The 53622-nt window shown below is 68.9% G+C and carries 62 protein-coding genes and 1 tRNA gene (1 of these 63 only partly in view); 27 read left to right on the top strand and 36 right to left on the bottom strand.

Annotated elements, in window-relative coordinates:
* Positions 1 to 880 carry the 3' portion of a YcjF family protein gene (locus KBY96_RS04185; protein WP_254977964.1) on the top strand. The gene continues 689 nt to the left of window position 1, outside the view, so 880 of the gene's 1569 nt are visible here — the last part of the coding sequence; its start codon lies off the left edge, out of view; its stop codon occupies positions 878 to 880.
* On the opposite strand, the gene KBY96_RS04180 is transcribed toward KBY96_RS04185, so the two are convergent.
* Together KBY96_RS04180 and KBY96_RS04175 are read right to left on the bottom strand one after the other, a co-directional pair.
* Entirely contained in the window at positions 813 to 1046 is a 234-nt protein-coding gene (locus KBY96_RS04180) for a hypothetical protein (protein ID WP_254977963.1), read from the bottom strand. The two genes, KBY96_RS04185 and KBY96_RS04180, sit on opposite strands and share 68 nt — an antisense overlap.
* Before the next feature lie 13 nt (positions 1047 to 1059).
* On the bottom strand, positions 1060 to 2475 hold the full coding sequence (locus KBY96_RS04175; protein WP_254977962.1) for an aminotransferase class V-fold PLP-dependent enzyme: 1416 nt from the start codon (positions 2473 to 2475) through the stop codon (positions 1060 to 1062).
* Positions 2476 to 2519: 44 nt separating this feature from the next.
* Here KBY96_RS04175 and KBY96_RS04170 point away from each other — a divergent pair, with 44 nt between their 5' ends.
* Entirely contained in the window at positions 2520 to 3116 is a 597-nt protein-coding gene (locus KBY96_RS04170) for a nucleoside deaminase (protein ID WP_254977961.1), read from the top strand.
* Here KBY96_RS04170 and KBY96_RS04165 read toward each other — a convergent pair.
* Together KBY96_RS04165 and KBY96_RS04160 are read right to left on the bottom strand one after the other, a co-directional pair.
* Complete coding sequence (locus KBY96_RS04165; RefSeq protein WP_254977960.1) at positions 3081 to 4268, bottom strand: alanine--glyoxylate aminotransferase family protein; 1188 nt, start codon at positions 4266 to 4268, stop codon at positions 3081 to 3083. The genes KBY96_RS04170 and KBY96_RS04165 overlap by 36 nt on opposite strands.
* Before the next feature lie 78 nt (positions 4269 to 4346).
* Positions 4347 to 4877: an allophycocyanin subunit beta gene (locus tag KBY96_RS04160; RefSeq protein ID WP_254978150.1), complete on the bottom strand. Its 531-nt coding sequence runs from the start codon at positions 4875 to 4877 to the stop codon at positions 4347 to 4349.
* A gap of 223 nt (positions 4878 to 5100) precedes the next feature.
* Between KBY96_RS04160 and glnA the strand changes: the two genes are divergently transcribed.
* Positions 5101 to 6519, top strand: a complete 1419-nt coding sequence (gene glnA, locus KBY96_RS04155) for a type I glutamate--ammonia ligase (protein ID WP_254977959.1) — start codon at positions 5101 to 5103, stop codon at positions 6517 to 6519.
* A gap of 2 nt (positions 6520 to 6521) precedes the next feature.
* Here the strand turns inward: glnA and KBY96_RS04150 are convergent, their stop codons facing one another.
* The gene (locus tag KBY96_RS04150) at positions 6522 to 6812 is read right to left on the bottom strand and encodes a hypothetical protein (protein WP_254977958.1); all 291 of its coding nucleotides are present in this window, start codon (positions 6810 to 6812) and stop codon (positions 6522 to 6524) included.
* A 161-nt stretch (positions 6813 to 6973) separates the two neighbouring features.
* Here KBY96_RS04150 and KBY96_RS04145 point away from each other — a divergent pair, with 161 nt between their 5' ends.
* Positions 6974 to 8050 (top strand): class I SAM-dependent methyltransferase, encoded by a 1077-nt coding sequence (locus KBY96_RS04145; protein ID WP_254977957.1) that lies wholly within the window; start codon positions 6974 to 6976, stop codon positions 8048 to 8050.
* Here the strand turns inward: KBY96_RS04145 and KBY96_RS04140 are convergent.
* Entirely contained in the window at positions 8047 to 8265 is a 219-nt protein-coding gene (locus KBY96_RS04140) for a hypothetical protein (protein ID WP_254977956.1), read from the bottom strand. The genes KBY96_RS04145 and KBY96_RS04140 overlap by 4 nt on opposite strands.
* Positions 8266 to 8448: 183 nt before the next feature.
* Here KBY96_RS04140 and KBY96_RS04135 point away from each other — a divergent pair, with 183 nt between their 5' ends.
* Entirely contained in the window at positions 8449 to 8760 is a 312-nt protein-coding gene (locus KBY96_RS04135; protein WP_254977955.1) for a DUF6439 family protein, read from the top strand.
* Here KBY96_RS04135 and KBY96_RS04130 read toward each other — a convergent pair.
* Together KBY96_RS04130 and KBY96_RS04125 are read right to left on the bottom strand one after the other, a co-directional pair.
* On the bottom strand, positions 8726 to 9166 hold the full coding sequence (locus KBY96_RS04130; RefSeq protein WP_254977954.1) for an ATP-binding protein: 441 nt from the start codon (positions 9164 to 9166) through the stop codon (positions 8726 to 8728). The genes KBY96_RS04135 and KBY96_RS04130 overlap by 35 nt on opposite strands.
* A gap of 142 nt (positions 9167 to 9308) precedes the next feature.
* A complete protein-coding gene (locus KBY96_RS04125; RefSeq protein WP_254977953.1) occupies positions 9309 to 10031 on the bottom strand; it encodes a GUN4 domain-containing protein in 723 nt (240 codons plus the stop codon).
* Between the two features lie 112 nt (positions 10032 to 10143).
* Between KBY96_RS04125 and psb28 the strand changes: the two genes are divergently transcribed.
* Positions 10144 to 10503, top strand: a complete 360-nt coding sequence (gene psb28 / locus KBY96_RS04120) for a photosystem II reaction center protein Psb28 (protein WP_254977952.1) — start codon at positions 10144 to 10146, stop codon at positions 10501 to 10503.
* A gap of 25 nt (positions 10504 to 10528) precedes the next feature.
* Positions 10529 to 11593: an AI-2E family transporter gene (locus KBY96_RS04115; RefSeq protein WP_254977951.1), complete on the top strand. Its 1065-nt coding sequence runs from the start codon at positions 10529 to 10531 to the stop codon at positions 11591 to 11593.
* Between the two features lie 12 nt (positions 11594 to 11605).
* Here the strand turns inward: KBY96_RS04115 and KBY96_RS04110 are convergent, their stop codons facing one another.
* Genes KBY96_RS04110 through KBY96_RS04075 form a run of 8 tightly spaced genes read right to left on the bottom strand, consistent with a single transcriptional unit; the run spans position 11606 to position 17815 of the window.
* Positions 11606 to 11794: a hypothetical protein gene (locus tag KBY96_RS04110; RefSeq protein WP_254977950.1), complete on the bottom strand. Its 189-nt coding sequence runs from the start codon at positions 11792 to 11794 to the stop codon at positions 11606 to 11608.
* Positions 11791 to 12750: a protein translocase subunit SecF gene (gene secF / locus KBY96_RS04105; protein WP_254977949.1), complete on the bottom strand. Its 960-nt coding sequence runs from the start codon at positions 12748 to 12750 to the stop codon at positions 11791 to 11793. The genes KBY96_RS04110 and secF overlap by 4 nt, the downstream gene beginning before the upstream one ends.
* 3 nt (positions 12751 to 12753) lie before the next feature.
* Positions 12754 to 14247, bottom strand: coding sequence for a protein translocase subunit SecD (gene secD, locus KBY96_RS04100; protein WP_254977948.1), 1494 nt, complete (start codon positions 14245 to 14247; stop codon positions 12754 to 12756).
* Position 14248: 1 nt separating this feature from the next.
* A complete protein-coding gene (locus KBY96_RS04095; protein ID WP_254977947.1) occupies positions 14249 to 15232 on the bottom strand; it encodes a pyruvate dehydrogenase complex E1 component subunit beta in 984 nt (327 codons plus the stop codon).
* Between the two features lie 34 nt (positions 15233 to 15266).
* Entirely contained in the window at positions 15267 to 15602 is a 336-nt protein-coding gene (locus tag KBY96_RS04090) for a DUF3082 domain-containing protein (RefSeq protein ID WP_254977946.1), read from the bottom strand.
* A gap of 44 nt (positions 15603 to 15646) precedes the next feature.
* Positions 15647 to 16582, bottom strand: a complete 936-nt coding sequence (ispE, locus tag KBY96_RS04085) for a 4-(cytidine 5'-diphospho)-2-C-methyl-D-erythritol kinase (RefSeq protein WP_254977945.1) — start codon at positions 16580 to 16582, stop codon at positions 15647 to 15649.
* Positions 16575 to 17408, bottom strand: a complete 834-nt coding sequence (gene rsmA, locus KBY96_RS04080) for a 16S rRNA (adenine(1518)-N(6)/adenine(1519)-N(6))-dimethyltransferase RsmA (protein ID WP_254977944.1) — start codon at positions 17406 to 17408, stop codon at positions 16575 to 16577. The genes ispE and rsmA overlap by 8 nt, the downstream gene beginning before the upstream one ends.
* 14 nt (positions 17409 to 17422) lie before the next feature.
* Positions 17423 to 17815, bottom strand: a complete 393-nt coding sequence (locus tag KBY96_RS04075; protein ID WP_254977943.1) for a YraN family protein — start codon at positions 17813 to 17815, stop codon at positions 17423 to 17425.
* A gap of 106 nt (positions 17816 to 17921) precedes the next feature.
* Here KBY96_RS04075 and KBY96_RS04070 point away from each other — a divergent pair, with 106 nt between their 5' ends.
* From KBY96_RS04070 to KBY96_RS04045, 6 genes are all read left to right on the top strand, one after another.
* Positions 17922 to 18422 carry a pentapeptide repeat-containing protein gene (locus tag KBY96_RS04070; protein WP_254977942.1) on the top strand — a complete coding sequence of 167 codons (501 nt, stop codon included), beginning with the start codon at positions 17922 to 17924 and terminating at the stop codon, positions 18420 to 18422.
* A 16-nt stretch (positions 18423 to 18438) separates the two neighbouring features.
* Complete coding sequence (locus tag KBY96_RS04065; RefSeq protein ID WP_254977941.1) at positions 18439 to 18882, top strand: hypothetical protein; 444 nt, start codon at positions 18439 to 18441, stop codon at positions 18880 to 18882.
* 76 nt (positions 18883 to 18958) lie between these two features.
* Positions 18959 to 19960 carry a type I glyceraldehyde-3-phosphate dehydrogenase gene (gene gap / locus KBY96_RS04060; RefSeq protein WP_254977940.1) on the top strand — a complete coding sequence of 334 codons (1002 nt, stop codon included), beginning with the start codon at positions 18959 to 18961 and terminating at the stop codon, positions 19958 to 19960.
* 86 nt (positions 19961 to 20046) lie between these two features.
* A complete protein-coding gene (locus KBY96_RS04055) occupies positions 20047 to 20352 on the top strand; it encodes a DUF805 domain-containing protein (protein ID WP_254977939.1) in 306 nt (101 codons plus the stop codon).
* Between the two features lie 55 nt (positions 20353 to 20407).
* On the top strand, positions 20408 to 20839 hold the full coding sequence (locus tag KBY96_RS04050; protein WP_254977938.1) for a hypothetical protein: 432 nt from the start codon (positions 20408 to 20410) through the stop codon (positions 20837 to 20839).
* Positions 20840 to 20875: 36 nt separating this feature from the next.
* A complete protein-coding gene (locus KBY96_RS04045) occupies positions 20876 to 22414 on the top strand; it encodes an SGNH/GDSL hydrolase family protein (RefSeq protein WP_254977937.1) in 1539 nt (512 codons plus the stop codon).
* A gap of 6 nt (positions 22415 to 22420) precedes the next feature.
* On the opposite strand, the gene KBY96_RS04040 is transcribed toward KBY96_RS04045, so the two are convergent.
* The 3 genes from KBY96_RS04040 to KBY96_RS04030 are packed head-to-tail and all read right to left on the bottom strand — an operon-like array spanning position 22421 to position 25727.
* Positions 22421 to 23179 carry a succinate dehydrogenase/fumarate reductase iron-sulfur subunit gene (locus KBY96_RS04040; protein WP_254977936.1) on the bottom strand — a complete coding sequence of 253 codons (759 nt, stop codon included), beginning with the start codon at positions 23177 to 23179 and terminating at the stop codon, positions 22421 to 22423.
* Entirely contained in the window at positions 23176 to 25095 is a 1920-nt protein-coding gene (locus KBY96_RS04035; protein ID WP_254977935.1) for a fumarate reductase/succinate dehydrogenase flavoprotein subunit, read from the bottom strand. Before KBY96_RS04035 ends, KBY96_RS04040 begins: the two co-directional genes overlap by 4 nt.
* The gene (locus KBY96_RS04030; RefSeq protein WP_254977934.1) at positions 25092 to 25727 is read right to left on the bottom strand and encodes a succinate dehydrogenase; all 636 of its coding nucleotides are present in this window, start codon (positions 25725 to 25727) and stop codon (positions 25092 to 25094) included. Before KBY96_RS04030 ends, KBY96_RS04035 begins: the two co-directional genes overlap by 4 nt.
* Positions 25728 to 25890: 163 nt before the next feature.
* Here KBY96_RS04030 and KBY96_RS04025 point away from each other — a divergent pair, with 163 nt between their 5' ends.
* The gene (locus tag KBY96_RS04025) at positions 25891 to 26313 is read left to right on the top strand and encodes a LexA family transcriptional regulator (protein WP_254978149.1); all 423 of its coding nucleotides are present in this window, start codon (positions 25891 to 25893) and stop codon (positions 26311 to 26313) included.
* 3 nt (positions 26314 to 26316) lie between these two features.
* The gene (locus tag KBY96_RS04020) at positions 26317 to 27618 is read left to right on the top strand and encodes a Y-family DNA polymerase (protein WP_254977933.1); all 1302 of its coding nucleotides are present in this window, start codon (positions 26317 to 26319) and stop codon (positions 27616 to 27618) included.
* On the opposite strand, the gene KBY96_RS04015 is transcribed toward KBY96_RS04020, so the two are convergent.
* Together KBY96_RS04015 and dnaG are read right to left on the bottom strand one after the other, a co-directional pair.
* The gene (locus tag KBY96_RS04015) at positions 27565 to 27858 is read right to left on the bottom strand and encodes a hypothetical protein (protein WP_254977932.1); all 294 of its coding nucleotides are present in this window, start codon (positions 27856 to 27858) and stop codon (positions 27565 to 27567) included. The genes KBY96_RS04020 and KBY96_RS04015 overlap by 54 nt on opposite strands.
* Before the next feature lie 29 nt (positions 27859 to 27887).
* Entirely contained in the window at positions 27888 to 30062 is a 2175-nt protein-coding gene (gene dnaG / locus KBY96_RS04010; RefSeq protein WP_254977931.1) for a DNA primase, read from the bottom strand.
* Positions 30063 to 30230: 168 nt separating this feature from the next.
* Between dnaG and KBY96_RS04005 the strand changes: the two genes are divergently transcribed.
* Positions 30231 to 31160 (top strand): DMT family transporter, encoded by a 930-nt coding sequence (locus KBY96_RS04005; protein WP_315859468.1) that lies wholly within the window; start codon positions 30231 to 30233, stop codon positions 31158 to 31160.
* Here KBY96_RS04005 and KBY96_RS04000 read toward each other — a convergent pair.
* Entirely contained in the window at positions 31132 to 31626 is a 495-nt protein-coding gene (locus KBY96_RS04000) for a hypothetical protein (RefSeq protein ID WP_254977930.1), read from the bottom strand. The genes KBY96_RS04005 and KBY96_RS04000 overlap by 29 nt on opposite strands.
* Positions 31627 to 31647: 21 nt before the next feature.
* On the opposite strand from KBY96_RS04000, the gene ruvA reads away from it, so the two are divergent.
* The 3 genes from ruvA (at position 31648) to KBY96_RS03985 (ending at position 33206) form a co-directional block, all read left to right on the top strand.
* The gene (gene ruvA, locus KBY96_RS03995; protein WP_254977929.1) at positions 31648 to 32307 is read left to right on the top strand and encodes a Holliday junction branch migration protein RuvA; all 660 of its coding nucleotides are present in this window, start codon (positions 31648 to 31650) and stop codon (positions 32305 to 32307) included.
* 102 nt (positions 32308 to 32409) lie between these two features.
* Positions 32410 to 32679 carry a 30S ribosomal protein S15 gene (gene rpsO, locus KBY96_RS03990; protein ID WP_254977928.1) on the top strand — a complete coding sequence of 90 codons (270 nt, stop codon included), beginning with the start codon at positions 32410 to 32412 and terminating at the stop codon, positions 32677 to 32679.
* 38 nt (positions 32680 to 32717) lie between these two features.
* On the top strand, positions 32718 to 33206 hold the full coding sequence (locus KBY96_RS03985; protein ID WP_254977927.1) for a PAM68 family protein: 489 nt from the start codon (positions 32718 to 32720) through the stop codon (positions 33204 to 33206).
* On the opposite strand, the gene KBY96_RS03980 is transcribed toward KBY96_RS03985, so the two are convergent.
* From KBY96_RS03980 to KBY96_RS03940, 9 genes are all read right to left on the bottom strand, one after another.
* Positions 33195 to 36776: a DNA polymerase III subunit alpha gene (locus KBY96_RS03980; RefSeq protein ID WP_254977926.1), complete on the bottom strand. Its 3582-nt coding sequence runs from the start codon at positions 36774 to 36776 to the stop codon at positions 33195 to 33197. The two genes, KBY96_RS03985 and KBY96_RS03980, sit on opposite strands and share 12 nt — an antisense overlap.
* A 76-nt stretch (positions 36777 to 36852) precedes the next feature.
* Positions 36853 to 38364: an Asp-tRNA(Asn)/Glu-tRNA(Gln) amidotransferase subunit GatA gene (gene gatA, locus KBY96_RS03975; RefSeq protein ID WP_254977925.1), complete on the bottom strand. Its 1512-nt coding sequence runs from the start codon at positions 38362 to 38364 to the stop codon at positions 36853 to 36855.
* Between the two features lie 68 nt (positions 38365 to 38432).
* Complete coding sequence (locus KBY96_RS03970) at positions 38433 to 38672, bottom strand: DUF1816 domain-containing protein (protein ID WP_254977924.1); 240 nt, start codon at positions 38670 to 38672, stop codon at positions 38433 to 38435.
* A gap of 49 nt (positions 38673 to 38721) precedes the next feature.
* Positions 38722 to 40500, bottom strand: coding sequence for a 23S rRNA (guanosine(2251)-2'-O)-methyltransferase RlmB (rlmB, locus tag KBY96_RS03965; RefSeq protein WP_254977923.1), 1779 nt, complete (start codon positions 40498 to 40500; stop codon positions 38722 to 38724).
* Between the two features lie 12 nt (positions 40501 to 40512).
* Positions 40513 to 40890 (bottom strand): ribonuclease III domain-containing protein, encoded by a 378-nt coding sequence (locus KBY96_RS03960; RefSeq protein WP_254977922.1) that lies wholly within the window; start codon positions 40888 to 40890, stop codon positions 40513 to 40515.
* Positions 40865 to 41203, bottom strand: coding sequence for an STAS domain-containing protein (locus KBY96_RS03955; protein WP_254977921.1), 339 nt, complete (start codon positions 41201 to 41203; stop codon positions 40865 to 40867). Before KBY96_RS03955 ends, KBY96_RS03960 begins: the two co-directional genes overlap by 26 nt.
* Positions 41204 to 41304: 101 nt before the next feature.
* A complete protein-coding gene (gene carA / locus KBY96_RS03950) occupies positions 41305 to 42411 on the bottom strand; it encodes a glutamine-hydrolyzing carbamoyl-phosphate synthase small subunit (RefSeq protein WP_254978147.1) in 1107 nt (368 codons plus the stop codon).
* 46 nt (positions 42412 to 42457) lie between these two features.
* Positions 42458 to 43501 carry an anthranilate phosphoribosyltransferase gene (trpD, locus tag KBY96_RS03945; protein WP_254977920.1) on the bottom strand — a complete coding sequence of 348 codons (1044 nt, stop codon included), beginning with the start codon at positions 43499 to 43501 and terminating at the stop codon, positions 42458 to 42460.
* 223 nt (positions 43502 to 43724) lie between these two features.
* The gene (locus tag KBY96_RS03940; RefSeq protein WP_254977919.1) at positions 43725 to 44093 is read right to left on the bottom strand and encodes a DUF3288 family protein; all 369 of its coding nucleotides are present in this window, start codon (positions 44091 to 44093) and stop codon (positions 43725 to 43727) included.
* A 49-nt stretch (positions 44094 to 44142) separates the two neighbouring features.
* On the opposite strand from KBY96_RS03940, the gene KBY96_RS03935 reads away from it, so the two are divergent.
* The 6 genes from KBY96_RS03935 to KBY96_RS03910 all read left to right on the top strand — a co-directional run bounded on the left by KBY96_RS03935 (position 44143) and on the right by KBY96_RS03910 (position 47646).
* Entirely contained in the window at positions 44143 to 45900 is a 1758-nt protein-coding gene (locus tag KBY96_RS03935; protein ID WP_254977918.1) for an ABC transporter ATP-binding protein, read from the top strand.
* A gap of 39 nt (positions 45901 to 45939) precedes the next feature.
* Positions 45940 to 46686: a peptide-methionine (S)-S-oxide reductase MsrA gene (gene msrA, locus KBY96_RS03930; RefSeq protein WP_396122247.1), complete on the top strand. Its 747-nt coding sequence runs from the start codon at positions 45940 to 45942 to the stop codon at positions 46684 to 46686.
* A gap of 25 nt (positions 46687 to 46711) precedes the next feature.
* Positions 46712 to 47023, top strand: coding sequence for a hypothetical protein (locus KBY96_RS03925; RefSeq protein WP_254977917.1), 312 nt, complete (start codon positions 46712 to 46714; stop codon positions 47021 to 47023).
* Between the two features lie 8 nt (positions 47024 to 47031).
* Positions 47032 to 47214: a hypothetical protein gene (locus KBY96_RS03920; protein ID WP_254977916.1), complete on the top strand. Its 183-nt coding sequence runs from the start codon at positions 47032 to 47034 to the stop codon at positions 47212 to 47214.
* Complete coding sequence (locus tag KBY96_RS03915) at positions 47211 to 47549, top strand: hypothetical protein (protein ID WP_254977915.1); 339 nt, start codon at positions 47211 to 47213, stop codon at positions 47547 to 47549. The genes KBY96_RS03920 and KBY96_RS03915 overlap by 4 nt, the downstream gene beginning before the upstream one ends.
* A gap of 23 nt (positions 47550 to 47572) precedes the next feature.
* Positions 47573 to 47646: transfer RNA gene (locus KBY96_RS03910), tRNA-Pro, on the top strand.
* A gap of 97 nt (positions 47647 to 47743) precedes the next feature.
* Here the strand turns inward: KBY96_RS03910 and KBY96_RS03905 are convergent.
* Entirely contained in the window at positions 47744 to 48601 is an 858-nt protein-coding gene (locus KBY96_RS03905; protein ID WP_396122246.1) for a 3'-5' exonuclease, read from the bottom strand.
* A gap of 72 nt (positions 48602 to 48673) precedes the next feature.
* Between KBY96_RS03905 and KBY96_RS03900 the strand changes: the two genes are divergently transcribed.
* Positions 48674 to 49135, top strand: a complete 462-nt coding sequence (locus tag KBY96_RS03900) for a peroxiredoxin (RefSeq protein WP_254977914.1) — start codon at positions 48674 to 48676, stop codon at positions 49133 to 49135.
* Between the two features lie 11 nt (positions 49136 to 49146).
* Entirely contained in the window at positions 49147 to 49887 is a 741-nt protein-coding gene (locus KBY96_RS03895) for a DUF1350 family protein (RefSeq protein ID WP_254977913.1), read from the top strand.
* Here KBY96_RS03895 and KBY96_RS03890 read toward each other — a convergent pair.
* The 4 genes from KBY96_RS03890 to KBY96_RS03875 all read right to left on the bottom strand — a co-directional run bounded on the left by KBY96_RS03890 (position 49884) and on the right by KBY96_RS03875 (position 53508).
* Positions 49884 to 50414: a hypothetical protein gene (locus KBY96_RS03890; RefSeq protein ID WP_254977912.1), complete on the bottom strand. Its 531-nt coding sequence runs from the start codon at positions 50412 to 50414 to the stop codon at positions 49884 to 49886. The two genes, KBY96_RS03895 and KBY96_RS03890, sit on opposite strands and share 4 nt — an antisense overlap.
* 9 nt (positions 50415 to 50423) lie before the next feature.
* Complete coding sequence (acs, locus tag KBY96_RS03885; protein ID WP_254977911.1) at positions 50424 to 52403, bottom strand: acetate--CoA ligase; 1980 nt, start codon at positions 52401 to 52403, stop codon at positions 50424 to 50426.
* Between the two features lie 428 nt (positions 52404 to 52831).
* Positions 52832 to 53317, bottom strand: a complete 486-nt coding sequence (locus KBY96_RS03880) for an ATP-binding protein (protein WP_254977910.1) — start codon at positions 53315 to 53317, stop codon at positions 52832 to 52834.
* A gap of 2 nt (positions 53318 to 53319) precedes the next feature.
* On the bottom strand, positions 53320 to 53508 hold the full coding sequence (locus KBY96_RS03875; RefSeq protein WP_254977909.1) for a sugar transferase: 189 nt from the start codon (positions 53506 to 53508) through the stop codon (positions 53320 to 53322).
* Positions 53509 to 53622: the final 114 nt, after the last annotated feature.

Here is a 53622-nt window from a genome sequence, read left to right as displayed (position 1 = left end):
GGCCAGCGAGATGGAGGTGCTGCGCAGCCTGGCCGCCATGGGCAAGCGCCTGCTGCTGGTGCTCAACAAGTGCGATCTGCGCGGTGAACTGGAGGAGGAGCGGCTGCTGGCCCTGCTCCGCGGCCGGGTGGAAGGGCTGGTGGCAGCGGCGGATGTGGTGCCGGCGAGCGCGGCGCCCCAGAGCGTGCCGATGCCCGGTGGCCGGCCCCTGCAACCCGAGCCCGAGGTGGAGCCGCTGCTGCGCCGCCTCGCCGCCGTGCTCCATGCCGACGGCGAGGAGCTGATCGCCGACAACCTGCTGCTGCAGTGCCGCCATCTCAGCGAGGCCAGCCGCGCCCTGCTGGCCAGCCAGCGCCGCCGGGACGCCGAAGCGATCGTGGAGCGCTACGGGTGGATCGGTGCCGGAGTGGTGGCTGTGACCCCACTGCCGGGCCTGGATCTGCTTGGCGCCGCGGCAGTGAATGCCCAGATGGTGATCGAGCTGGGGCGCAGTTTCGGTGTCTCGCTCAGCCGTGAGGCGGCCCAGGATCTGGCCCTGTCCGTGGGGCGGACCCTGGCCTCGCTGGGGCTGGTGAAAGGGGGCGTGGGGCTGCTCTCGGCGGCCCTGAGTGTGAATCTGCCGGCCCTGCTGGTGAGCCGGGCGGTGCAGGCGGTGAGCGCCGCCTGGCTCACCCGGGTGGCGGGCGCCAGCTTCATCACCTACTTCGAGCGCAACCAGGACTGGGGCGACGGCGGCCTTCAGGATGTGGTGCAGCGCCACTACGACCTCAACCGCCGCGATGGAATGCTGCAGCGGTTCCTGAAGGACGCCCTCAGCCGGGTGGTGGAGCCGTTGAGACGGCGGGATCCCCAGCTGCCCCCACGGCCGGAGCCGCGCTGAGGCCCAGGGCCTCCGGGGGCGGCGGCTGCAGCGGCCCGCGGCTGTCCAGCACCACGATCAGCAACAGGTAGAGCAGCCCCACCAGCACGGAGATGGCACCGGTGACGATCGCCACCCAGCGGCCACGACTCTGCCCGGGTGGGTTGGGCGGAGGGCTTTCACTCATGGGGACGTGTCACTCACGGGCAGGGGGAGAGGCTGGCTGCCACCACACCGGCCAGCCGCTCCAGCTCGGCGGCGCCGGTGTGCGGGTTGCCCATCACCGCCTTGAGATGGTGGCGAGCGGCATAGAGCGGCCGGGACAGCATCAGATCGGCCGCGAGAAGCTGCTGGCGGGTGCGCACACTCCAGCGCTCGGCGCTGGCGGCATCGCCGCGCAATGGCGTGAAGGCCAGCAGGTGCAGGGGGCCACCCACCAGGCGCAGCTGCGAAATCTGCCCCAGCAGGGCCTTCAGCTGGCGGCGGCGGGCCACCGCCCCATCCAGCACCGCCTCGATCCCCACCAGCCCAAGCTGCCGGAGCCCCAGCCAGAGCTTCAGCACTTCGGCCGGGCGCGAGCCCTGGAGGCCGCTTTCACCGCCGTGGCCGCCGCTCCAGCTGGGCTCCATGTAGGGAAGACCGGTGCCGAAGGCCTGCTCCAGCAGCCGCGGTCTGGCCAGCAGCAGCACGGAGGAAGTCTTGGTGATGCCGAGCAGTTTCTGGGGGTTCAAGGTGAGCGAATCGGCCCGCTCCAGCCCCTGCACCCGGCTGCGATGCACGTCGCTGAGGGCGAACACCGCACCGATGGCCCCATCCACATGCAGCCACACGCCATGGCGATGGCAGAGGGCGGCGATCTCGGGCATGGGGTCAACAGCACCGCGCACGGTGGTGCCGGCTGTGGCCACTACGGCGATCACCGGAATGCCCCGCCGCTGGAGCTGCGCGAGCTGCTGCTCCAGCAGGGCGGGCTCCATGGCGCCGCTGTCATCCACCGGCACCTGGCGCAGGGCCTGCGGGGGCAGCCCCATCACCGTCAGGGCCTTGGCCAGGGAGACGTGGGCGTCGGCACTGGCCAGCACCACGGCCTCGCCACAGCAGGCCAGACCGCGGCTGTGGCGGGCCGTGACCAGGGCCATCAGGTTGGAGAGGCTGCCACCGCTGGCCGGCACTCCACCGCTGCCCGCTGGCAGACCGAGGCGCTCGGCCAGCCAGGCCATCAGACTTCGCTCCAGCCGGGTAAGGCTCGGGGAGAGCTCCTCGGCCAGCAGGTTGTTGTTGAGACCGGCGCCGATCAGGTCCCCCACGATCGAGGCCGCCAGCGGCGGCGGGTCGAGGTGGGCCAGGGCCCCGGGGTGGCCGGGGTTGTAAGCCCCATCCATCACCAGCTGCAGGTCGCTCAGCAGCTGGGCGGACCCCTGGGGCTGCTGATGCGGCTCCACAGCGGGCATCACGCTCAGGCCCGGCAGGGGTGGACGCTGGGAGGCGCTGGCGAGCCAGGCGCAGAGCTGGGCGCTGGCCTGCTCCAGCAGCTGCTGCAGGGCCGCGTCGTGGCTGTCCGGTGCGGCGAAGGGCAGCGGTGGAATCCCCCGCTGGACAGGTGGCGCGCTAGCCAACGGCGGATGATCGGACGGCACCATTGTGACCCGCGAGCTTCGTGATGGTGAGATCCCGACTGTCGGGCCCCACCCCAACTGCCGAGGAACGCCTGCATGCGTTCTGGATGGCCCGTCTGCTGCGCCTGGCCCAGCGGGTGGGGGAGAGCGGTGAAATCCCTGTGGCGGCCGCCGTGCTCGATGGCCGGGGCCGCTGTGTGGGCTGGGGCAGCAACCGGCGCCACCGCCAGGGCGACCCCCTCGGCCACGCCGAGATCGAGGCCCTCGCCCAGGCCGCCCGCGCTCTGGGCGATTGGCGCCTGAACAGCTGCACCCTGCTGGTGACCCTGGAGCCGTGCCCGATGTGTGCCGGTGCCGCGGTGCAGGCGCGGGTGGGCACGGTGGTGTTCGCCGCCACGGACCCGAAGCGCGGTGCTTTGGGCGGCTGCCTCAACCTGGCAAACCACCCCAGTGCCCATCACCACATGCGCGTGATCTCAGGCGTCGAGGCCGATGCCGCGCAGCAGCAGCTGGCGCTCTGGTTTCAACTGCGCAGGCAACTGCAAAGACCGCAGGGGTGGCGGGAGCGGGTCGACCGGCGGCTCGCTCAAGGGCCAGCAGAGCGCTCAGACGGCAACCGCGGCGGAGTGCACGCCACCTGAGCGGAACGCCGGAAGTTCACTTTCAAAGAGGTTGAGCAGGCGGTCAACGTTCTGGCTCTGGCTGTTGTACCCCATCAGGCCGATGCGCCACACCTTTCCGGCCAGGGCACCCAGACCACCTCCCACCTCGATGCCGTGGCGGTTGAGCAGGTGCAGGCTGAAGGCCTTGCCGTCCACCCCCTCGGGAATGCGCACGGTGGTGAGCGTGGGCAGGCGCAGCTCGCGGGGAGCATGCAGCTCCAGGCCCAGCCCCTCCAGGCCCGCCCACAGCCGCTCGGCGTTGCGCTGATGGCGCTCCCAGGCCTGCTCCAGACCTTCTTCCGCCAGCAGGCGCAGGGCCTCGCGCATCCCGAAGTTCATGTTCACCGGAGCAGTGTGGTGGTACACCCGATCACTGCCCCAGTAGCGGTTGAGCAGGGTCACATCCAGATACCAGTTGGGCACCTTGCCGCTGCGGGCCGCCATCTTGGCTTCAGCCCGCGGGCCCATGGTGAAGGGCCCCAGGCCGGGGGGGCAGCTCAGACCCTTCTGGCTGCAGCTATAGGCCAGATCCACCTTCCAGTGGTCGAGGTAGAGCGGCACGGCCCCAAGCGAGGTCACCGTGTCGAGCAGCAGCAGACAGTTGTGCCTGCGGCAGAGGTCACCGATGCCCTCCATGGGTTGGCGGATGCCGGTGGAGGTTTCGGCATGCACGATCGCCAGGATCGCCGGCTTGTGGCGCTCCAGGGCCGCTGCGATCTCCTCGAGGCTGAAGGCCTCTCCCCAGGGCCGCTCAATGGTCACCACCTCAGCCCGGTAGCGCTCGGCCATGTCCACCAGCCGGAGGCCGAAGTAGCCCTTCACCGCCACCAGCACCTTGTCGCCGGGCTCGATGGTGTTCGCCAGGGTGGCCTCCATGGCGGCACTGCCGGTGCCGCTCATGGGCAGGGTGAGGCGGTTGTCGGTCTGCCAGGCGTAGCGGAGCAGCTCCTGCACCTCTCCCATCAACTCCACATAGAGGGGATCGAGGTGACCGATCGGCGTGCGGGCGAGGGCCTGCAACACCCGCGGGTGGGCGTTTGAAGGGCCGGGACCGAGCAGCAGGCGATCGGGGGTGGCGATCGGATCAAGCTGAAGCCGATGGGCGGTGTTGACGGGAGGCAGCGCGGACAAGGTGCCGGAATGGTGGGAGCGGAACGGTCGAGCGTAGGCAGCTGAACAAAGCCAGCTGCAGCAGGGGATGGGGGCTGGTCAGCGGGCGCGCACGTTGGACGAGGCCAGGCCCCGGCAGAGGTGATCAAACGGCGCTCGCACCACGGCAGCCAGGTCGGCAGCATCACTGAGGCCGCCGCCGGCAAGCAGCTCGCAGACCACATCAGCCATCAGGGCGATGCTGCGCACGGTGGGACCGGTGGGAACCCCCAGGCTCTTGTAGGTGTCGTCCAGGCCGTTCAGCACCCGTTCGTTGAGGATCGTGGGGTCACCGGCGATCAGGGCATAGCTGGCGTAGCGCAGGAAGTAGTCCATGTCCCGCAGGCAGGCTGATAGGCGCCTGGTGGTGTAGGCGTTACCGCCGGGCAGGATCAGCTCGGGATCCTCCAGCCAGAGCCGTTGGGCGGCCTCGCGCACGATCGCGGCCGCCTCCCGGTTGATCAGTTCCACCGCCGCCAGGCGCAGGGTGGACTGGGAAAGGTAGGTGGAGATGCTGTCGACGGCATCGCGGTCGAAGTAACGCCCCAGCTGGTCGTAGCGCCCGATCAGACCGGTGATGGCATCCCGCATGGCTGGTTTGGATTGCATGGTCCCAGTCCGGAAGGTAGCACTCGCAAATCCCCAAATCCCTGAGCTGATCGGGCTTCTGGCGGATCTGACAGAAACGGTTACGGAACCGGGCGCCGTCGCCGGGCCGGCAATTGGTGATCTGCGCTACAAAAAGGGCCGATGGCGGTCCGTACGGTCCGCGCTTCCCGCCGCCGCCGCGGTCCACACCCCCTAGCTCTTTGATATGGCCACTACAGCCCAGGACGTCCTCCGCCGGATCCAGGAGGAGGGCATCGAGCTGATCGACCTGAAGTTTGTTGACCTTCACGGCAAGTGGCAGCACCTCACCGTGAGCAAGGACCTCGTTGACGAGGAGGCTTTCAGCTCCGGCGTGGCCTTTGACGGCTCCTCGATCCGCGGCTGGAAGGCCATCAACGAATCCGATATGGCGATGGTGCCCGATCCGGAGACGGCCTGGATCGATCCGTTCTACAGCCACAAAACCCTGAGCCTGATCTGCTCGATTCAGGAGCCCCGCAGCGGCCAGCCCTACGCCCGTTGCCCCCGAGCTCTGGCCCGCAAGGCCCTCGAGTATCTGGATGGCACTGGAGTCGCCGACACGGCCTTCTTCGGTCCCGAGCCGGAGTTCTTCGTGTTTGACGATGTTCGATACAGCTCCGGTAGTGGCACCAGCTTCTACAGCGTCGATTCGATCGAGGCCCCCTGGAACAGCTCCAGACTTGAAGAAGGAGGCAATCTTGCCTACAAGATCCAGCTCAAAGAGGGTTATTTCCCGGTAGGTCCGAACGACACCCTCCAGGACATGCGTACCGAGATGATCCTCACCATGGCCGCCCTGGGGGTGCCGATCGAGAAGCATCACCACGAGGTGGCCACCGCCCAGCATGAACTGGGCATGAAATTCTCCGAGCTCATCACGGCTGCCGACAACGTGATGATCTATAAATACGTGGTGCGCAATGTTGCCCGTAAATACGGCAAAACGGCCACGTTCATGCCCAAGCCGGTCTTTGCCGACAACGGCAGTGGCATGCACGTTCACCAGAGCCTCTGGAAGGGCGGCCAACCCCTGTTCTTCGGGGAGGGCACCTATGCCAACCTCTCCCAGACCGCCCGCTGGTACATCGGTGGGCTGCTCAAGCATGCCCCCAGCTTTCTGGCCTTCACCAACCCCACCACCAACAGCTTCAAGCGGCTGGTGCCGGGATTCGAGGCGCCGGTGAATCTGGTGTACTCCCAGGGAAACCGCTCGGCTGCCGTGCGCATCCCCCTCACCGGGCCCAGCCCCAAGGCCAAACGCCTGGAGTTCCGCTCAGGCGATGCCCTCTCCAACCCCTACCTCGGCTTCGCTGCGATGCTGATGGCTGGACTCGATGGCATCAAGAACCAGATCGACCCCGGCGATGGCACCGACGTCGATCTGTTCGAACTCTCGGCCGATGAGCTGGCCCGCATCTCCACGGTGCCGGCGTCACTCAATGGCGCCCTCGAGGCCCTCGATGCTGATAAGCACTATCTGATGGAAGGCGGGGTGTTCAGCGACGACTTCATCAACAACTGGATCTCCATGAAGTACGAGGAAGTGCAGCAGTTGCGCCAGCGCCCCCATCCCCACGAATTCACCATGTACTACGACGCCTGAGTTCAACCGGGTGACGTGTGGTGGCGCAGCGCGGCGATGGCACTGTCGTGCAGATGCTGTTTGTGGGCCTGCCGCAGGGACCAGGCCTGCAGCTGGTGCACGGCGCTGGCTTCCGGCCCGGGATCGTGGTGACGGGTGATCTGGGCCATTTCGGCAGCGTGGCGGCGCCGATCACGCTGGTGCGCCCGAGCCCAGGCCAGGTATTCGCGGGCTGGGCCGTCCTGACGGGCGGCATTGGCCGGCAGGGGCAGCGCCACCAGCGGCAGGGCGATTGTGGTGGTGTGGCTGGTCATGGCAATGCTCCTCCGGCTCTTCCGCACCCCCATTGTCCTTGCCTGCGGTAGCAACGGCTACATAAGTGGCGATTGATTCACAGGTCTTCAATGCCTGGGGGCCATCGGCTCGCGGCAGGCAGGCCTGATCGGCTGGAATGAATCGGCATCAACACCGTGTCATGCCCGATCAGCTCACCAAGCTGGCCTACCAGACCCTCCAGCAGGGCAAGGCGCTGTTCGGCATCACCCATAAGGAGGTGAGCACACGGTTGATGGGGGCGCTGGCGCCCGATGGAGCCCCGCGCACCGTGCCGGTGCCGGCCGAGATGCTCAATCGCCTGCGCGCGGCGATGGATCAGCTCCATGCCCGCGACTGGCAGGAGGCCGAGGAGGGTCTCTACCCAGCATCCCTGCTGTTTGACGCCCCCTGGCTCGACTGGGCCGGGCGCTACCCGTTGGTGTGGCTGGACCTACCGCTCACCTGGCAGCGCCGGCAGCAACGACGGGTGCGCGACCTGCCCGGGGGCGTGGATCACTCGGCCTACCCCGACTACTACCTGCAGAATTTCCACCACCAGACGGACGGCTACCTCAGCGAACATTCGGCCGCCCTCTACGACCTGCAGGTGGAACTGCTGTTCAACGGCACGGCCGAGCCCATGCGTCGCCGGGTGATCGCCCCACTGCGCCGGGGGCTTGAGGGCTTCGCCCACCGTGGCCCCAGCCAGATCCGGGTGCTGGATGTGGCCACCGGCACGGGCCGCACCCTGCGCCAACTGCGCGGTGCCCTGCCGGAAGCGCAGCTGCTGGGACTGGATCTCTCCACCGCCTACCTGCGCCAGGCCAACCGCTGGCTGGGCCAGTTGCCAGGTGAATTGCCCCAGCTGGTGCAGGGCAACGGCGAGGCCATGCCCTTCGCTGATCGCAGCGTGCAGGCCATCAGCTGCGTGTTTCTGATGCACGAGCTGCCGGCGGCGGCCCGCCAGAACGTGATCCAGGAGTGTTTCCGCCTGCTCGAGCCCGGCGGGGTGCTGGTGTTGGCCGACTCGATTCAGCTGGCCGATTCACCGCAGTTCTCGACTGTGATGGAGAACTTCCGGCGGGTGTTTCATGAGCCTTACTACCGCGACTACATCGGCGATGACATCGAGGCGCGGCTGCAGACCGCAGGATTCACCACCGTGCAGGCCGAAAACCACTTCATGACGCGGGTGTGGTCGGCGCGCCGGCCCAGCGAGCAGCCGCAGGCGGTTTAGGGGCGCAGCAACCAGGCCAGCCCCAGCCCCAGCGTCGCCCAGCGCAGGCCCTGCCAGAACCCCTTCCCATCCCTGCCGCTGGCCACCAGCTCAGGCGGCAGGGGATCCAGAAGCCGCTGGGTGAGGGCCAGCCGCTGCTGCTGGCGCCGCTGCCCCACTCCACTGCTGTGGCGCGCCAGGGACGCCTGGGTGAACAGGCCATCGAGCAGGTGCAACAGCTGGATCGGCCGTTGCCGGGTCCCCCGGCCCCTGCGGGGACGCCTGGAGTGGGATGGGAGTGGCACAGCTGCTGGGTCACAGGGGCAAGGGGCCTGATCCGCCCGCGCGGAGGGCGCTCACGCCAGGATGGGTCCAGCCGGCACGGGCGTCCAGTGGAACAGCAGCAATCGGGTTTGGGGGTGGCGTCGGCGCCGGTGCAGCGCCGGGCCAGAGGCGCCCGACTCTGGCCGGAGCAGGCCCTGCCCCTGGCCGAAGCCCTGCATCAGGAGCTGGCGATTGCCGAACGCGACTGGCATGCGCTCAAATCCCAGCGGCCGCGCCGAGGGGCTGAACAACTCTCCGCTGCCCTGGTGCAACTGCTGAGCGCCGACGACCCCCAGCACAGCGCCAGCTCCCCCGCCCGCGACCAGGCCATCGCCCTGGTGGAGCACGCCCTGCTCTGGTTGCGGGCGGAGATCAGCGACCCCGGCTGCCCCAGCCACGGCCGTTGATCACTGCGGCAAGGCGCCGGGGTTTGCGCACGGCCAGCTGCAGCCGGTTGCCCCGCGGGCTCCAGCGCACGTCGTCGAAGCAGTGCTGGATCAGAAACAGCCCCCGCCCGCCCACCGCCTCAGGACAGGGCAGCAAAGCGGCCTGGCGCGAGTGGGGCGGAACGCCGGAACCCTCGTCCTGCACCTGCCACACCATCCAGCAGGGCGTTTCGATGCGGCGGATGCGCAGCAGCTTGCCGGGATCACCACCATTGCCGTGGCGCACGGCATTCACCAGGGCCTCCTGCAGGCCCAGTTGCAGTTCCGCCTGGAGCTGCCGGCAGGGCACCGGCTCCAGCAGCAGCTCCAGCAAAGGCGCCAGCTGCAGGGTGGAGGGGGTGATGAAATCTGACCAGCGCAGGGTCATCCCGGCTCTGCAGGGGCCGATCCGAACCTAAGGCGCCGATGGCGGCCAGCCCAGCCCCCTTGATAGACGCTGCAATCAAGCCCCAGACCAGCTGGGGTCGATGGGGATCTGCCACGCTTGCCCAGCTCAACACGCGCCCAGCTCAACGCTGGCGGCGCTGCAGCAGAGCCGGATGCTGGAGCAGAGCATCCATCAGCCGCACCCCGCGGAGCTGGTTCACCAGGGGCATGTGACCTTCGGGGGCCTCGATCGTCCATTGAAATCCGCCGGGGTAGCGGGTCCACTGGGAACCATCCTTCCAGCCCAGGCGGGGCCAGAGCCGCTCCCAGCGGCCAGCGGCGGCCGCCAGCAGCCGGGCCTGAACCGTGAAGCCGAAGCGACCTCGGGAATAGCAGATCCAGAGGCGATCCAGGGAGTCGAGGTCAACGGAGGCCATGGCCGGCACTTCGCTGTAGTACACATACCCGCGCTGCACGGCTGCCGGCCCCGCCAGTTGCCGCAGCACCGCGCTGGTGATCCGATCGGCCTGCTCGAACTCCTGCTGGGCCAGGGCTCGCTGCAGGGGGGCGTAGTCGATCCCCAGGGCGCTGGTGGTGGCCAGCCAGCCGCTGGGATAGCGGCTGAAGAAGGCCTCCCGCTGGCCGGGCTCGCCGTCAACCAGCATCTGGATGAGGGCGCCCGCTGCCCAGTCGTCGCCGGTGGCGTCGAGAGCGGCGATGTGATCGAGGATCAGGGGCCGCAGAGCAGCAGCCTGGAGCTGGAGCTGGGGAAGCAGGCTGAGCCGCTGTCGCTCGGATGCTGACTGGAAACGCTCCAGCAGCCCTGCGGGGGTTGCGGGGGCGGTCACCTGGGGGCCGGAGAGCATGGAGACCGAACCTGATCGGGCCAGCGTGGACCCACTATGTCAGCCGTGAGCATGGCAGGTGGCCAGGGGATTTCCAGACCTTGCACCTAAGATCCCGTTTTGATCCTCGGGTATGGCCGCAGCGATTCAGTTCTTCCGGGGTGTGGACGAACCGGTCGTACCTGACATCCGGATGACCCGCTCCCGTGATGGCGTCACCGGCCAGGCCATGTTCGTGTTCGAGGAGCCCAGCGCACTGGCACCGGAAACCCTCGGCGACATCACCGGCATGTTCATGGTGGACGAGGAAGGAGAACTGGTGACCCGGGAGGTCAAGGCCCGGTTTGTCAACGGCCGCGCCAGCGCCCTGGAGGCCACCTACACCTGGAAGACCACGGACGACTTCGAGCGCTTCATGCGCTTCGCCCAGCGTTACGCCGACAGCCACGAGCTCGGCTTCTCCGGCAGTGGGGATCAGCAGACGGGTGAATAGGCCTCTGGGCCGGCCGCCGGGGCCGATGACCTTTGGACAGTGGCTGGGACTGCTGGCTCTGCTGGCGGCCCTGGTGCTGCTCTGGAACCTGCGCCAGAGCCTGATCCTGGTGTTCACCGCCGTGGTGATCGCCATGGCGATCTGCACCCTGGTGGCCTGGATCCAGCAACGTGTGGGCTGCAACCGCAGCCTGGCCCTGCTGCTCAGCCTGGGCCTGTTGCTGGTGCTGGGCGTGGTGATCGGCACCGCCGTGATCCCCCCCTTCGTGGAACAGTTCGCCGAACTGATCAGCAAACTGCCGGCGGCCGCCACCACCCTGCTCAACCTGGTGCGCGACGCCATCAGCAGCGCCAGCCAGATGCTCTACGGCACCCACGATGGCGGCATGGAGCTGCTGCGTGAGGGGCTGTTCAGAGATGGACAGCTGCCGATCCCCAATCTGGGCCAGGGGGCGATGCAGATCGTTGGCCTGGCGGGTGGCCTGGGGGCAGGTCTGCTTCAGCTGTTGTTCGTGGTGGCCGTGGCGCTGATGGTGGCGGTGCAACCCACCGCCTACCGGGAGGTCCTGGTGCTGCTGGTGCCGTCCTTCTACAGGCGCCGCTTTCGCAGCGTGCTGGTGCACTGTGGCGAGGCCCTCAGCGCCTGGATGGTGGGGGTGTTGATCAGTTCGCTCTGCGTGGGGGTGCTGGCGGCGATCGGTCTGTCACTACTGGGGGTGAATCTGGTGGCAGCCAATGCCCTGCTGGCCGGCATGCTCAATGTGATCCCCAACGTGGGGCCCACCCTGAGCACGATCTTTCCCATGTCGGTGGCCCTGCTCGACTCCCCCTGGAAGTCACTGGCGGTGCTGCTGCTCTATGTGCTGATCCAGAACGTGGAGAGCTACCTGATCACCCCGTCGGTGATGCAGCACCAGCTGCAGCTGCTGCCGGGCCTCACCCTCTCAGCCCAGGTGATCTTCACGATCCTGTTCGGCCCCATCGGACTGCTGATGGCCCTTCCCCTGGCCGTGTGCCTGCAGGTGGTGCTGCGGGAGATCGTGATCCGCGACATCCTCGACGACTGGAGGCGGCTGCGTCCCGCCGACTGAAGCGAACGTGGATCAGCGGCGGTACTGCTGCCAGAGACTGGGTTGCAGCAGCAGCACCGCCACCGCCAGCGGGTGGCTGCGCACCAGAAACACCAGGGCCGTGACTGTGACGTGATCGGCCAGCAGGCGCAGCTCCAGGCGCAGGTCGAGCAGGGCCAGCACGGCAAGCAGGAGCGGCACCAGGGGCAGTCGCCTGGTCACCGCTTGGCGAGCACCGGCAGCAACGTGGGTGCCACGGCGATGCTTGACCAGGCCCCCACCACCACCCCGATGCTGAGCGCCACGGCAAACCAGAACAACGTGCTGCCCCCCAACAGGATCAGGCCCAGCAGAGGCAGCAGGGTGGTGAAGCTCGTGAACAGCGATCGGGTGAGGGTGGCCGCCACCGCAGCGTCGGCCTGCTCGGCCAGGGAGGATCCCTGCAGCTCCTTGCGCTTCTCGCGGATGCGGTCGAACACCACCACCGTGTCGTTCACCGAGTAGCCCGCCAGGGTGAGCAGGGCCACGGCGAACAGGCTGTTGACCTCCACGCCGGCCAGCAGGCCGAGCCAGGCGAACACGCCGCAGGTGATCAGCACGTCATGGGCCAGGCACACGAGGGCGAGCACGGCAAAGAGCCGGTCGTAGCGGAGGCTGATGTAGGCCGCGATGCCGATGAAGCTCACCAGCAGCGACACCACACTGGCCCGCAGCAACTGAGCACCGAGGCTGGGACCGATCGTGTCGATCCCCAGACCGCCAGGCTCGGTGCCACCGAGCGCGGGATCCAGGGCCTCGATCACAGCCTGTGATTGCTCAGCGGTCAGGGTGGGCAGACGCAGCACCACCTGACGGCCCTCATCGAGCAGCTGCACGGCACTGCTGCCCAGCCTCGGAGGCTGCTCCCCAGGCTCTGCGGGCAGCTCCAGCTCAGCCAGACGCCGCTGCAGGGCCGCGGTGGTGAGCGGCTTGCAGGCGCCCTGGCAGCTGCGCTCGATCTGAATCTGGGTGCCGCCGGTGAAATCGAGCCCGGCCCGCAGGGGAGCGCCGATCGAGGGCGACAACCACGACAGCATCAGGCCCAGCAGGCTGAGGGCGATGGCCACGGCCGACAGACTCAGAAGCTGACGGCGCCGCTGGTTGACGCGCAGGCGCAGAAGACTGGCGAGAGGAGACATGGCTCAGGACGCGGCGGTGGGCAGCTGGGCCCGGGGGATGAAGTTGGACGGACGTCGCAGACTGGGGTAACTCATCAGCAGGCGCAGCAGCACCCGGGTGCACACCAGGGCGCTGAACAGGCTGAGCAGCACGCCGATCCCCAGGGTGACGGCGAAGCCCTTGACGAATCCGGTGCCCAGGGCAAACAGGGCAAAACAGCTGATCAGGGTGGTGACCTGGCCATCGACGATGGAAGACACGGCCTGGGAGAAGCCCGCATCGATGGAGCGAATGAGGGTGTTGCCCTCGCGCAGTTCGTCCTTGAGGCGCTCGAAGATCAGCACATTGGCGTCCACCGCCATGCCCAGGGAAAGGATGAAGCCGGCGACCCCCGGCAACGTGAGGGTGACGGGGATCAGGGCGTAGACGGCCAGATTGAACAGGGCATAGAGACTCAGGGCCATCACCGCCACCACCCCAGCAAGGCGATAGATCACCACCATGAACACCGCCACGAGGGCAAGCCCCGCCAAGGCGGCGATCAGGCTGGTGCGCACGTTTTCGGCACCCAGGCTGGGCCCCACGCTGCGCACCTCGATCACCTCCACCGGCAGGGGCAGCGAACCCCCGCGCAGCTGCACCTCCAGTTCACGGGCCTCCTCGGCCGTGAAGTTGCCGGTGATGCTGGCGGCCCCACCGGTGATACCGGCGGCCTGAAATTCCGGGCCCACGCTGGCCTCACTGATGGAGCGGCCATCGAGAACGATGCCCAGCAGGCGTCCGCTGCCCGCCAGCGACTGGGTGAGGCGAGCGAAGCTGTCACCGCCCTCCCGGGTGAAGTTGAGGGTGACGTCCCAGCCGCTGCCGGTCTGCTGCTGCTGGCGGCCCGCACCCACCAGCTCCCGGCCGGTGAGTTCCGCAGGGTCATAGAGATCAACGATGCGGGTGTTGACCGCGTCGAGGAGCAACTCCAGCTGGCGGACTTCGCTGCTGCCCGGAGGCACCTCCACCCCAAGGCTCTGCAGCGCCTGAGCCAGGTCGTCGGGCGCCAGAGAGGCCCCGGGATCGGTGTCAGCAGGGGGTTGTTCGGTCCGGGCCCGGCGACTGGCGAGCACCGACTGGGCCTGGCGCTTGAGGGCGAGCAGGCCGCGCATCTCCTCCTCAGTGCCGGGTGTCTGAGAGCGGAACTCGAGCAGGGCCGTGGTGCCCAGCACCCGGGCGGCGCGGCTTGGATCCTGCTCACCGGGAAGCTGGAGCACCAGCTGGTCATCGCCCACCGTCTGCAGGGTCGACTCGGCCACGCCCAGGCCGTTGATGCGGCGATCGAGCACCTCCTTCACGGCTTCCAGCTGTTCGCGCTCCACGCGGGTGATGCTGCCGGCCGGCAGCACCTGCAGCGACAGCTGGCTGCCACCCCGCAGATCGAGACCCAGCTGCAGGGGGAACTGGATCAGCAGGGCGGCGGCGGCGATCGCCAGCGCCAGGATCAGGGCAAGCCAGCCTTGTTGGCGGGCCATCTCAGATCACACCCGCCTTCAGGGCCTTGGCGGCATCCACGATCTGGTGGGGCTGAATGATCGTGAGGTTCTCCAGGTTGCCGTTGTAGGGGGTGGGAATGTCCTGCGACGACAGCCGCACGGGCCGGGCGTCGAGATCGTCAAAGCACTGTTCGGTGACCAGGGCCATGAGCTCAGCACCGATGCCCCCGGTCTTCATGCACTCCTCCACGATCAGCACCTTGTGGGTCTTGGCGATCGAGGCCCGCACCGTGGCCATGTCAAAGGGCTTGAGACTGATCAGGTCGATCAGCTCCACGTCCACCCCCTCGGCCTCCAGCTGCTCCACCGCCTTGAGGCAGTGGTGACGCATGCGCGAGTAGGTGAGGATCGTCACGTCCTTTCCTTCGCGCACCACCTCGGCCTGGTCGAGGGCGCAGATGTAGTCGCCCTCGGGCAGGGTTTCGCTGAGGTTGTAGAGCAGCACATGCTCGAAGAACAGCACCGGGTTGTTATCCCGAATCGCGGCCTTCATCAGTCCCTTGGCGTTGGTGGGGGTGCTCACCGCCACGATCTTGATGCCGGGAACGGCGTGGAAGTAGGCCTCGAGGCGCTGACTGTGCTCGGCGCCCAGCTGACGGCCCACCCCACCGGGGCCACGCACCACCGCGGGAATCGTGTAGTTGCCACCGCTGGTGTAACGGAGCATGCCCATGTTGTTGGAGATCTGATTGAACGCGAGCAGCAGAAAGCCCATGTTCATCCCCTCCACAATCGGCCGCAGGCCGGTCATGGCCGCGCCGACGGCCATGCCGGTGAAGGAATTCTCGGCAATGGGCGTGTCGAGCACCCGCAGCTCGCCGTACTTGTCGTACAGGTCCTTGGTGACCTTGTAGGAGCCGCCGTAGTGGCCCACGTCTTCGCCCATCACACAGACATAGGGGTCGCGGGCCATCTCCTCATCGATGGCCTCGCGCAGGGCATTGAACAGGAGTGTTTCGGCCACGCGGCAGCAGGCTGGATCAGGGCGCCAACCTATCTCAGGTCCCATCGGGCTTCACTGGCTCCGGCCGCCGCAGGCTGCGCAGGAAGGCCAGGGTGAGCCCCAGGGCGATGAAGCCGAAGCTGAAGGTGGCCAGGAAGGCCATGCCCACCAGCAGGGTCTTGAGGGCGGTGGCGATCGACTGGGCGGTGGCCGAGGCGTAGTGGGGGGGATGCAGGGCGTAGTACAGGGCCATCCGCCGGCTCAGTCCCAGGCACAGCCAGCTGAGCAGGCCGGCGGTGAGGGCCCCGGAGAGGAAGCTCAGGGGACCCTTGCGCCGGGGGGCCTCGGAATCAGGCCCATCGGGGTTGGCCGGCTCGCCAGCGCTGCTCATGGGTGCGGGGCTGGGGCTGAAACCAGCCGGGGGAGTGGGATCGCTCACGGCTCCAGCATGACGCCCTGGCCGCGGAATCCACAGGCCCAGCTGGAAAACCCTGCGGCCTCCAGCTCCGGCCCGAGATCGGCCTGGGCAGCCAGCGCCAGCTCCCGATCGGCGAACAGGGCAAACAGGCTGGGGCCCGATCCGCTCATCGCCACCGCCAGGCTTCCCGGAAGCCGGCGCAACAGCGCCAGCCCCTCCTGCACGCTGGGCAGCTCCGGCTCCACCACGGCCTGCAGATCGTTGCGCAGCGGTGGCAGCGCCGCCCCCTGGCGCAGGGCCTGCACCAGGGGGCCACGGCGCAGGGCTTCACGGCGGCGTTCGAAGGCCTCCTCGCCGCGGAGGTAGCTGCGGCCCCTCTGCTCGCGGCAGCGGCCATAGGCCCAGGGGGTGCTGACACTGGTGCCGGCGTGCTTGATCAGCAGCAGCGCCGGGGATGTTCCGCCTGCGGGGGCCAGGGCCTCGAGGCGCTCCCCGCGGCCGAAGCAGAGCTGGGTGCCTCCGGGCAGGCAGAAGGGCACATCCGAGCCCAGGCGTGCCGCCATGCCCTGCAGTTCAGCAGCGCTGAAGCCCAGACCCCAGAGGGCATTGAGACCCACCAGGGCAGCGGCGGCATCGCTGGAGCCCCCCGCCAGGCCAGCACCAACGGGGATGCGCTTGAACAGGGTGATGCGAGCGCCGAGTTCCGGCAGGGCAGCGCGCACCTTGAGCAGCTCGGCAGCCTTGACGATCAGGTTGCTGCCGTCGGTGGGCAGGCCAGGCTGATCGCAGCTCAGGCTGATGGCGCCATCGGCGCTGGGTAGCAGGCGCAGCTCATCGCGCAGGTCGATGGTCTGCATCACCATCGCCAGCTCGTGGAAGCCGTCACCGCGCAGCCCCAGCACCTCCAGGTGCAGGTTGATCTTGGCCGGAGCCTCCACCGTGAGTTCAAGCATCGCTGGCCTGCGGATCGGCGGGGCTGCGATTCAAGCCCGCCGCCAGGGCCACCCAGGCCGCCGGGCCAAGCTCCTGAGGCCGCTGCTGCAGGCCGATGCCTGCCGTCGCGGCCAGCTCGGTGAGCTGCTCCGGCGGCAACAGCCCGCCCAGGCTGTTGCGCAGCATCTTGCGCCGGGCGGCGAAGCAGCGGCGCAACAACAGCTCCAGCGGGCGGGCCAGCCGGGGATCCAGACGCTCGGCCTCCGGCAGCGGATCGATGCAGATCACCTCCGACTGCACCTTCGGCGGCGGCTGGAAGCAGCGGGGCGGCACCGCACACACCGAGTGGCAGCGGGCCAGCAGCTGCAGGCGCACGCTCAGGGCGGAGTAGGCGCTGCTGCCGGGGGCGGCGCGGATGCGCTCCGCCACCTCCTGCTGCAGCAAGAGCACCAGGCGCCGGTAGGGCGGTGTCACCGGCCTGTCCAGGCGGCCCACCAGCCGCTCCAGCAAGGGGCCGGTGATGTTGTAGGGGATATTGGCCACCACCTTGTCGGCAGCGGGCAGCTCCAGCACCAGGGCATCGCCGGCCAGCAGGGAGAAGCGGGGATCGGCGCCGAACCGCTGGCGCAGGCCAGCGAGCAGGTCGCGGTCCAGTTCCACCGCCTGCACGGCGGCGGCCGGTGTACGCAGCAAGCGCTCGCTGAGGGCCCCGCGGCCCGGGCCGATCTCCAGCACCCGCTCGTCGCTCTGCAGGTCGGCGGCCGCCACGATCCGGTCCAGCACCGGCTGATCCACCAGCCAGTGCTGGCCGAAGCGCTTGCGGGCCCGGTGGGCGGAAAAACTCATCGTGCGGGGTGGTCTCAGCCCTCCAGGGTGCCTGGTGAGCCCGTGCCATCCCAGGGCCCGGCGCGGATCCAGCGCACCGGGCCGCGCCGGGGCGGCAAGGGCACCAGGGCATACACCAGCTCCACCGCCTGCAGGGCGGCGTCGGGATGGGCCAGCAGCCAGCAGCGCCAGGCGCGCTCGAGCCGCTCACGCTTGCCACGACGCAGCGCCGCCGCCCCCCAGCCGTCCACACCGCTGCGCCGGCCTTTCACCTCCACCACCAGCAGGCGGTGGGGTTTCTCCAGCACCAGATCCAGCTCCCCCCAGCGGCAGCGCCAGTTGCGGTCGCGCAGGTGCCAGCCCCGCTCCAGCAGCAGCCGCAGGGCACGTTGCTCGGCCCAGCCGCCGGCCAGAGGGGGATGGGGCATGGGCGGCGCCAAGCGGGGTTGTCCCTAGGGTTGCCCCAGGTGTGTGGCCGCCATGGCACAACTGGCCGGTGAATCGCTCTGCGGCCAAGGGATCTTGGGTGCAGGGATGCTCTTGCGTCGAATCCTGGTCCTGTTGAGGGCCCTTGTCCTCTGCCTGGTGCTGGCGGCCGCAGCGCCGCCGGGCGCCGCTCCGGCCGGAGCGGCGGTGGATGTGGCCAAGCAGGTGCTGATCGGTGCCGACTACTCCGGCCAGGATCTGCGCGGCGCCACCTTCAACCTCACCAACCTGCGGGATGCCAACCTCTCGGGGTTCGATCTCCAGGGCGCCAGTCTGTTCGGGGCCAAGCTGCAGGACGCCGACCTCAGCGACACGAACCTGCGCGAGGCGACGCTGGATTCAGCGGTGTTCAACGGCACGGATCTCAGCAACGCCGTGCTGGAGGACGCCTTCGCCTTCAACACCCGTTTCGAGAATGTGATCATCGACGGGGCCGACTTCACCAATGTGCCCCTGCGCGGCGATGCCCGCAATCTGCTCTGCGCCGCGGCCCGCGGCACCAACCCCGTCACCGGCCGGGATACCCGCGCCAGCCTGGATTGCTCCTGATCTCTTCTGCGCCCCGATGAGTTTCGACGCCCGCAGCCTGGAGCGACTGCGCCAGCTTGGGCGCTCCCTGCCCCAGCGGCTGCCGGTTCCTGAGCCGCCCGCCCCACCTGCCGGGTCATCCGCACCGACCCAGGGCAGTGGCGCCCGCCTGCACCGGCTGGAAACGGAAACCGATCCCGAGGCCCTCTTCCATGAGCTGATGCGGGCCAGTGCCGACGGCAGCGCCCCTCCCCACCTGCTCGAGCGGCTGCGCGAGCTGGAAACCAGGCGCCGGCTGCCGGACCCCGCCCCACCCGCCGTCGCCGGCCCGGACCCGGATCCGCTGGCCAGCACGGCGCCCAGCAACAAGCAGGACAGGCGCCACCGCGAGCGCGGACGCCCGGACCCGAAGCTGGCCCGGGAGCACGGTGATCTCTACACAGCCTTCCAGCAGCTGCTGCTGGAAGACGACGAAATCTGAGCGCCAGGGCCTGATGGCCTGACGGGGAGCAACCCGATCCGTAGCCTCAGGGGCAGCATCATCTCAGAGCGGCACCATGGCCATCCGCATCGGCATCAACGGCTTCGGCCGCATCGGACGTCTCGCCTTCCGTCGCGCCTGCGCGGTGCCGGAGGTGGAGGTGGTGGCGATCAACGACCTGATCGACGCGGATTACCTCGCCTACATGCTGTGCTACGACTCCACCCACGGCTGCTTTGCCGGCGATGTGGCCGTGGAGAACGGCCAGCTGGTGGTGGACGGCCGGCCGATTCGGATCACCAGCGAGCGCGACCCGGCCAAGCTCGACTGGGCGGCGGTGGGCGCCGAGGTGGTGCTCGAGTGCACAGGTTTCTTCCTCACCGATGAGAGCGCCGGCGCGCATCTGAAGGCCGGCGCCAAGCGGGTGGTGATGAGCGCCCCCTCCAAGGACGCCACACCGATGTTCGTGATGGGGGTCAACCACACTGCCTATGCCGGGCAGGCGATCGTGTCCAACGCCAGCTGCACCACCAACTGCCTGGCACCCGTGGCCAAGGTGCTGCATGACAACTTCGGCATCGTCGACGGTCTGATGACCACGGTGCACGCCATGACCGCCACCCAGAAAACCGTGGATGGTCCCTCCGCCAAGGACTGGCGGGGCGGCCGCGGTGCCGGCCAGAACATCATCCCCAGCAGCACCGGTGCGGCCAAGGCGGTGGGCAAGGTGATCCCGGAGCTCAACGGCAAGCTCACCGGCATGGCCTTCCGCGTGCCCACCCCGAATGTGTCGGTGGTGGACCTCACCGTGAATCTCGCCAAGCCCACCAGCTACGAAGGCATCAAGGCGGCGATGAAGGCGGCCAGCGAGGGGGCGATGGCCGGCATCCTCGGCTACACGGAGGATGCGGTGGTATCCACCGATTTCGTGGGCGAAAGCTGCACCTCGGTGTTTGACGCCGGCGCCGGCATCGCCCTCACCGACACGTTCGTGAAGGTGGTGGCCTGGTACGACAACGAGTGGGGCTACAGCTGCAAGTGCATTGATCTGATTCGCCACATGGCCACGGTGGGATGAACCGGTGAGCTCAGGCAACGGTTGGCGACAATGGCTGGCCTTTCACAGGCACAGCCACTAAAAAGCGCTGGCACGTGTCTGTCACCATGCGCCTCATCGAAGCCTTCACCTCAGCCTGGAGCCGATCCTTTGATTACGAAGGTCGCTCCAATCGGGGCGACTACTGGTGGTTTGTGCTGGCCAATCTGATCGTCCTGATGATCCTGCTGCGGATCTCGGACGTTCTCTACACCACCTACAGCGTGGCCACGATCGTGCCCGGGATCCCACTGGCGGTGAGGCGCCTGCGTGATATCGGCAAGCCCTGGCCCTGGATCTTCCTCGGCCTGATCCCGATCATCGGCACCATCTGGCTGATCGTGCTGTTCTGCCAGCCGTCGCTGAGCGCCTGAGGGCCGCCGGCCGTCACGGCGGTGGCACTGGTTCAGAGCCAGTGTTGTTCCGCCCGTGTCGTGCCACGGCCCTGCCCTGATTTCCCTGCTCGACCGCGGCCTGAGGCGCCAGCGCCATTGGTGGCTGCCCGGCGGCGGCGGACCCGAGCGGATCGCCGCGCTGCTGGCGGCACCCCTGAGGGCCAGCGGAGCGCCGCCGCTGCGCTTTGAGGACATCAGTGCGGTGTTCGCCCCCCTGCCCTCGCTGCCGGCGGCAGGGGCTGGCGCCGCCGCTGGCCAGGCGGCCTACCGCTATCTGATCCAGCTGCACGGCAGGGGTGGCTGCATCAGCTGCTGGCGCCACTACGGCCACGGCATCGGCTGGCAGCGGCGGTGCGGCCCGATGCCCCTGGCCTGCTTCCTGCAGTGGCACAGCCTCCGGCCATGGCCGGCTTTGGTGTCCAGCACATCGCAGCCCAGCAGTCGGGTCAAGATTCGAGATCATTGATAAGATAAGACCGTTGGCGTGGAGTGCAGCACAGCAATGAGTTTCAGGGTACGCTTCTCTCGATCGGTTGTTCGTGAAGGGCGATCCCTCCGAACCCAAGTCAGGGCTCCTCGAGATCTGCAGGGGCAACTCCTCTATTGGCGTCTCCGGGGAAACGGTGTCAAAAGAACTGATTTCAGTGATGGTCGTCTGAACGGAGTCGTTCAGATTGGTCCCCGAGGCCTGGCTACTATTACGCATCTCATTCGTGCAGACGGTCGTCAGGAAGGAAACCAGAAAGTCGGGATTGAATTTTTTTCTGATCAGAGTCGCAGGCGCAATGATCGCGTTGCACAAGGAAGCTTTGTCATCCGTGACTCCAATCAATCATCTGAACCCTCTCCCCGCAAGCCAGGCTACACTCTTGTGTTTTCCAGGTCAGAGATTGGAGAGGGTAGTATTATACGCGCTCGCATCAATGCACCACGTCGTCTCAGCGGCAACGAGCTGTTCTGGAAACTCGATGGTGATGGGATCACCGGCGATGACATCAGCAATGCTGGCCTGAAAGGCAATGTGGAAATCAATCGCCGAGGTCGAGGCGTAATTCGTCTTGAGACCCGCGTTGACAACCGTCTCGAAGGCACTGAGAATTCGCGCTTGCAACTGTTCTCTGACCGCAAGCGAACTGACATTCTGGCACGCTCATCTTTCAGGATTCTGGATACCTCTAAGCCCAGCCCTGCACCTCAACCAACTCCACCCACGCCGCCACCGCCATCATCAACGGTGGAGCGCCTGAATATCATGGCAATGGGGGATTCCATTACCGTTGGATTCGGCTCTGAGGAACAAGCCGGATATCGTCAACCGCTCAAAGATAGACTCACAGGCAAGCCCTATTCTGTTAGCTTTGTCGGGAAGTTTGGGTCGGATCTCAAGCATTGGGGACGCACAGGTGCATTGATATCCGAAGACCGCGACCCAATTACCGGGGAAACCTACGTTGCATTGAGACAGAATTCAGGGTCAAGGCTGCCCTTCAAGAACACTCTCGCACCCGACATCACCGAAGCCATTTCGCCCGCCTATTTCTCCCGCAATTCCACCACCAAGAATGTACTCCTCTTGACCATCGGAACCAATGACTTCAGCAATCAGGTCGTAAGCTCAAAGTATGGTGCAGTGACCTCTGGCGATCTGGGCAACGACGCTTTGGGAGAACAGCAGGATAAGCTCGGAGATACTATCTATCAGCGTCTCCGTAGCTTGCTGACTCGAATCAATAATGCCGCAAAGAATAATGGGCTTTCCCTAGATCTTTTGCTGGGAACGATACCCACACAGCTAGAATCCTCGCTTACCCCAGATCGCCCCGCCAGCTCAATAACTCGCTCCGAGATTAGTCAGTACAACACCCTCATCAAGCAAACTCTGAATTCCAGCACTGCGTACTCCAATCTTGAGATCGCGGTCGTCGATCAGTTCAGTGCCATCGGAGTCAATCTACGGGACGGCATCCATCCCACCGCCCAGGGCTACAACGCCATGGCCAGTGCCTGGCTGCAGGGCATCGAAGCCAACGTGCTGGCGTGAGGGGCCTCAGCGCCCCTCACGCCGCATCCAGCTGATCCAGTCGGCGGAGATCTGCTGGGGACACACCGCCTCGCACTCCAGGTTGCTGCTGCAGCTGCCGAAGCCCTCGGCCGCCATCTGCTCCTGCATGGCGCGGGCACGGCGGTGGCGCTCCGGTTGGCCCTGGGGCAGCTGAGCGAGGTGGGCCAGCTTGGCGGCCACGAACAGGCTGGCGGAGGCGTTGCGACAGCTGGCCACACAGGCGCCACAGCCGATGCAGGTGGCTGTCTGGAAGGCACTGACGGCTTGCTCCTGGCCCACCAGCAGGGCGTTGGCATCCGGCGCCTGGCCGGCGTTCACCGAGCAGTAGCCCCCCGCCGCGATCAGGCGATCGAGGCTGGAGCGCTCCACAGCCAGGTCCTGAATCAGCGGGAAGGCGCGCGCGCGCCAGGGCTCGAGGGTGAGGGTGGCGCCATCGGCGAACTGGCGTAGGTACAGCTGGCAGACGCTGGTGGCGGCCAGCGGACCGTGGGCCTGCCCGTTCACCAGAAAGCCGCAGCTGCCACAGATGCCCTCCCGGCAGTCGTGCTCAAAGGTCACCGGCCGCTCGCCGGTGACGATCAGGCGCTCGTTGAGCTGATCGAGGGCCTCCAGCAGCGACAGATCGGGCGAGAGCTGCTCCAGCCGGTAGCGGCGGAACCCGCCGGCCGCCTCGGGCGAGTCCTGGCGCCAGACGCGCAGGGTGAGGGAGAGGCTGCGGACGCCGGTGGCGGGGCTGAAGCTCATCGGTAGCTGCGGGCGCTGGGCTGCAGGGCACTGAAGGAGAGCGGTTCGGCGTGGCGGATCGGCTCGGCTCCCTCACCCCGGTGCTCCCAGGCGGCGATATGGGCGAAGCGGCCGTCGTCGCGCTGGGCTTCCCCCTCCGGAGTCTGGTGCTCCTCGCGGAAATGGGCACCGCAGGATTCCTCCCGGGCCAGGGCATCCCGCAGCATCAGCTGGGCCAGGCCGAAGAAATCCGCCACCCGCAGGGCCTTCTCCAGCTCCGGGTTGGGCCCGTCAGCGGCCCCGCTCACCCGCACGGCATGGTGGAAGCGCTGCTCCAGGGCAGCCACCTCGGCCAGGCCGGTCCGCAGCCCCTCGGCCGAACGGCTGATGCCGCAGTGCTCGATCATCAGCGCCCCCAGCTCCCGGTGGAAGGCATCCACCGGCTGGGAGCCGTCCACCGCCAGCAGCGCCGCGATGCGGCCCCGGGCCTGATCGAGGGCCTGGCGGCAGGCCGGGTGGTCGGCAGCGATGGCGGGGGTGGCATGGCCCGCCAGCCAGGCCGTGACCGCGGCCGGAGCAATGAACGTGCCATCAGCCAGCCCCTGCATCAGGGCACTGGCCCCGAGCCGGTTGGCGCCGTGCTCGGAGAAGTTGGCCTCGCCCAGCACGAACAGCCCCGGAAGCGAGCTCATCAGGTGATAGTCGACCCACACCCCCCCCATCGTGTAGTGGGGCGCCGGGTAGATGCGCAGAGGCGTGGCGTAAGGATCGTCCCCCGTGATCCGCTCGTACATCTCCAGCAGGTTGCCGTAGCGCTGCTCGATCACCCCCCGGCCCTGTTCAGCGATGGCATCTCCCAGATCGAGATACACCGAACGGCCGCCCGGGCCCACGCCATGGCCGGCGTTGCAGAGCTCCCGGGCACGGCGAGAGGCCAGATCGCGGGGCGCCATGTTGCCGTAGCGGGGATAGAGGCGCTCGAGGAAGTAGTCGCGCTCGGCCTCGGGAATCTGAGCCGGCGCCCGGTCGTCGCCCGTGATCGCCGGCAGCCAGATGCGGCCGTCGTTGCGCAGGCTCTCGCTCATCAGCGTGAGCTTGCTCTGGCCTGGATCGCCGCTGGGGATGCAGGTGGGGTGGATCTGGGTGAAGCAGGGGTTGGCGAACAGGGCCCCCTGGCGATGGGCCCGCCAGATGGCTGTGGCGTTGGACTTGAGCGCGTTCGTGGACAGAAAGAACACGTTGCTGTAGCCGCCGGTGGCCAGCAGCACCGCCTGGGCGGTGTGCACCTCCAGTTCGCCCGTGAGCAGATGGCGGGCCACCACACCGCGGGCCACTCCGTCCACCGTGATCAGCTCGAGTACGTCGCGGCGCGGCAGCAGGGTGATGCGGCCGGCAGCCACCTGGCGCAGCAGGGCGGCGGTGGCGCCGTAGAGCAGCTGCTGGCCGGTCTGGCCGCGGGCGTAGAAGGTGCGGCTCACCAGTGCTCCGCCGAAGCTGCGGGTGGCCAGGGTGCCGCCGTACTCGCGGGCGAAGGGCACTCCCTGGGCCACGGCCTGGTCGATGATCGCGCTGCTGAGCTCCGCAAGCCGCATGCAGCCGGCCTCGCGGGCGCGGAAGTCGCCGCCGCGCAGGGTGTCGGCGAACAGACGATTGACGCTGTCGCCATCCACGGCCATCGGGCGGGCGGCATTGATGCCCCCCTGGGCCGCCACCGAGTGGGCCCGCCGCGGGCTGTCGTGATACGTGAGCACCGTGACCCGGTAGCCCTGCTCGGCCAGGGTGGCGGCGGCTGAGGCACCGGCCAGGCCCGTGCCCACCACCAGCACCCGCAGCTGGCGCTTGCGCAGCGGGCTGATCAGCGGCAGCTGCTCGCCGGTGCGGCGCCAGCCATCGGCGATCGGGCCAGCCGGCAGACGCGGATCGGGCAGGCCGCTCATGACAGCTCGCCGGCGGCCGGCAGCACTGGCAGCGCCAGGGCCAGCGCCACCGCCAGAAAGCCTCCACCCAGCAGTACCGCCAGCAGACGGGCGCCGGCGCGGATGCGGCGGCCGTTGCCTGGATTCAGCAGCCCCAGGCTGCGGTGAGCGGCCTCGCCGCCGTGGAAGAGATGCAGCGCCAGGGCCAGGGCGGCGGCCAGATAGAGCAGCAGGCTGGCCGGCTGCGCCAGCACCGCCTGCAGGGCCGCCAGCTCGCCACCGGCGGCGGGGCGGGGCCAGCGCAGTTGCAGCAGGTGCACCACCAGAAAGCCCAGCAGCGTCAGGCCCGCCAGCGCCTGACTGCGGGCTGCCAGCGCCGCCACGGGATCGCCGCGGCGACTCACCAGCACCGCCCGGTTGCCGGCGCGGCGGTTGGCGATCAGCTTGCTCAGGCTGAAGCCGGCGTGGCTCAGGCCCACTGCCACCAGCGCCAGCTCCGCCGCCGGCAGCCAGGGGGCCGCGTGCAGAGCCGCCGCATAGGCCTCGAAGCTTGCGGGGGCCAGCGGCGCCAGCAGCACCCCAGCCAGGTGCAGCACCAGGAACAGCACCAGCACCAGACCCGTTGCGGCCGTAGCGGCCGTATCTGCCCCCATCCGCTCCAGCAGCCCTGCCAGAACGCATCGTATGCGCTGCCTGCGAGTAGTACATTTGCACTGCTCACAGGAAACGCTCGCCGTCGTGGCCGCATTCATTCCGGACCGATCCCCTGAGCAGTTCGCCGGCCCGTCCCGCCGCTCCGCCAGCCCGGAACTCCAACTGCTGGGTGGCCTGGCGGCAGCGGAGCGGCGGCTCCGGCGGTTCCTGCCCCTGGCCGGCGCCACGGTGGCGGCGGGCTTCCCCAGCCCCGCCGACGACTACGTGGAGGGCCGCATCGACCTCAATGAGGCTCTGATCCGCCACCCCAGCAGCACCTTCTTTCTGCGCGTGAGCGGCGACTCGATGCGCGACGCCGGCATCCTCGACGGCGATCTGCTGGTGGTGGACCGGGCGATCGAGCCACGGGCGGGCCTGGTGGTGGTGGCCGTGATCGAGGGGGCCTTCACCCTCAAGCACCTGCGCCGTGACCACGGCCGCTGGCGCCTGGAGGCCGCCCATCCCAACTACCCGACGCTGGAGCTGCGCGACGGCGACGACAGCCGCATCTGGGGTGTGGCCATCCACGCCATCCACAGCCTCTGAACCATGACTCGCCAGGCCACCGTGCTGGTGGACGGCAACAACTTCTACGCCTCCTGCGAGGCCGTGATGGATCCGGCTCTGATCGGCCGGCCGCTGGTGGTGCTCTCCAACAACGATGGCTGCATCGTCTCGCGCAGTGCCGAGGCCCGGGCCCTGGGCATCCGCATGGGCCAGCCCTGGTTTCAGGTGAAGCGGGAGCTGGAGCAGCGGGGCGTGCTCGTGCGCAGCTCCAACTACGCCCTCTACGCCGACATGAGTCAGCGGTTGATGAGCGTGCTGGAGGAGTGGGTGGAGGAGCTCGAGATCTACTCGATCGATGAGGCCTTCGGGCTGCTGCATCGTCCCGCCGGAGGCGACCTGACGGGCTGGGGCCGGCGCCTGCGCCGCGATGTGCAGCGCCGGCTGGGCCTGCCGGTGGCGGTGGGCATCGCCGCCACCAAGGTGCAGGCCAAGGCCGCCAACCGCCTGGCCAAGGCCACCGACAAGGAGACGGGCCAACGCATGGGTGAGGGCGTGTTCGATCTGGGGGCGGTGGCCGATCCCGACCCCTGGCTGGAGGCGGTGGCGATCGAGGACGTGTGGGGCATCGGCCGCCGGCTGGCCCGCTGGTGCCGGCTGCGCGGCATCGTCAACGCCCGGGCCCTGCGCGACCTGCCCGCCGGCGAGCTGCGCCGCCGCTGCGGGGTGGTGGGCGTGCGGCTGCAGCAGGAACTGCGCGGGATCGCCTGTCTGCCGCTGGAGCGGCTGCCGGCGGCCAAGCGCGAAACCTGTGTGAGCCGCAGCTTCGCCCAGCCGATCGACAACCTGCCCCAGCTGCGCGAGGCGATCGCCACCTACACCTGCCGGGCCGCCGAGAAGCTGCGGCGCCAGCGCCAGCGGGCCGGCGCCCTCACCGTGTTCGTGCGCAGCAGCCCGTTCAACGGCACCAGCTTCTACGCCAACGCCGCCACCGTCACCCTGCCCCTGGCCAGCCACGACAGCGCGGCGCTGCTGGCGGCGGCCCTGCCCCTGGCCGAGCGCCTGTTCAACCCCCACAAACCCCTGCAGAAGGCCGGCGTGGTGCTGCAGCAGCTGCAGCCGGAAACCCGACTGCAGCACCACCTGCTGGTGCCCCAGAGCGCGGAGCAGCAGCGCCGCCGCCGGGCCCTGACGGCGGTGGTGGATGGCCTCAACCGCCGCTACGGCAGCGGCACGGTGCAGTGGGCCGCCTGCGGCCTGCACAGGCCCTGGGCGATGCGGCGCGGCCAGCTGTCACGGGCCGCCACCACCCGCCTGGCCGACCTGCCCGTGGTGCGCTCCGGCTGAGGCCAGGGCCGCTTCGATCATCGCCGCAGACACCGGAATCGTCTCCAGCTCGTCGGCGTTGTCGAGAAAGGCATCAAAGGAGGCGTAGCGGCGGATGCAGGGATCGGCGCCGGCCTGCTGGCAGGCCTCGGGCCAGCTCGGCGGCAGGGGGCGAAGCAGCCCGTAGCACTGCAGGGCCTCCTCGAGATCGCCACCGTCACCGATGGCCTCGCCGTGCCAGAGCACCTCGAAGAAGGCCATCCGCTGCGCCGCACGCCAGTGGAGAAACCTTAGGCGGGGGTGCCGGAGCCGCCGGAAACCAGAGACTGTGGCGCCATCGGCTTGGCGGTCTCGGGCCGAGCCGCCACCACCTCCGCCAGGCCGGCACGGCGGTGGCTGTCGAGCTGGGCGAGGTAGCGCCGCTCGCTGTAATACAGCTCCTGAAAGCGCAGGGCATCGCCGTTGAGGTCGGCGAACAGGGCCTGGATGCGCTGCTCCATATCGCCAACAGGCACCAAATCGCCCACAGGCACCAACCCGGGCGGGGGGACGCTGGGCTCACTCTCCTGGCGTTCCTCCTCCAGCAGACGGGCGATGCACTGCTCCAGGGTCTGCAGGCGCTGGCTGCTCCAGGCGTCGAGCAGGTGGCGGCAGCGGCGCAGGCTGCGTTGGCGCTCCAGGGTGGCGGTGGCGCCACGCAGTTGCAGCAGGGGCTGCTCCAGGGCCAGACGCTGCAGCTCACTGGGCTCCAGCAGCGGCGTCAGCCGGCTCAGCAGCACGCTCTCCTCCACCACCAGCTGGTGGCCCAGCAGGCGGGGCAGGTCGAGATCGGCCAGCTCGTGGCCGGGATCGCTGCCGCGGTTGATCGCCTCCAGGCGACCGCCGCCCAGGTTGTCCTCCTCCAGGGCACAAATGGCGGCCCAGAGCTGACGGTGGTGCACCAGGGCGAAGTCATCCAGCTCGCGCTGCCGCAGTTCGGCGCGGATGGCGCCCCGCTCGGCGGGGCAGTGCAGGTAGAGGCGCAGCACCTCCGCCTCGGCCCGCTCCCGCAGGCCCGCCTCTCCCGGTTGCTCCCAGCGCTGGGAGCGGCCGTGCCAGCGCTGGCCCTTCACCTGCTGGCGCAGGTCGTCCTCCAGCTGCAGCGCCAGCCGCGCCTGGCCGCCGCTGAGCCGCTCGGCCACCTGCTGCAGGTAGTGGCTGCGCACGGCGCTCTGGGGCAGCTTGCCCAGCAGTGCCACCAGACCCGTCACCACCTGCTGGAACTGGTCGGCCCGGCCCAGGTCGCAGCCGGCGAGCACCTGCTCGATCTGCCAGTCGAGCCAGAGCGGGGCCTGATCCAGCAGGGCCCGATAGTCACCGGCGCCGTGCTCGATCAGGAACTCATCGGGATCCTTGCCGGCGGGCAGGTGCAGCACCCGCAGCTCCAGCTGGCCCTGCAGGGCCAGCTGCTCCACCTCGCCGATGGCCCGCTGGGCGGCCCGCACCCCCGCTCCATCGCTGTCGAAGTTGAGGACCAGCCGGCGGCTGTCACTGCAGCGGCACAGCTGGGTGATCTGCTGGCTGCTCAGGGCCGTGCCCAGGGCCGCCACCGCGTTGGTGATGCCGGCGGCATGCAGGGCGATCACGTCGAAATAGCCCTCCACCACCACGGCCCGGTCATCGCGGCGGATGGCGTCGGCGGCCCGGTCGAGACCGAACAGGTGCTTGCCCTTCTCGAACACCTCGGTTTCCGGGGAGTTGAGATACTTCGGCTCACCGCCCTCGAGGCTGCGGCCACCGAAACCGATCACCCGCCCCTGGCGGTCCTTGATCGGCACCATCACCCGGCCGCGGAAGCGGTCGTAGAAGCCGCGAGTGTCCGGTGAACCGCTGCCCTTGCGGGGCACCACCAGCCCTGCCGCCTCCAGCAGGTCGGGCGCCAGCCCATGGGCCTGTCCCAGGTGCTGCAGCAGGCCGTCCCACCGGTCGGGGGCAAAGCCGAGCTCGAAGGCCTCCAGGGTGCTCTCGCTCAGGCGCCGCTGCTCGCGCAGGTAGGCCAGGGCCGCAGCACCCTCAGGGGCCCGCAGCTGAGTGCGAAACCAGCCCGCGGCCAGGGCCAGCACCCGGTGCAGCTGCTCCCGGCGCGAGAGCTGCTGGCGCAGCCGCTCCTGCTGCGGGCCGTCGACGGTTTCCACCGGCAGCTGGTATTTGCGCGCCAGCTCCAGCACCACATCGCCGAAGCTCTGGCGCTGCAGTTCCATCAGGAACTTGATGGCGTTGCCGCCGGCGCCGCAGGAAAAGCAGTAATAGAACTGCTTGGCCGGCGACACGGTCATCGACGGCGATTTGTCGTCGTGAAACGGGCACAGCCCCACGAACTCCCGTCCCTTCTTCTTGAGCACCACGTGCTCGCCCACCACATCCACGATGTCGGCGCGCTCCTTGACGGCCTCGATCGTGCGCGGGTGGAGGCGGGGCAGGCTCACGGTGTGGGGGCTGACGCCCCGCGGCCTGGGGCAGGGGCGCGGAGCTGGCGAGGTGTTGATTCTGGGGGAGGACAGCGGGCGCTGCAGGAGCTGGCCGCAGGATGCAGACGCAGGAGCGGGGGGCATCGGTCAGCATGCGGCCCCTGCTCCTGCTGCCCTGAGTTGACGGTGACACCGACGGCCGCCACCCGCTTGAGCGGCCCGGTGGCCTCGATGCTGCTGAGTGCCCTGAGCTTCTCGCTGATGGGCATCTGCGTGAAGCAGGTGGGCAGCCGTATCCCGGCGGCTGAGGTGGTGCTGGCGCGGGCGCTGGTGAGCCTGGCCCTGAGCTGGTGGCTGCTGCGCCGCGCCGGGATCAACCCCTGGGGCCAGCGGCGCGGCCTGCTGATCTGGCGCGGTGCCATCGGCAGCGTGGCCCTGCTGTGCGTGTATGCGGCCCTGAGCACCCTGCCCCTGGCCTCGGCCACCGTGCTGCAATACCTCTACCCCACCTTCACGGCCCTGCTGGCCTGGCTGCTGCTGGGAGAGCGCGTCGGCCGCCGGGTGCTGGCAGCGGTGGCCCTGGGCTGGGCCGGTGTGCTGCTGGTGGCCCAGCCGGCGCGGCTGCTGGCGGGCGGCCCGCTGGCTGGTTCGCCGGCCCTGCCGGCCGGGGCCGTGCTGGTGGCCGTCGCCGGCGCCCTGTGCACGGCGGTGGCCTACGTGAGCGTGCGCACCCTGGCGGCCAGCGAACACCCGTTGGTGATCGTGTTCTATTTCCCCCTGGTGGCGGTGCCCCTGAGCCTGCCCCTGGTGCTGCTCAATCCGGTGCTGCCCACCCCGCTCGAGCTGCTGTGGCTGCTGGGGGTGGGCCTGTTCACCCAGCTGGGACAGGTGACGCTCACCCGCGGGCTGGTGGGACTGCCCGCCGCCCAGGCCACGGCGATCAGCTACGCCCAGGTGGGCTTTGCCGGCCTGTGGGGCTGGCTGATCTTCGGGGAAGTGGTGGATGGCTGGACGCTGGCCGGCGCCGCCCTGGTGCTCGCCGCCACCCTGATCAGCCTCAGCAGCCGGCGCCGGCTGCTGCCCCAGCTCAATCCTGGAGGGGAAGCGGATAGGTGAGCCAGGCCTGGGTGCTGCCATCGGGGCTGCCGCTCGGCCGGGCCAGGCGCCAGCTCTCGCCCCGCTCTCCGCGCTGCAGGTAGATCTCGAAGGGACTGTCGATCCGGATCGGATCGCCGCTCAGACGCCAGTCAAACTGACCCGCCAGCCGCAGACCCCTGGCCTCGCCGATGCTCACCGCCTGCTGCTCGGCCACACGCACCCGGCTCACCTGGGGCCTGGCCTCGACGTTCGGCTCCAACTCCAGGGCCTGGGCGATGGCCTCCTGGGTGATCTGGATCTGCAGGGCCAGGGCAGTGAGCAGCACCCCCCGGGGCGGCTGGGAGTTGCCGGCGCAGGCCGAGAGCGGCAGCAGCAGCAGCAGGGCCACCAGCGCTGCGGCCAGGGAGCGCAGCAGGCGCGGCAGCGGCAGGTGCAGACAAACCGGCAAGCGGAGCTGGGCAGGGGGCCGCGGGACAGGCACCATGGGCAGGTTCCAAGTGCTCCCATGATCGGCTGGCTGCAAGGCGAACTTGCCGATCCCTGGCAGCAGGACAAGCGCTGTGGCCTGTTGCTGATGTGCCAGGGCGTGGGCTACGAGGTGCAGGTGAGCTCGCGCCAGTGGCAGCAGCTGCCGGCCCAGGGCAGCACGCTGACCCTGCACATCCACCAGGCCGTGCGCGACGACGGCTGGACCCTCTACGGCTTCAGCGAGCGGGGGGAACGGGACCTGTTCCGCGAACTGGTCGCGGTGAGCGGTGTGGGACCGCAGATGGCCCTGGGGCTGCTGGGCTGCCTGGAGCGCGAACAGCTGGTTCAGGCGATCGTCCAGACCGACCTGCGCCTGCTGTGTCAGGCGCCCGGGGTGGGACGGCGCACAGCTGAGCGCCTGGCGGTGGAACTGCGCAGCCGCCTGCAGCAGCGCTTCGGCCTCGCCCTCGGCGCCGAGGCCGACGACGACGCCCTGGCGCCCCTGAGCCCGCAGCTCAGCGACAACCACCGCGATGAGGTGCAGCTGACGCTGGCGGCGCTGGGTTACGAGGTGCTGGAGATTCACCGGGCGCTACGGGCCGTGGCCCGCCAGGAGGCCGCCGCCGGCGAAAGCCCCTGGGTGGCGGACGACTGGATCCGCGAGTGCCTGCGCTGGCTGTCCCGCCAGGCCGCCTGAGCCCTGGGGGGTGGCTGGAGGCAGGACGGTAATGTGGAGTATTGCCGCGCGGGATTTCTGAACAGGGATCCAGTTCAATCCGCGTTCGCCCTCTCCTTCTCCATGCCGCTCAACACCACCAAAAAGCAGGAACTGATCAACTCCCACCAGACCCACGGCACCGATACCGGGTCGGCGGAAGTGCAGGTGGCGATGCTGAGCGAGCGCATCAGCCAGCTCTCCTCCCATCTGCAGCAGAACAAGCACGATTTCTCTTCCCGCCAGGGGCTGCTGAAGATGATCGGCCGGCGCAAGCGACTGCTCAGCTATCTCAAGGGCATCAGCCCCGAGCGCTACAGCCAGCTGATCGCCAAGCTCGGCATCCGCGGCTGATCGGCCAGTGACCCGCACCCCAGCCAGCAGGTGAGGCCATGGCCGGCAAAGGTAAAGGCATTCAGCCCACGGGGAAGGGTCCCGGGAAGCGGCAGCACCGCCGCACCGGCAAGCATGGGGCCGGCACCTCTTCCACCGTCACGGCATCGGCCGACCCATCGCCCACCCGGTCCCCTCGCGCCCAGGTTATCCCTGATGCCGTGGCCAACCGCATGGCCCGGCGCATCGGCATCGCCACCGGCATCCCCACCCTGATGGGTATGGGTGTGTTCGTGGCCAGCTACCTGCTGGTGAGCCGCGGCGTTCTCGACATCCCCCCGAGTGCCACCTTGGTGGCCTCCGGGGGATTCTTCCTGCTGGGGCTGCTCGGCCTCAGCTACGGAGTGCTCTCCGCCAGCTGGGAACCGCAGCCTGGCAGCTGGTTCGGCGCCGAGCAGATCGGGGTCAATCTGGGCCGCCTCAAGGCCTCCCTCAGGGCCCTGCGCCAGGGCGGTGCCGGGTCCGAGAGTGGTTCATCAGGCGGCTGAGGCCATACCCACGCTGATCGGGGATCCGCTGAGGCTGATCGGAGCACTGACCCGGGCCGCGAACGCCGCAGCACTCAGGGTGGACAGGGCCGAGGCGGGATCGGCCACACAGAACTGGGAGCCGAGGCGCACGCAGCGGGTCTGATCCCCCTGGCGCACCAAAGCCACCACCGGCACCCGCAGCCCGCCCTCGTCCTGGGGAGGCCTGTGGCGCTGCAGGCACTCCCGCAGGCGATGCTGCACGGCGATGTCCGCAGCCTGATCGGCGGGCAGCTCCACCATCAGCAGCTGCAGGTCGTCGATGCTGCGGCAGTCGTCCACGATCAGCTGCACCCGGTCATCGCGCCTGTCCACCGAAGCCCACACCAGCAGGCGAGCGTCCACCATCAGGTGATCCGCCAGGCGGGCATAGGTGCGAGGGAACACCACCGCCTCACAGCTGCCGGTGAGGTCCTCCAGTTGCAGCACCGCCATGCGGTCGCCCTTGCGGGTGGTGACCTGGCGCAGTTCGGGCACCATCACCACGGCGCTCACCCTGGCCTTGTCCGCCTGCTCATCGAGATTGCCCAGGGCCAGGGGCGAGAGCAGCTTCACCCGTGCCGCCAGCTGCTTGAGGGGATGGTCGGAGAGATAGAACCCCACCAGCTCCTTCTCCAGCCGCAGCTTCTCGGTGGGGGGATAGTCGGCCACCGCCGCCGCCTTCGGTGCGGTGCTCAGGTCCGCGTCAACGCCGGAGCCAGCGCCCGCAGCGGCGGGTGCGCCAGCGCCTGCGACCAGCAGATCGAACAGGTTGCCCTGGCCACTGGCTCGGTCGCGGGCGCGGGAACCAGCCCAGTCGAGCACCAGATCGAGGTCGGCCATCAGCTGGGCACGGTTGGCGCTGGCCTCGAGCGCGTCGAGGGCGCCTGAGTGGATCAGGGCCTCCAGGGCGCGGCGGTTGAGCTGCTGGCCGGGAATGCGATCGCAGAGATCCGCCAGGGAGCGGAACGGACCCTCGTCGCTGCGGCTGCCGATCAACTGGCGGATGGCGCCATCTCCGAGATTGCGCACCGCCGAGAGGCCGAACAGGATGCGATCGCCCACGGGGGTGAAGTCGATGCCGGAGGCATTCACATCCGGGGGCATCACCTGGATACCCATGGCGTTGCAGTTGGCGATATAGCGCTGCACCTTGGCTGAATCGCCGGAATTCACCGTGAGCAGGGCCGCCATGTAGGCCACTGGGTAGTGGGCCTTGAGGTAGGCGGTCTGATAGGTCACGGCGCCGTAGGCGGTGGAATGGCTCTTGTTGAAGCAGTACTCCGCGAACAGCACCATCTGCTCGAACAGAGCCTCGGCGAGCTTGGAATCCACCCCGCGTGCGCTGGCCCCCTGCACGAAGATGCTCTGATGCTTCTCCATCTCGCTCTTCTTCTTCTTGCCCATCGCCCGCCGCAGCAGATCGGCTTCGCCGAGGGAATAGCCGGCGAGATCCTGGGCGATCTTCATGATCTGCTCCTGGTACACCATGATCCCGTAGGTCTCGCGCAGGATCGGTTCGAGCTTGGCGTGGGCGAATTCGATGGCCTCGCGGCCATGCTTGCGGTTGATGAATTTAGGGATCAGACCGGCATCCAGGGGACCCGGCCTATAGAGGGCCAGCACCGAGGAGATGTCCTCCAGGGATGAGGGCTTGAGATCCCGCACGATCTGGCGCATGCCGCTGGATTCGAGCTGGAAGATGCCCTCCAGATCACCGCGGGCCAGCAGGCCGTAGGTACCGGGATCGTCGAGGGGCAGTGCGTCGGGGTCCACCGCAATGCCTGTGCTCTGCTTCACCAGATCCACGGTCTTGTCGATCATGGTGAGGTTCTTGAGCCCCAGGAAATCCATCTTCAGCAGCCCCATCGACTCCACGTCTTCCATGAAGTACTGGGTGATCACCTGGCCGTCGTTGTTGCGCTGCAGGGGCACCAGCTCATCGAGGGGTTCGGCGGCGATCACCACACCGGCGGCGTGTACCCCGAAGGTCTTGTTGGTGCCCTCAATGCGCATGGCCAGATCCACCCAGTGGCGCACACGGGCATCATTCTCGTATTTCTCCCGGAAGTCCGGTGCCGGCGAGTCGGCACCGATCATCTCCTTGAGCTTGGCCGGCTTGCCGCGCACCACCGGAATCAGCTTGGCCAGCCGATCGGCCTCGCCATAGGGGATATCCAGCACCCGGGCCACATCCTTGAGCACCGCCTTGGAGGTCATGCGGTTGAAGGTGATGATCTGGGCCACCTTGTCCTCGCCATAGCGTCGGGTGACGTAGTCGATCACCTCCCCGCGGCGCTGGATGCAGAAGTCGGTGTCGATGTCAGGCATCGACTTGCGCTCTGGATTGAGAAAGCGCTCAAACAGCAGGCCGTTGGTGACCGGATCGATGTTGGTGATGCCCAGGGCATAGGCCACCAGCGATCCGGCGGCCGACCCACGGCCCGGCCCCACGGGAATGCCGTTGTCGCGGGCGAAGCGGATGTAATCCCACACCACCAGAAAGTAGGTGGGAAAGCCCATCTCCTCCATCACATCGAGCTCGTAGGCCAGCCGCTCGCCATAGGTGGGCGAAAAGCACTCAGCCTCTGCCAGATCCAGCCGGCGACGCAGTCCCTGCTCGCTCACCGCCCGCAGATAACTCACGGCGGTGTGTCCCTCCGGAATCGGGAAGCGCGGCATCTGGTAGTGGCCAAGGATGTTGTAGGCCTCCACCTTCTCGGCCACCCGTACCGTGTTGGCCACCGCCCGCTCGATCAGCTCGGCGCTCAGGTGATCGCGGAAGAGCTGCAGCATCTCCACCTCGCTCTTGATGTACTCGGTGCCCGTGTAGCGCAGGCGTTTCTCATCGCTGATCAGCTTGCCGGTGAGCACGCAGAGCAGGGCGTCGTGGGCCTCCACATCGCCCACACTCAGGTAATGGGCGTCGTTGGTGGCGATCAGCTCGATGCCGAGCTCGGCACCGATCTTGGCGATCTCGGTGTTGACGATGCGGTCTTCGATGCCGCCGTGGTCCTGGATCTCCAGGTAGAAGTCGTCGCCGAACACCTCCTGATACCAACGGGCCACGGTGCGGGCCGCGTCCGGCCGGCCACGCAGGATCGCCTGGGGGATCTCACCCCCCAGACAGGCGGTGGCCACGATCAGCCCCTCGCTGTACTGCCTGAGGGTGGCCTTGTCGATGCAGGCCCTGGAGAAGATGCCCCGGCCGCGCATGCCGCGCAGGTGGCTGATGCTGGTGAGCTTCACCAGATTGCGGTACCCCACCGCGTTCCTGGCCAGCACCACCAGGTGATAGCGGCGCTCCTTCTTGGGGGGATTGGGGTCATCGAGCGAGCCGTTGATCACATACATCTCGTTGCCGATGATCGGCTTGATGCCCGCCTGCTCGCAGAGCTTCAGCAGCTCGATGGCGCCGTACATCACGCCGTGATCGGTGAGGGCCAGGGCCGGCATGCCCAGCTCAACCGCCCGCTGCACCATCGCCGGCAGCTGGCTGGCGCCATCGAGCAGGCTGTAGTCGCTGTGGTTGTGAAGGGGAACAAAGGCCACGGCGCTCAGCGTCGGCGACGCCCAGGGTAGGACCGTGCACACCAGATCTGGTGTGCACGGCGCACGTCAATGCCGGTCAGGGCACCAGGGGGGCGGAGGGCACCAGATCGGCCGCCGGGCGGTTGTCCATCACCCGGGCGGAGGTTTCGTAGTGGTGGGCCAGCCGCAGCAGTTTCGGCTCCTCCAGCACCCCGGCGATCAGCTGCAGCCCGATCGGCAGGCCCTGGGCGTCGAAGCCGCAGGGCACGCTGATGGCCGGCAGGCCCGCCATGTTGGCCGGGATGGTGAGCAGATCAGCCAGGTACATGGCCAGCGGATCGTTGCTGTGGGCGCCGAAGCGGAACGCCGTGGTGGGCGAGGTGGGGGTGAGCAGCACGTCCACCGACTGGAAGGCGCGGTCGAAGTCGCGCCGGATCAGGGTGCGCACCTGCTGGGCCTTCCTGTAATAGGCGTCCACGTAGCCGGCGGAGAGGGCGTAGGTGCCGATCAGGATGCGGCGCTGCACCTCATCACCGAAGCCCTCGGCGCGGCTGCGGGCCGTGATCTCCGCCAGGTTGGCGCCGCCACCCAGGCCGCCACCGATGCCGCCCTCGTCCAGGCCGGCCCGGAAACCGTATTTCACCCCGTCATAGCGGGCCAGGTTGGCGGAGGCCTCCGAGGGGGCGATCACGTAGTAGGTGGCGATGCCGTCGTTGAAGCGGGGGCAGCTCACATCCACCAGCTCGCAGCCCAGGGCCTGCAGCTGCTCGGCGGCGGCCATCACCGCCGCCTTCACCTCCGCTGCCAGCCCCTCGGCCTCGAAGCACTCGCGCACGATGCCCACCCGCAGGCCGGCCACCGGCTGCTGCAGGGCGGCGCGGTAGTCGGGCACGGGCGCCTTCAGGCAGGTGGAGTCGCGCGGGTCGGCGCCGGCGATCACCTGCAGGATCTCGGCGGCATCCGCCACCGACAGGCTGAAAGGACCCACCTGATCCAGGGAGCTGGCAAAGGCCACCAGGCCCCAGCGGCTGACACGGCCATAGGTGGGCTTGAGTCCCACCACGCCGCAGAAACTGGCCGGCTGGCGGATGGAGCCGCCGGTGTCGGAGCCCAGGGAGCCGAGGCATTCGCCGGCGGCCACGGCGGCGGCGCTGCCACCGGAGCTGCCGCCGGGCACGGCGGCGGGATCCCAGGGGTTGCGGCTGGGGCCGAAGGCGGACGTCTCGGTGGAGCTGCCCATGGCGAACTCATCGAGATTGGTCTTGCCGAGCAGCACGGCACCGGCCTGCCACAACCGCTCGGTGACGGTGCTTTCGTACGGCGGCACGAATGACTCCAGCATGCGGCTGGAGCAGGTGGTGCGAATGCCTCTGGTGCAGAGGTTGTCCTTGATCGCCATCGGCACGCCTGCCAGGGGGGGCAGGGGCTCACCGGCGGCCCGGGCGGCGTCGGTGCGCACGGCGTCGGCCCGGGCCCGCTCGGCGGTCACCTCCAGAAAGGCGTGCACGGTGTGGTCCACCGCCTCGATGCGCGCCAGGCAGCGCTCGGTGAGCTCCAGGGCCGACACTTCTCGGCGCTCCAGCTGCCCACGCCATTCGGCGATGCCCATGCCAACCGCTTCCCACTCGGCTGGGACGCTATCAGCCAGCAGCCGGGACCACCGCGGCGCCGTGGCGCTCAGTCGGTTTCGGTGAGCGGTTCGCCGCGACGGCTGCGCAGGAGGGTGTGGTCGATCGAGGCCGGCTCCTCACTGCGCAGGTCGTCGAGGAAGGCGGGCAGCTCGCGCTCGAGGGTGCTGCGGCGCACGTAGGGACCGAACCAGTAGGTGACGTCGGGATCGGTGGTGCGCACCCGCGCCCACCAGGCAAGGCCCAGGGCGTTGGCGCTGCTGCGCACGGGCCAGAGCAGGGGATTCATGCCGGAGCTGGGAGCATCCCACCATTGTGCCCGCCAGTCGGCAGATGGCTCACAGACGCAGGGAGCCCAGGTCGACATCGGCCGCGAACGGGGCGTCGGGGCTTGACTGGGAATCGACGCCTGGTTGGGATGCAAACGAGGACCTGTCAACCTCCGCCTGGTCCTCGGCGGGAGAGGCAAGCCCCGGGGTCTGCTCAGGCCCCTCCAGCGGAGCCTCCGCGACAGCAATCGCGTCAACGTCTGTGGCGTCTGTGGCCCCGGTGGGCTGGGTTTCAAGTGCCGCCTGGGCCTCGATCGCGGTCTCGCCCACGGCGTCTGGTTCCGTGGCCGGCTCGCTGATCGGCTCAGTGGGTGGCTCGCTGATCGGCTCAGTGGCAGGCTCTGGGATCGGCTCGGCAGGCGGCTCGCTGATCGGCTCAGATTGCGACGGCGTTGAATGCTCAGGCTCCGCCTCCAACTCAGACGCTGGCGACGCGGACGCTGGCGACGCGGATGAGGGTGCCGATGAGGGCTCAGGCTGGGCTGGCGCGGGCAGCTGGGGGCGCAGCAGCCGTGGCGCCGGATCACCGCCGCGCAGCCCGCGCATCCAGCCGCGACGGGCCACCTCATAAAGCAGCAGAGCCGATGCCACCGAGGCGTTGAGACTCGGGGTGGCGCCGCGCAGGGGGATGCTCACCAGCTGGTCACAGTGGCGACGGGTGAGCATCGAGAGGCCATCTCCCTCCGAGCCGGTGACGATCACCAGGGGGCCGTCGAGATCGGCCTGCTCAAGGCTGACACTGCCCTCGGAGGCCAGTCCCACCACCCGGTAGCCCTCCTCCTTGAGACGCTCCAGGGCGCGGTTGAGATTCACCACCCGGGCCACCGGGAGGTGCTCAAGAGCTCCGGCGGCGACCTTCGCCACCGAGCCGGTGAGCCCGGCGCTGCGGCGCTGGGGCAACACCAGGCCATGGGCACCGAGGGCCTCGGCACTGCGGGCAATCGCCCCCAGGTTGTGGGGATCGGTGATGCCGTCGAGGGCCATCAGCAGTGGCGACTCGCCGATGCCTGCACAGCCCCCGATGAGGCCGTCGAGGTCGAGGGTATCGGCGGCCGCGGTCTGCAGCACGATCCCCTGGTGCACGGCCCCGGCGGTGAGCTGGCCCAGTCGCGCCCAGGTGACCTCCTCCACCAGCACGCCGGAGGCCTTGGCCTCTCGCAGCTGCTGCAGAAACTTGGGGGTGAAGCGCAGCTCCGTCGTGCACCAGATGCGATGGACCGGCCGGCCACTCTCCAGGACGGCGAGGGCGGCATGGCGACCCCACACCAGGTCGTCGCTGGGGGCGGGCTGGCCGAGGCGCTCGGCCTCAGGGAGGGTTGCGGCTAGGGCCGCAGCTGCAGGGGCCGCGGACGGCTGCCGCCTGAGCAGTGGCGGTCGCCCCCGCTCAGGACGCCCCCCCTCAGAACGCCCCCACCCCGGGCGCCCCCGTTCCGGGCGACCAGTGCTGGGACGGGGCCCCTCAGGGCGGCCCCCATCCCGACGGCTGCGGTCGAAACGGCGTGTTTCCGGGGGGGCGGAACTGACGCGACGGGCAGAGGCCCAGGCCCGATCACCGCCGCGCTCTCCACCCCGATCACCGCCGCGCTCATCGCCACGCTCTCCCCTGCGCTCAGCGCCGCGATCGCTCCAGTCGGCGCGGGACTTCCCCGGGCGGCCGCGATCGGTCTGAGCGCCGGCATCGCCGCGCCGGTCGCGGCTGTAGGACCTTGATGGCGGGCTTGAACGCGCTGGTCGCCCGCCCGCCGCTCCCGTCCGCTTGTCGGGACGGCGTTCGAATCGAGGGCTCATGGCGGGCTGAGGTTATGGATTGATGTTCTGCAAGTGATCTAGCAGTTCATCCAACCGCGGTTGGTCGTGCAGGAACAGCCAGCCAAGCAGGGTTTCAAAGCCGGTGGCCTGCCCATAGGTGGCCGCATCGGCACTGCGGGGCCCCCGCCCGGCCCGGTTGCGGCCGCGTCGCACCAGATCGCGCTCCCCCTCCCGCAGCAGTCCCTCCAGCTGGCCCAGGGCCCGGGCCTGGGCCTCCGCGCGAACGGCCGCCACCACCTTGAGGTGCAGGTCGCGAGGCCGGGCCGGAGCGGCGCAGTGGCTCAGGCGCTGATGCAGCTCCCACACTGCATCCCCCAGCCAGGCCAGCTGCAGGGGACCCAGCTCAGGGGGTGAGGCGGGCGAGGGCACTCTTGAGATCGGGCTGCAGATGCAGAAACTCCTCCAGTCGCACCAGTTTCACTGTCTGCACCACCCGGGCATTGCCCGCCACCGCAAAGTTCTGGCCATCGGCGGTGCACTGCTTGGCCAGCTGCACCAGGGCACCCAGACCGGAGGAGTCGATGAAGTCAATGTGGGAGAGGTCCACGAGCAGCGGCTGGGCGGTGCTGCGGTGGGCGGCGATGAACTCGCCGAACTGTTTGTCGGAGTAGGCGTCCAGCTGGCCGGTGAACCGGAACAGCTGGCAGTGAGCCTGCTGCTCGAATCCCCCACGCAGGGACACCGTGAGTCGCTGCAGGTCGTTGATGGCGCTTGTCCTCGTGACGGATCGATGGGGGGAGTGTAGGGATGGGAGCCTGGCCTGCAATCAGCGCCGCTCCCCCATCAGCGCCGATCAGCCATCAGGGCCGCGAAGCGGGCGAAGTGATGGTCGGCGTCGTGGGGTCCGGGGCTGGCCTCCGGGTGGTACTGCACTCCAAACACCGGCTGATGCAGCAACTGCAGGGCCGCCACGGTGTGGTCGTTGAGGTTGTGGTGGGTGATCCGCACCCGATCGGCGGGCAGGGAGTCGGCGTCGAGCGCAAAGCCGTGGTTCTGGCTGGTGATCTCCACCTGGCCGGGACTGCCGCAGGGGTGATTGAGGCCGCGGTGACCGTAGGGAAGCTTGAAGCTGCGGCCCCCCAGGGCCAGGCCCAGAATCTGGTGGCCCATGCAGATGCCGAACAGGGGCAGATCAACCTGGGTGAGCAGATCCTTCACCAGGGCGATACCCGAGCTCACCGCGGCCGGATCGCCGGGGCCGTTGGAGAGGAACACCCCCTCAGGGCTGTGGCTGAGCACGGCCTCGAGGCTGGAATCGGCCGGCAGCACGGTGACGCTGCAGCCGTGGGCCACGAGGCGATCGAGGATGGCCCGCTTGATGCCGAAGTCGATCGCCACCACGCGGTAGGGACGTTCGGGCCTTTGCTGCAGGCGTGTATCGAACGCCGCGCTGCAGGGCTCAGTCCAGGTGTAGGGCTCGGCGGTGCTCACCCGGGCGGCCAGGTTGAGCCCCTCCATCGAGGGGGCGGCCCGCACCTGCTCCAGCAGCTCCACAGGGGTGGAGCCATCACTGCTGATGGCGCCATTGATCGCGCCACCCTCGCGCAGGTGGCGCACCAGGGCGCGGGTGTCGACACCACGGATGCCCACCACCCCGTTCTCCGCCAGCCAGTGCTCGAGATCGCCTTCGGCACGCCAGTTGCTGGTCACCGGCGTGAGCTCGCGGGAGATCACGCCGCGCACATGGGGCCGGGGGGCTTCCTGATCAGCTGTGTTGACGCCGGTGTTGCCCAGTTCGGGGTAGGTGAATGTCACCAGCTGACCGGAGTAGCTGGGATCGGTCATCACTTCCTGATACCCGGTCATGCCGGTGTTGAACACCACTTCACCGATGGCGGTGCCCACAGCGCCGAAGGCTTCCCCGCGCAGCAGGGTGCCATCGGCCAGCATCAGCAGGGCAGAGGTGGTCACGGCACCGGGAGCAACAGCGCCCTGATCATCCCCCAACCGCCACGGGCAGTGCTGTGCGCAACTGCAGCAATTTCTGCCAGGGGCTGCCGGCCGCCAGCGCTTCGGCGGCCTGGGCGTGGCCGGAGGCGATGCTGTCGCTGGCGCCGGCGGCCCAGAGCACCAGGGCCGTGTTCAGGGCCACCACCTCGCGCTGGGCGTCACTGCCGCCGCCCTGGAGCACGGCTTCGAGGATGGCGCGGTTGGTGGCCAGATCGCCGCCGGCCAGGGCCGCAATCGGGGCCGGCGTGAGCCCCAGGGCCACTGGATCGAGCTCCTGGCTGCTCACCTCGCCGTCCTGAACGAGGCGCAGCTGGTTGGTGCCCTGCAGCGAGGCCTCGTCGAGCCCGCCCGCACCGTGCACCACCACCGCCCGGCGCAGGCCCAGGCGGGCCAGGGCACCGGCCATGGGATCGAGCAGCTCGGCCCGTGCCACGCCCAGCACCTGGGCCTCGGGTTGGAGGGGGTTCACCAGGGGGCCGAGCAGGTTGAACACGGTGCGCACCCCCAGGGCGCGGCGCAGCGGCGCCAGGCCCACCAGGGCCGGATGCCAGCCGGGCGCGAACAGAAAGGTGACGCCCACCTGCGGCAGGGCGGCGACCACCTGCTCCTGGGGCGCCTGGAGGTTGATCTCGAGGGCCTCCAGCACATCGGCAGACCCCACCCGGCCACTGGCGCTGCGGTTGCCGTGTTTGGCCACATGCACCCCGCAGGCGGCCGCCACAAAGGCCACGGCGGTGGAGATGTTGAAGCTGTCGGCGCCGTCGCCGCCGGTGCCGCAGGTGTCCACCAGCTGCAGGGCCGGGCGCTCGCCGGGCAGGGGACAGGCGGCGCGCAGCACGCCGGCCATGGCGGCCAGCTCATCGGCGCTGACGCCCTTGGAGCGCAGCGCCGCCAGCAGGGCGCCGGTGAGCACCGGAGGAATCCGCTCGTCCAGCCAGTCCTGCATCAGGGCGGTGGCCTGCACGGGGCTGAGCGACTCGCCGCGCAGGAGCTGCTCGAGCAGGGCGGGAGCCGCGGACGCAGAAGCCATGGCGGTGGAGGGGGGCACTGGGATGAGGCCATTCAAAAACCCCCCGCCCAAGCCAGCCCTGCAACCAGCAGTGGTCAGCCAAAAAAAAGCCCGGGTGCGGGGCACACCGGGCCGGGTGATGGGGACTTTTCCACTATCCCCCGTCACGGGCGGGATGGCGCTGGCGGGGCCGACTTCGGTGGGTGATCGACACAACAGACAGCTGAGCGTCAGCCGTTGTGCTTCAGCCGTCCTGATCGGTGGTGTCGAAACCCGAGCCCACGGCCTCGCCGCCGGCGGGCGCGGGACGGAAGCCGGCAGCCCAGATCGCCCGGGTGCGCGCGTGCAGGTCGTGCCGGCTCAGCCCCCAGAGCCTCAGCACCTTGGCCAGGTCGTCCTGGATGTCGCCGGCACCGGGAAAGCCCTGGTAGCGCATCAGCAGCCGGGCCGCATTCAGCAGATGCTCATCGGTGGGGGTCTCAGCCGCCAGCAGGCGGTCGACCTCCAGCCGATCGAGAGCATGGAGGGGGTGGCTCTGCTCGTCCCCGGCGCCGGCGCCGGCGCCATCGCGAGGGGAACCCGGAGCTGAACCGGTGGCGGTCGGTGGAGCCATGGCGAGGTGTCGGCGATCCCTAGGTTGGGCCCATCTTTGAACTGGCGGCGTGGCGGCCCTGCGTGCCGATCTGATCCTGCGCTATCTGCGCCCCCATCGCCGCACGGTGCTGCAGGGCGCGGCGGCCCTGGTGCTGGTGAATCTGCTGGGCGTGGGCATCCCCCTGCTGGTGCGGCGGGTGATCGACGACCTGGAGGAGGGCTTCGAGCTGCGCGACGTGCTGCTGATGGCGCTCGTGCTGGCCACGCTGGCCACGGTGATGGGCGCCATGCGCCTGCTCTCGCGGCTGCTGGTGTTCGGCGTGGGCCGGAAGGTGGAGGCCGATCTCAAGCAGCGGATCTTCGAGCACGTGCTGCTGCAGGAACCCGGCTGGGTGCAGAGCACCGGCAGCGGCGAGGTGATCAGCCGGGCCACCAGTGATGTGGAAAACGTACGCCGGCTGCTGGGCTTCGCCGTGCTCAGCCTCACCAACACCGTGCTGGCCTACGCCCTCACCCTGCCGGCGATGCTCAGCATCGACCCCTGGCTGACCCTGGCGGCGGTGGGGCTCTACCCACTGATGTTGATCACGGTGCGCCTGTTCGGCGGGCGGATGATGCGCCAGCAGCGCCGCCAGCAGGAGGCACTGGCGGGGTTGAGCGATCTGATCCAGGAAGACCTCTCCGGCATCAGCGCCATCAAGATCTACGGCCAGGAGAGCACCGAGCAGGCGGCCTTCGCCGGTCGCAACCGGGTGTACAGGGATGCGGCCCTGGGGCTGGCCCGCACCCGCAGCACCCTGTTTCCCCTGCTGGAGGGCATCTCCTCGATCAGCCTGCTGCTGTTGCTGGCCCTGGGTAGCGGCCAGCTCGAGAGCGGTCGCCTGAGCATCGGCGACCTGGTGGCCCTGATCCTGTTTGTGGAGCGGCTGGTGTTCCCCACCGCGCTGCTGGGCTTCACCCTCAACACCTTCCAGACCGGTCAGGTGAGCCTGGACCGGGTGGAGCAGCTGCTCTGCCGCCAACCGCTGATCGAGTCGCCGACCAACCCCCAGCCGCCGGCCCGGCGGCCCCGGGGAGCCATCGAGGCCCGCGGCCTCACGGTGCGCTACCCGGACGCACCGCGACCCGCCCTGGTGGATGTGAGCTTCCGTGTGAAGCCGGGCGAGCTGGTGGCGGTGGTGGGCCCGGTGGGTTGCGGCAAGACCACCCTGGCGCGGGCCCTGGGCCGGATGGTGGAGCTCGATCCCGCCCAGCTCTGGCTCGATGGCGTGGACATCACCCGGCTCCGGCTCGAGGACCTGCGCCGTCAGGTGGCCCTCGTGCCCCAGGAGGGCTACCTGTTCACGGCCACCCTGGCCGACAACATTCGCTATGGCGAGCCGGAGGCTCCGCTCGAAACCGTGGAAGCGGTGGCCGCCGAGGCCCAGCTGGAGGGCGACATCCGCGGTTTCCCCGATGGCTACCAGACCCTGGTGGGTGAGCGGGGCATCACCCTCAGCGGTGGGCAGCGGCAACGCACGGCCCTGGCGCGGGCCATGCTCGTGAATGCACCGCTGCTGGTGCTCGACGACGCCCTGGCCAGCGTGGACAACACCACCGCCGCCCAGATCCTGCGCACGATCCGCGGCCAGGGAGACCAGGGCCGCACGGTGCTGATGATCAGCCACCAGCTCTCCGCCGCCGCCGCCTGCGACCGGGTGCTGGTGCTGGAGGAGGGGCGGCTGGTGCAGCAGGGGTCCCACGACGAGCTCCTGGCCATGCCGGGCACCTACCGGCGGCTATGGGCACGGGAGCAGGTGCGCGAAGAGTTGCGCAGCGGGGGCTGACGGCCGGGCCGGCGGGCTGCCTAGCGTGCGCCCAGCTGCATGAGCTGCGTGTTTGGAGGTGTGTTTGGAAGCCGGGCTGCTGGCCAGGCAGGGACGGGCACTGAGGATCCGGTCCATGTGCTGCTCGGCACTCCCATCACCCTGGCTCCCGAGGCGGGCCAGGCCGAGGCCCTGTTCGGCTGCGGCTGTTTCTGGGGCGCTGAAAAGGGTTTCTGGCGGCTGCCTGGGGTGCTCACCACCGCGGTGGGCTACGCCGGCGGCCAGCTCGACCAGCCCAGCTACCAGCAGGTCTGTTCCGGCCGCACGGGCCATGCCGAGGTGGTGCGGGTGGTGTGGGACCAGGCCCTGATCGACTTCAGCGACCTGCTCAAGCTGTTCTGGGAATGCCACGACCCCACCCAGGGCGACCGCCAGGGGGGCGACCGGGGCTCCCAGTACCGCTCGGCCATCTTCTTGGACGACCCCACCCTGCTGGCGCAGGCGGAAGCCAGCCGCCAGGCCTACCAGACCCTCCTCAATGAGGCTGGCTACGGCCCCATCACCACCGAGATCGGCAGCGGCCGGCGCTTCTGGTTGGCCGAGCCTTACCACCAGCAATACCTGGCCAAACCCGGCAGCCGGCCCTACTGCTCCGCCCAGCCCAGCGGCCGGCTTCTGGGGGATTTCCCCGGCGCCCACTACCGCCTGGATCCGAGGGTGTGGGACTGTTACGACTGGTCGATCAGTCACTGCGTTCTGCGCGGCGACAACGCCCCGATCCGACTGGCCTCCTCCTCACCAACCTGAACTGCCCGCTGCCGTCATGCCCGCCATGGTCGTTTCGGTTTCCCACGTGCTGCTGCTCACGGCCAGCCTGCTGGCCCAGGCCTCGCCCTGGTGGGAGCACTACGACAGCCGCGACAGCTTCCTCTGCCCCCGCCTCGGGCGCGTGCAGCTGGAGCGGAACAACGCCCAGGCCTCGTTGATCAGCGGCCGCTCCCGCACCACGGCCTTCCGGGACGACTCGCCCCTGCCGGGCGTCCGCTACACCAATCAGCGCATGACCCTCATCCTGCAGGGGGACCTGCTCACCATCGAACAGCTGCCCAGTCGTATTGAGTGCACCCGCACCGAACGGGTCTGACGATCGCCATGAATCCTCTGCCGGACCGGGTAGTGCTGGTCGCGCTGTTCACCACCATCGCCCTCTGCTTCGCCCTGGTGTTCTGGACGGTGAGACTGCAGCCCAGGTCCGAGCCCAGCCTGCAATGGCGCGACGGCCCCTCGGTCCTGGCCCCGGGGCCGGCCCCCGGCTCCCGGGGTCTGGCGGTGTGAGTGGCTCCGGCGGCGGGGATCAGTCGGAGCCACGTCATCCGCTGCCCCGCGGCCTGGTGGAGCTCTACGGACTGCTGGCGGTGCTGGTGGTGCTGGTGCCGGAGTGGATGGCGGAAGGGGCGCTGGGGCGCTGGGGCGGTGATCCCGAGGGGGTGCCCCTTCCCGATGCGCAGGGAGCCTGGAAGCAACTGCCGGAACTGCGCCTGGCGGGCATGGGGCTGGCGGAGCTGCGCCTGCTGGCCCACGACCTGCGGCTGCCGGGCTACGCAGGGGAGTGCCGCGACCAGCTCTCACGCCGACTGCTGCGCCGTCTTCGCCGTCGCAAAGCGCTGTGATAGCTTGCGTTTGACGGCACAACCGGGGCGTAGCGCAGCTTGGTAGCGCACCACTTTGGGGTAGTGGGGGTCGTGGGTTCAAATCCCGCCGCTCCGATTCCAGAAACCGTCATCGTTCAGTGCCCTGTCGGCAGGCCCCCCCAGGCCTGCCGACTTTTTTGTGCTGGTGATGGCTCACGTTCAGGCCAACCCGATCAGGCCGCCACTGCTGGGCCGGGCTCGCTGCGGCTTGCTGGGCTGGCGCTGGTGGCGCTGTGCCCATCCGGGTGCACCCGTTGCACCGCAAAGGGCAGGGCACGGGCCTCGTCGTCGCTGAGACGCCGGCTCCAGGCACCGGCCACGGGTTCATTCCAGCGGAACCCGGCCTCTCGGGCCTTGTGGCGCTCCGCGTAGGACACCAGCGCGCGGTAGGTGTGGCGCGGCTCCAGTGCTGCGGCCAGCAGGGCCTCGAGGTCTTGGCAGCGCTCCAGCACCTGGGCCAGATAGATGCAGTCGGTGAGAGCGCGGTGGGCAGCCCACACGGGGATTCCGTGGGCCAGGGCGAGGTCCTTGACCCCGGGAGTCGACTTCAGCCTCAACGCCGCCGGCCAGCGGATGTCCTCCATTGAGCAGATCCAGGGCCTGGTCACCGGCGGCAGGGGATCGATGCCGAACCACTGGCGATCAAAGGTCGCGTTGTGGGCCAGCACGGCGTCCGTTGCCTCGAGCATGGCGTTGAAGCAGTGCAGGCCCGCCTGCCAGGGCTGGGGCAGGCGACTCACGGCAGCGGGGATGCCGTTGATGGCTTCAGCGGGATTGGCGTTCACCGGCAGCAGGAAGGACACCTGGCTGAGCACGGCGCGCTGGGGCACGGCAAACAGGATGGCGCCCACCTCGACGCACTGGCCCTGGGCGGGATCCAGGCCCGTGGTTTCGGTGTCGAGGATCAGCAGGGTGGCAGGGGAACTGCTCGGGGCTGCCCGTGGCGCTGCCGCACTGGGCTGCGGCGCCATCAGCGCCAGCAGGTCGGTCTGCTGCCAGGGGGTGGACTGCTGGGGGGAGGAATCGCTCACAACCGGCACGGGCGCTGCCTCCCATCGTCCCAGCTCAGGCAAGTAGGGTTTCGTCACATGCCCCCCGCAGCCATGGCCCGAGCGCTCGTCGCCGGCGACCGCGCCCCCCAGATCGCCCTCAGCGATCAGAACGGCAACGAGCGCCGTGGCGATCAGCTGGACGGCAAGGCCCTGGTGCTGTTCTTCTATCCCAAGGACGACACACCGGGCTGCACGATGGAGGCCTGCGCCTTCCGCGACAGCTACGCCGACCTCCAGGCCATGGGCGCAGAGGTCTGGGGTGTGAGCGGCGACGACAGCGCCAGCCACCAGCGTTTCGCGGCCCGCCACAACCTTCCCTACCCGCTGCTGGTGGACCGGGGCAACGGCCTGCGCAAGGCCTTCGGCGTTCCCGCTGTGCTGGGGCTGCTGCCCGGGCGGGTCACCTACGTGATCGACGGCGAGGGGGTGATCCGCCACGTGTTCAACAACCTGCTGGATGGGCCGGCCCATCGCCGCGAGGCCCTCGAAGCCCTGCGGCAGCTGCAGGCCTGACGGCCGCTGCCATGGCGCGCTGGCGACAGCAGGACGACCTCTGGCTGCTCGAGCCCACAGGCCGGCCCCGGGGCCTGGTGGAGTTCATCGGTGGCAGCTACCTCGCCAGCAACCCCCAGCTGAGTTATCGCCGCTTGCTCGATGCCCTGGCCCAGCGGGGCTGGCGGGTGCATGCCTGGAGCTATGTGCCGGGCTTCGACCATCAGGCCCAGGCCAACGCCGCCTGGCGGCGCTTCCGCGGCCAGCGCCAGGCCTTGGCGGAGGTGGATGCTCTGCCGGCTGGGGCGCCGCTGCGGCTTGGTCACAGCCTGGGCTGCAAGCTGCAGTTGCTGGCCCCCGACGGCGGCCGCAGCAGCCGAGGCCTGGTGTCCCTGAGCTTCAACAACTTCTCGGCCGAGCGCTCCATCCCGCTGCTGGCCGAGCTTGGGCAGCAGTTCCGCTTCCGCAGCGAGTTCAGCCCCTCGCCAGAGGAAACCCTGCGCCAGGTGGCCGCCAGCTACCGCCAGCCCCACAATCTGCTGGTGCGCTTCAACCGCGACAGCATCGACCAGAGCAGCCGCCTGCTGGGGGTGCTGCAGGCCCGCCCCGATGACGCCAGCAGCGTTGAGGAGCTGCCAGGCGACCACCTCAGCCCCGCCAGCGGCGGGCTGCGGCGCCAGCTGCTGGGGGACTGGGCCGATGACCCCTCCCGCCAACGCCGCATCGAGCGGCTTGGCGCTATGGTCCTCGACTGGGCGGAGGCTCAACGCTAGGGATCGCGCTCCAGCCGCGCCCGCAGCCGCTCCAGTTCCTGGCGCAGCTCCCGGAGCTCCTCGGCGCCGGAAGCGCCGCTTGAAGGGGGCTCATCACTGTCGGCGTAGCGCTGCAGGGAACGGAACATCAGCCCCGCGCCTCCTGCCACCATCGCCACCATCATCAGCACGCTCCAGAGACTGGTGGGCCGCAACCCAAACCAGAGGCTCTGCAGGATCAGCACGGTGATCGCCGCCGCCGAAGCCCAGAGCAGAAACCAGCCCAGCTTGCGCAGGCGATTGGCCACCAGCAGGGCAACTCCTGCGCCGAGGGGCAGCAGCAGCAACCCCAGGCCCTGGCCAGCGCCAAAGCCACCCCAGAGTCCGCCATAGCCTCCTCCTCCGTAGCCCCGACGCCAGCCACCACCCAAGCCGCCGAACCCCGATCCCACCATCACCTGATTGGTGAACAGCACAATGCCGGAGACGAACAGGGAGCTGCCGATCAGGAACAGCAGGAAATCCTCGGCCGGTTTCGGGCGTGTCATACCGACCTCTCAGACGCGCAGCTTGTCGAGGACCGAGCGGTCTTCGAGGGTGCTGGTGTCGCCGCTCACCTCCTCGCCCGCGGCCAACGAACGCAGGATGCGGCGCATGATCTTGCCGCTGCGGGTCTTGGGCAGGGCGTCGGAGAAGCTGATGGCATCGGGCTTGGCGATCGGTCCGATCTCCTTGCCCACATGGCTGCGCAACTCGGCCACCAGCGCATCGCTGCCCTCGCGGCCGGCCTCCAGGGTCACGAAGGCCACCACCGCCTCACCCTTGATCGCGTCGGGACGTCCCACCACGGCGGCCTCGGCCACGGCGGGATGGCTCACCAGGGCGCTCTCGATCTCCATGGTGCCGAGGCGATGGCCCGACACACTGATCACGTCATCGACCCGGCCCATCACCCAGAAATAGCCATCAACGTCGCGGCGGGCGCCATCGCCGGCGAAATAGAGATGGGAGCCATCGGCGGGCCGCACCTCCTCCCAGTAGCTGCGCCGGAAGCGATCCGGATCGCCGTGCACGGTGCGCATCATCCCCGGCCAGGGCCGCCGCACGGCCAGGTAGCCGCCGGCATCGGCCGGCTGGGAGTTGCCGTCGTGATCCACGATGTCGGCGGCGATGCCCGGCAGCGGCAGGGTGCAGGACCCCGGCTTGGTGGGGGTGGCACCAGGAAGCGGACTGATCATCACGCCGCCGGTCTCGGTCTGCCACCAGGTGTCCACCACAGGGCAGCGGTTGCCGCCGATCACCTCCCGATACCACATCCAGGCCTCGGGGTTGATCGGCTCACCCACGCTGCCGAGGATGCGCAGGCTGCTCATGTCGTAGCGGCCGGGCACCTCGCCACCACTCTTCATGAAAGCCCGGATGGCGGTGGGGGCTGTGTAGAAGATCGTCACGGCGTGCTTCTGCACCACCTCCCAGAAGGCGCCGGGGTTGGAGGCCCGCGGCGCCCCCTCGTACATCACCGTGGTGGCGCCGTTGGAGAGGGGGCCATAGACGATGTAGCTGTGGCCGGTGATCCAGCCCACGTCGGCGGTGCACCAGTGGATGTCGTCGTCGCGGATGTCGAAGATCCACTGGAAGGTGAGGTGGGCCCAGAGGTTGTAGCCGGCGGTGGTGTGCACCACCCCCTTGGGCTTGCCGGTGGAGCCGGAGGTGTAGAGCACGAACAGGCGGTCTTCGCTGGCCATCGGCTCGGCCGGGCAGTCGGCGCTCTGGCCCTCCACCAGCTCATGCCACCAGTGATCCCGGCCCTGCTCCATGGCGCAGGCGCCGCCGGCACCCGCCAACCGCTGCACCACCAGCACGTGCTCCACGCTGGGGGCGCCGCCCTTGGCACCCAAGGCCTCATCCACCGCCGGCTTGAGCGGCACGGGTTTGTCCTTGCGGAAGCCACCATCGGCAGTGATCACCGCCTTGGCCGCGCCATCGATGAGGCGATCGCGCAGGGCATCGGCCGAGTAGCCGCCGAACACCACCGAATGGGGGGCGCCGATGCGGGCGCAGGCCAGCATGGCGATTGCCGCCTCCGGCACCATCGGCATGTAGAGGGCCACCAGATCGCCCTTGCCGATGCCCAGCTCCTTGAGGGCGTTGGCGGCTTTGCACACCTCGGCGTGCAGCTGGCGGTAGGAGAAGGTGCGGGTGTCGCCGGGTTCGCCTTCCCAGATCAGGGCCGTCTTGTCCGCCCGGGGGCCTTCGAGGTGGCGGTCGAGGCAGTTGAAGCTGAGGTTGGTGGTGCCGCCCTCAAACCACCTGGCAAAGGGCGGATTGCTCCAGTCGAGCACCGTGTGGAAGGGCTCGAACCAGTGCAGCTCGCGGCGGGCCAGCTCTCCCCAGAAGCCATCAGGATCGGCCTCGGCCCACTGGCAGAGATCGCGATAGGCCTCCATCGAGCCGATGCGGGCGCCGGTGGCCAGCTCAGCCGGTGGCGGAAAGAGCCGGCCTTCGTGGAGCACAGACTCGATCGTGGCCTCGGGCATCGTGGCGGGGGCAGGGGATCCCATTGTGAACCGGAGCAGCTTCGATGCCAGCGTCGCCACCGGGCTTCTCACCAGCACCCGCGGGCTGGTTTACAGCCGCCCCGACGGCCGGCCGGTGCCGGGCCGGTGCTGGCGGTTCTGGTACCTGCAGCGCAGCAAGAAGGTGTGGTTCCAACTGCCCGGCGGCAGCGAGGGGCAGCCGCTGCTGTTCCGGTACAACGGACGGCCGATCCTGCACCGCCGTGAGCTGGCGGCCTGGCGTGAGCGCGGCAGGACGCCACCGCTCCCAGTGGTCTGGGGGAAGCACTTGGGCATCGGCTGGGATCAGGGGCCCCAGGGCACCACTCTGTTTCTGCATCTCTGGACGCGCTGGACATGGCTGCATCCGGAAGCCTGTGGACAGCCGCAGCGCTTCAGCGTCGACTGTCTCAGGTCATCGGCCGCCGCAGGATCAGAACGTTGCCCCCCTCCTGGAGAGGGGCATAGCTGATCGACCACCCGAAGTCGCGACGCAGCCTGGCCAGCATGACCAGTCCCCAGTGGGCTTCCCGCTGGGGCAGCCCCGGCAGCTCGGACTCCCTCACAGGATCCCCAGTTGCTTCCGTTGGAGGCTCCTCGGGCAACCAGGCCGGGGTGATGTCGAACGGAGGGCCATGGTCCCGCAGGCGCAGCTGCAGGTGCTGTGCTGTGACCTCCAGCGCCACCACCACAGCCGGGGGGTCGGCCATGGAGGCGTGGGCATGGCGGACGGCGTTGGTGAATCCCTCCACCAGGGCTGTCTGGGCCTGAATCCACAGCATCGGATCCACCCCCGCCGGCTGCTGCCGCTCAAACCAGTCGAGCAGGAGAGCCGTCGACTCCAACCGACTGGGAAAGCAGGCCTCGGCAGTGCCCTCGGGCAGACGACGCTCCATGCTCAGGAGGCGCCTGAGCGCTTGCTGAAGATCACGGCGAGGGTCTGCAAGATCAGTTTGAGGTCATAGCGAAAGCTCCAGTTCTGCTGGTAGCGGAGATCGAGCCGAATCACATCCTCGAAGTCGATCACCCTGGAACGTCCGTTCACCTGCCATTCCCCCGTGAGTCCGGGGCGCAAGCGGCGTCCCATGGAGTGGTGTAACTCGGGAGGATCAGCCCCGGCTACGCCGGGGCTGACGGCTCGCCTCCCTCAGATCTCAGCTGTGGCAATGGGTGGGCCGGTCTGTGACCCTGTTCGGAGCAC

Source organism: Cyanobium sp. ATX 6A2 (genome assembly GCF_024346355.1).
Classification (GTDB): domain Bacteria; phylum Cyanobacteriota; class Cyanobacteriia; order PCC-6307; family Cyanobiaceae; genus NIES-981.
The sequence above is the reverse complement of the archived record's forward strand: the minus strand, read 5'-3'. Positions and strand labels throughout refer to the sequence as shown.

Bases quoted from the DNA above. Each gene is read 5' to 3' on its own strand.
- KBY96_RS04040 (WP_254977936.1), bottom strand. From the start codon at position 23,179: ATGAGCTTCAGCCCCGCCACCGGCGTCCGCAGCCTCTCCCTCACCCTG.
- KBY96_RS04000 (WP_254977930.1), bottom strand. From the start codon at position 31,626: ATGGTGCCTGTCCCGCGGCCCCCTGCCCAGCTCCGCTTGCCGGTTTGT.
- secD (WP_254977948.1), bottom strand. From the start codon at position 14,247: ATGGCCCGCCAACAAGGCTGGCTTGCCCTGATCCTGGCGCTGGCGATC.
- ispE (WP_254977945.1), bottom strand. From the start codon at position 16,582: ATGCTTGAACTCACGGTGGAGGCTCCGGCCAAGATCAACCTGCACCTG.
- KBY96_RS04030 (WP_254977934.1), bottom strand. From the start codon at position 25,727: ATGGGGGCAGATACGGCCGCTACGGCCGCAACGGGTCTGGTGCTGGTG.
- KBY96_RS03900 (WP_254977914.1), top strand. From the start codon at position 48,674: ATGGCCCGAGCGCTCGTCGCCGGCGACCGCGCCCCCCAGATCGCCCTC.
- KBY96_RS04020 (WP_254977933.1), top strand. From the start codon at position 26,317: ATGACTCGCCAGGCCACCGTGCTGGTGGACGGCAACAACTTCTACGCC.
- trpD (WP_254977920.1), bottom strand. From the start codon at position 43,501: ATGGCTTCTGCGTCCGCGGCTCCCGCCCTGCTCGAGCAGCTCCTGCGC.
- acs (WP_254977911.1), bottom strand. From the start codon at position 52,403: ATGCCCGAGGCCACGATCGAGTCTGTGCTCCACGAAGGCCGGCTCTTT.
- glnA (WP_254977959.1), top strand. From the start codon at position 5,101: ATGGCCACTACAGCCCAGGACGTCCTCCGCCGGATCCAGGAGGAGGGC.
- KBY96_RS04145 (WP_254977957.1), top strand. From the start codon at position 6,974: ATGCCCGATCAGCTCACCAAGCTGGCCTACCAGACCCTCCAGCAGGGC.
- KBY96_RS04125 (WP_254977953.1), bottom strand. From the start codon at position 10,031: ATGCTCTCCGGCCCCCAGGTGACCGCCCCCGCAACCCCCGCAGGGCTG.
- KBY96_RS04035 (WP_254977935.1), bottom strand. From the start codon at position 25,095: ATGAGCGGCCTGCCCGATCCGCGTCTGCCGGCTGGCCCGATCGCCGAT.
- KBY96_RS03985 (WP_254977927.1), top strand. From the start codon at position 32,718: ATGGCCGGCAAAGGTAAAGGCATTCAGCCCACGGGGAAGGGTCCCGGG.
- KBY96_RS03925 (WP_254977917.1), top strand. From the start codon at position 46,712: ATGGTCGTTTCGGTTTCCCACGTGCTGCTGCTCACGGCCAGCCTGCTG.
- rsmA (WP_254977944.1), bottom strand. From the start codon at position 17,408: ATGAGTTTTTCCGCCCACCGGGCCCGCAAGCGCTTCGGCCAGCACTGG.
- secF (WP_254977949.1), bottom strand. From the start codon at position 12,750: ATGTCTCCTCTCGCCAGTCTTCTGCGCCTGCGCGTCAACCAGCGGCGC.
- KBY96_RS03940 (WP_254977919.1), bottom strand. From the start codon at position 44,093: ATGGCTCCACCGACCGCCACCGGTTCAGCTCCGGGTTCCCCTCGCGAT.
- KBY96_RS03880 (WP_254977910.1), bottom strand. From the start codon at position 53,317: ATGGAGCGTCGTCTGCCCGAGGGCACTGCCGAGGCCTGCTTTCCCAGT.
- KBY96_RS04090 (WP_254977946.1), bottom strand. From the start codon at position 15,602: ATGAGCAGCGCTGGCGAGCCGGCCAACCCCGATGGGCCTGATTCCGAG.
- KBY96_RS04180 (WP_254977963.1), bottom strand. From the start codon at position 1,046: ATGAGTGAAAGCCCTCCGCCCAACCCACCCGGGCAGAGTCGTGGCCGC.
- KBY96_RS03920 (WP_254977916.1), top strand. From the start codon at position 47,032: ATGAATCCTCTGCCGGACCGGGTAGTGCTGGTCGCGCTGTTCACCACC.
- KBY96_RS04115 (WP_254977951.1), top strand. From the start codon at position 10,529: ATGACCTTTGGACAGTGGCTGGGACTGCTGGCTCTGCTGGCGGCCCTG.
- KBY96_RS04130 (WP_254977954.1), bottom strand. From the start codon at position 9,166: ATGACCCTGCGCTGGTCAGATTTCATCACCCCCTCCACCCTGCAGCTG.
- KBY96_RS03875 (WP_254977909.1), bottom strand. From the start codon at position 53,508: ATGGGACGCCGCTTGCGCCCCGGACTCACGGGGGAATGGCAGGTGAAC.
- KBY96_RS04170 (WP_254977961.1), top strand. From the start codon at position 2,520: ATGGTGAGATCCCGACTGTCGGGCCCCACCCCAACTGCCGAGGAACGC.
- KBY96_RS04045 (WP_254977937.1), top strand. From the start codon at position 20,876: ATGAGTTTCAGGGTACGCTTCTCTCGATCGGTTGTTCGTGAAGGGCGA.
- rpsO (WP_254977928.1), top strand. From the start codon at position 32,410: ATGCCGCTCAACACCACCAAAAAGCAGGAACTGATCAACTCCCACCAG.
- msrA (WP_396122247.1), top strand. From the start codon at position 45,940: ATGAGCTGCGTGTTTGGAGGTGTGTTTGGAAGCCGGGCTGCTGGCCAG.
- KBY96_RS03890 (WP_254977912.1), bottom strand. From the start codon at position 50,414: ATGACACGCCCGAAACCGGCCGAGGATTTCCTGCTGTTCCTGATCGGC.
- psb28 (WP_254977952.1), top strand. From the start codon at position 10,144: ATGGCCGCAGCGATTCAGTTCTTCCGGGGTGTGGACGAACCGGTCGTA.
- KBY96_RS04070 (WP_254977942.1), top strand. From the start codon at position 17,922: ATGCTCTTGCGTCGAATCCTGGTCCTGTTGAGGGCCCTTGTCCTCTGC.
- KBY96_RS03895 (WP_254977913.1), top strand. From the start codon at position 49,147: ATGGCGCGCTGGCGACAGCAGGACGACCTCTGGCTGCTCGAGCCCACA.
- carA (WP_254978147.1), bottom strand. From the start codon at position 42,411: ATGCTGGCCGATGGCACCCTGCTGCGCGGGGAAGCCTTCGGCGCTGTG.
- KBY96_RS04065 (WP_254977941.1), top strand. From the start codon at position 18,439: ATGAGTTTCGACGCCCGCAGCCTGGAGCGACTGCGCCAGCTTGGGCGC.
- KBY96_RS04150 (WP_254977958.1), bottom strand. From the start codon at position 6,812: ATGACCAGCCACACCACCACAATCGCCCTGCCGCTGGTGGCGCTGCCC.
- KBY96_RS04055 (WP_254977939.1), top strand. From the start codon at position 20,047: ATGCGCCTCATCGAAGCCTTCACCTCAGCCTGGAGCCGATCCTTTGAT.
- ruvA (WP_254977929.1), top strand. From the start codon at position 31,648: ATGATCGGCTGGCTGCAAGGCGAACTTGCCGATCCCTGGCAGCAGGAC.
- rlmB (WP_254977923.1), bottom strand. From the start codon at position 40,500: ATGAGCCCTCGATTCGAACGCCGTCCCGACAAGCGGACGGGAGCGGCG.
- gatA (WP_254977925.1), bottom strand. From the start codon at position 38,364: ATGGGCATCGCCGAATGGCGTGGGCAGCTGGAGCGCCGAGAAGTGTCG.
- KBY96_RS03970 (WP_254977924.1), bottom strand. From the start codon at position 38,672: ATGAATCCCCTGCTCTGGCCCGTGCGCAGCAGCGCCAACGCCCTGGGC.
- KBY96_RS04015 (WP_254977932.1), bottom strand. From the start codon at position 27,858: ATGGCCTTCTTCGAGGTGCTCTGGCACGGCGAGGCCATCGGTGACGGT.
- gap (WP_254977940.1), top strand. From the start codon at position 18,959: ATGGCCATCCGCATCGGCATCAACGGCTTCGGCCGCATCGGACGTCTC.
- KBY96_RS04075 (WP_254977943.1), bottom strand. From the start codon at position 17,815: ATGCCCCATCCCCCTCTGGCCGGCGGCTGGGCCGAGCAACGTGCCCTG.
- KBY96_RS04160 (WP_254978150.1), bottom strand. From the start codon at position 4,877: ATGCGGGATGCCATCACCGGTCTGATCGGGCGCTACGACCAGCTGGGG.